42 protein-coding genes, 1 tRNA gene and 2 pseudogenes (2 of these 45 cut by a window edge) are annotated in these 57,671 nt (G+C 67.4%); 24 read left to right on the top strand and 21 right to left on the bottom strand.

What is annotated here, in order from left to right; all coding sequences use genetic code 11:
• Positions 1-1,413, top strand: a pseudogene (locus G6N20_RS20835) (PPE domain-containing protein) (it extends 3,345 nt beyond the left edge of the window).
• A gap of 75 nt (positions 1,414-1,488) precedes the next feature.
• On the opposite strand, the gene G6N20_RS00470 reads toward G6N20_RS20835, so the two are convergent.
• Positions 1,489-1,989 carry a MarR family winged helix-turn-helix transcriptional regulator gene (locus G6N20_RS00470; protein WP_083050245.1) on the bottom strand — a complete coding sequence of 167 codons (501 nt, stop codon included), beginning with the start codon at positions 1,987-1,989 and terminating at the stop codon, positions 1,489-1,491.
• Between the two features lie 33 nt (positions 1,990-2,022).
• Between G6N20_RS00470 and G6N20_RS00465 the strand changes: the two genes are divergently transcribed.
• The 5 genes and pseudogenes from G6N20_RS00465 to G6N20_RS00445 all read left to right on the top strand — a co-directional run bounded on the left by G6N20_RS00465 (position 2,023) and on the right by G6N20_RS00445 (position 5,572).
• Positions 2,023-3,306, top strand: coding sequence for an Nramp family divalent metal transporter (locus G6N20_RS00465; protein WP_232065555.1), 1,284 nt, complete (start codon positions 2,023-2,025; stop codon positions 3,304-3,306).
• A 199-nt stretch (positions 3,307-3,505) separates the two neighbouring features.
• Positions 3,506-3,952: pseudogene (locus tag G6N20_RS00460) on the top strand (gamma-glutamylcyclotransferase family protein); the annotation flags it as partial.
• A 99-nt stretch (positions 3,953-4,051) separates the two neighbouring features.
• Positions 4,052-4,876: a TIGR03621 family F420-dependent LLM class oxidoreductase gene (locus G6N20_RS00455; protein ID WP_083050255.1), complete on the top strand. Its 825-nt coding sequence runs from the start codon at positions 4,052-4,054 to the stop codon at positions 4,874-4,876.
• 43 nt (positions 4,877-4,919) lie between these two features.
• Positions 4,920-5,159, top strand: coding sequence for a DUF6364 family protein (locus G6N20_RS00450; protein ID WP_083050243.1), 240 nt, complete (start codon positions 4,920-4,922; stop codon positions 5,157-5,159).
• 23 nt (positions 5,160-5,182) lie between these two features.
• On the top strand, positions 5,183-5,572 hold the full coding sequence (locus tag G6N20_RS00445; RefSeq protein WP_232065396.1) for a PIN domain-containing protein: 390 nt from the start codon (positions 5,183-5,185) through the stop codon (positions 5,570-5,572).
• A gap of 16 nt (positions 5,573-5,588) precedes the next feature.
• Here the strand turns inward: G6N20_RS00445 and G6N20_RS20830 are convergent, their stop codons facing one another.
• Complete coding sequence (locus G6N20_RS20830) at positions 5,589-5,939, bottom strand: AAA family ATPase (RefSeq protein ID WP_232065395.1); 351 nt, start codon at positions 5,937-5,939, stop codon at positions 5,589-5,591.
• A gap of 128 nt (positions 5,940-6,067) precedes the next feature.
• Between G6N20_RS20830 and G6N20_RS00435 the strand changes: the two genes are divergently transcribed.
• Both G6N20_RS00435 and G6N20_RS00430 read left to right on the top strand, forming a co-directional pair.
• The gene (locus G6N20_RS00435) at positions 6,068-6,640 is read left to right on the top strand and encodes a Uma2 family endonuclease (RefSeq protein WP_083050238.1); all 573 of its coding nucleotides are present in this window, start codon (positions 6,068-6,070) and stop codon (positions 6,638-6,640) included.
• A 216-nt stretch (positions 6,641-6,856) separates the two neighbouring features.
• Positions 6,857-6,929: transfer RNA gene (locus G6N20_RS00430), tRNA-Arg, on the top strand.
• A 965-nt stretch (positions 6,930-7,894) separates the two neighbouring features.
• Here the strand turns inward: G6N20_RS00430 and G6N20_RS00425 are convergent.
• Both G6N20_RS00425 and G6N20_RS00420 read right to left on the bottom strand, forming a co-directional pair.
• Positions 7,895-8,242 carry a hypothetical protein gene (locus G6N20_RS00425; RefSeq protein WP_158084778.1) on the bottom strand — a complete coding sequence of 116 codons (348 nt, stop codon included), beginning with the start codon at positions 8,240-8,242 and terminating at the stop codon, positions 7,895-7,897.
• An 89-nt stretch (positions 8,243-8,331) separates the two neighbouring features.
• The gene (locus tag G6N20_RS00420) at positions 8,332-8,577 is read right to left on the bottom strand and encodes a hypothetical protein (protein ID WP_158084777.1); all 246 of its coding nucleotides are present in this window, start codon (positions 8,575-8,577) and stop codon (positions 8,332-8,334) included.
• 1,251 nt (positions 8,578-9,828) lie between these two features.
• Between G6N20_RS00420 and G6N20_RS00415 the strand changes: the two genes are divergently transcribed.
• Genes G6N20_RS00415 through G6N20_RS00395 form a run of 5 tightly spaced genes read left to right on the top strand, consistent with a single transcriptional unit; the run spans position 9,829 to position 14,660 of the window.
• A complete protein-coding gene (locus G6N20_RS00415) occupies positions 9,829-10,128 on the top strand; it encodes a PE family protein (protein WP_083050235.1) in 300 nt (99 codons plus the stop codon).
• A gap of 13 nt (positions 10,129-10,141) precedes the next feature.
• Positions 10,142-11,404, top strand: a complete 1,263-nt coding sequence (locus G6N20_RS00410) for a PPE family protein (protein WP_083050233.1) — start codon at positions 10,142-10,144, stop codon at positions 11,402-11,404.
• A gap of 34 nt (positions 11,405-11,438) precedes the next feature.
• A complete protein-coding gene (locus G6N20_RS00405; RefSeq protein WP_083050231.1) occupies positions 11,439-12,665 on the top strand; it encodes an acetyl-CoA acetyltransferase in 1,227 nt (408 codons plus the stop codon).
• Position 12,666: 1 nt separating this feature from the next.
• Positions 12,667-14,175: a carotenoid oxygenase family protein gene (locus tag G6N20_RS00400; RefSeq protein WP_083050228.1), complete on the top strand. Its 1,509-nt coding sequence runs from the start codon at positions 12,667-12,669 to the stop codon at positions 14,173-14,175.
• Positions 14,176-14,177: 2 nt separating this feature from the next.
• On the top strand, positions 14,178-14,660 hold the full coding sequence (locus G6N20_RS00395) for a VOC family protein (protein WP_083050253.1): 483 nt from the start codon (positions 14,178-14,180) through the stop codon (positions 14,658-14,660).
• 5 nt (positions 14,661-14,665) lie between these two features.
• On the opposite strand, the gene G6N20_RS00390 is transcribed toward G6N20_RS00395, so the two are convergent.
• The 8 genes from G6N20_RS00390 to G6N20_RS00355 form a co-directional block, all read right to left on the bottom strand.
• On the bottom strand, positions 14,666-15,100 hold the full coding sequence (locus G6N20_RS00390; protein ID WP_083050225.1) for a hypothetical protein: 435 nt from the start codon (positions 15,098-15,100) through the stop codon (positions 14,666-14,668).
• Between the two features lie 104 nt (positions 15,101-15,204).
• Positions 15,205-15,978 (bottom strand): VOC family protein, encoded by a 774-nt coding sequence (locus G6N20_RS00385; protein WP_083050250.1) that lies wholly within the window; start codon positions 15,976-15,978, stop codon positions 15,205-15,207.
• Positions 15,979-16,047: 69 nt separating this feature from the next.
• Positions 16,048-16,494: a type II toxin-antitoxin system Rv0910 family toxin gene (locus tag G6N20_RS00380; protein ID WP_083050223.1), complete on the bottom strand. Its 447-nt coding sequence runs from the start codon at positions 16,492-16,494 to the stop codon at positions 16,048-16,050.
• Positions 16,495-16,498: 4 nt separating this feature from the next.
• A complete protein-coding gene (locus G6N20_RS00375) occupies positions 16,499-16,666 on the bottom strand; it encodes an antitoxin (RefSeq protein WP_142272123.1) in 168 nt (55 codons plus the stop codon).
• A 142-nt stretch (positions 16,667-16,808) separates the two neighbouring features.
• Positions 16,809-19,187 (bottom strand): cation-translocating P-type ATPase, encoded by a 2,379-nt coding sequence (locus G6N20_RS00370; protein WP_372516279.1) that lies wholly within the window; start codon positions 19,185-19,187, stop codon positions 16,809-16,811.
• Positions 19,187-20,770, bottom strand: a complete 1,584-nt coding sequence (locus G6N20_RS00365) for a serine hydrolase (RefSeq protein ID WP_083050218.1) — start codon at positions 20,768-20,770, stop codon at positions 19,187-19,189. The genes G6N20_RS00370 and G6N20_RS00365 overlap by 1 nt, the downstream gene beginning before the upstream one ends.
• Before the next feature lie 75 nt (positions 20,771-20,845).
• Positions 20,846-21,967, bottom strand: a complete 1,122-nt coding sequence (locus G6N20_RS00360; protein WP_083050216.1) for an MBL fold metallo-hydrolase — start codon at positions 21,965-21,967, stop codon at positions 20,846-20,848.
• A 6-nt stretch (positions 21,968-21,973) separates the two neighbouring features.
• Positions 21,974-22,705: an enoyl-CoA hydratase gene (locus G6N20_RS00355; protein WP_083050214.1), complete on the bottom strand. Its 732-nt coding sequence runs from the start codon at positions 22,703-22,705 to the stop codon at positions 21,974-21,976.
• A gap of 27 nt (positions 22,706-22,732) precedes the next feature.
• Between G6N20_RS00355 and G6N20_RS00350 the strand changes: the two genes are divergently transcribed.
• Positions 22,733-24,214, top strand: a complete 1,482-nt coding sequence (locus G6N20_RS00350; RefSeq protein ID WP_083050211.1) for a carboxyl transferase domain-containing protein — start codon at positions 22,733-22,735, stop codon at positions 24,212-24,214.
• Positions 24,215-24,614: 400 nt separating this feature from the next.
• Here G6N20_RS00350 and G6N20_RS00345 read toward each other — a convergent pair whose 3' ends face one another.
• On the bottom strand, positions 24,615-25,229 hold the full coding sequence (locus G6N20_RS00345) for a TetR/AcrR family transcriptional regulator (protein WP_083050209.1): 615 nt from the start codon (positions 25,227-25,229) through the stop codon (positions 24,615-24,617).
• A gap of 91 nt (positions 25,230-25,320) precedes the next feature.
• Between G6N20_RS00345 and G6N20_RS00340 the strand changes: the two genes are divergently transcribed.
• Complete coding sequence (locus tag G6N20_RS00340) at positions 25,321-26,991, top strand: FAD-binding dehydrogenase (protein WP_083050206.1); 1,671 nt, start codon at positions 25,321-25,323, stop codon at positions 26,989-26,991.
• Positions 26,992-27,017: 26 nt separating this feature from the next.
• Here the strand turns inward: G6N20_RS00340 and G6N20_RS00335 are convergent, their stop codons facing one another.
• Both G6N20_RS00335 and G6N20_RS00330 read right to left on the bottom strand, forming a co-directional pair.
• Positions 27,018-29,144 carry an amylo-alpha-1,6-glucosidase gene (locus G6N20_RS00335; protein WP_083050203.1) on the bottom strand — a complete coding sequence of 709 codons (2,127 nt, stop codon included), beginning with the start codon at positions 29,142-29,144 and terminating at the stop codon, positions 27,018-27,020.
• Positions 29,141-30,325, bottom strand: a complete 1,185-nt coding sequence (locus G6N20_RS00330) for a glycosyltransferase family 4 protein (RefSeq protein WP_083050201.1) — start codon at positions 30,323-30,325, stop codon at positions 29,141-29,143. The genes G6N20_RS00335 and G6N20_RS00330 overlap by 4 nt, the downstream gene beginning before the upstream one ends.
• A 132-nt stretch (positions 30,326-30,457) precedes the next feature.
• Between G6N20_RS00330 and G6N20_RS00325 the strand changes: the two genes are divergently transcribed.
• The 3 genes from G6N20_RS00325 (at position 30,458) to prrB (ending at position 33,847) form a co-directional block, all read left to right on the top strand.
• A complete protein-coding gene (locus tag G6N20_RS00325; protein ID WP_083050199.1) occupies positions 30,458-31,720 on the top strand; it encodes an MFS transporter in 1,263 nt (420 codons plus the stop codon).
• A 64-nt stretch (positions 31,721-31,784) separates the two neighbouring features.
• The gene (gene prrA / locus G6N20_RS00320; protein WP_142272122.1) at positions 31,785-32,495 is read left to right on the top strand and encodes a two-component system response regulator PrrA; all 711 of its coding nucleotides are present in this window, start codon (positions 31,785-31,787) and stop codon (positions 32,493-32,495) included.
• A gap of 11 nt (positions 32,496-32,506) precedes the next feature.
• The gene (gene prrB / locus G6N20_RS00315) at positions 32,507-33,847 is read left to right on the top strand and encodes a two-component system sensor histidine kinase PrrB (RefSeq protein WP_083050197.1); all 1,341 of its coding nucleotides are present in this window, start codon (positions 32,507-32,509) and stop codon (positions 33,845-33,847) included.
• A gap of 22 nt (positions 33,848-33,869) precedes the next feature.
• On the opposite strand, the gene arfC is transcribed toward prrB, so the two are convergent.
• The 3 genes from arfC to arfA are packed head-to-tail and all read right to left on the bottom strand — an operon-like array spanning position 33,870 to position 35,609.
• Positions 33,870-34,436, bottom strand: coding sequence for a channel accessory protein ArfC, sunset domain variant (gene arfC, locus G6N20_RS00310; protein ID WP_083050195.1), 567 nt, complete (start codon positions 34,434-34,436; stop codon positions 33,870-33,872).
• Positions 34,436-34,576, bottom strand: a complete 141-nt coding sequence (gene arfB / locus G6N20_RS20400; RefSeq protein WP_169715463.1) for a channel accessory protein ArfB — start codon at positions 34,574-34,576, stop codon at positions 34,436-34,438. The genes arfC and arfB overlap by 1 nt, the downstream gene beginning before the upstream one ends.
• A 13-nt stretch (positions 34,577-34,589) precedes the next feature.
• Positions 34,590-35,609 (bottom strand): channel-forming protein ArfA/OmpATb, encoded by a 1,020-nt coding sequence (gene arfA / locus G6N20_RS00305; protein ID WP_083050192.1) that lies wholly within the window; start codon positions 35,607-35,609, stop codon positions 34,590-34,592.
• Positions 35,610-35,725: 116 nt separating this feature from the next.
• Here arfA and G6N20_RS00300 point away from each other — a divergent pair, with 116 nt between their 5' ends.
• Together G6N20_RS00300 and G6N20_RS00295 are read left to right on the top strand one after the other, a co-directional pair.
• Entirely contained in the window at positions 35,726-35,902 is a 177-nt protein-coding gene (locus tag G6N20_RS00300) for a DUF2630 family protein (protein ID WP_083050189.1), read from the top strand.
• A 2-nt stretch (positions 35,903-35,904) separates the two neighbouring features.
• On the top strand, positions 35,905-37,497 hold the full coding sequence (locus tag G6N20_RS00295; protein WP_163662671.1) for a phytoene desaturase family protein: 1,593 nt from the start codon (positions 35,905-35,907) through the stop codon (positions 37,495-37,497).
• Between the two features lie 56 nt (positions 37,498-37,553).
• Here G6N20_RS00295 and G6N20_RS00290 read toward each other — a convergent pair whose 3' ends face one another.
• A complete protein-coding gene (locus tag G6N20_RS00290) occupies positions 37,554-38,849 on the bottom strand; it encodes a citrate synthase (protein ID WP_083051482.1) in 1,296 nt (431 codons plus the stop codon).
• Positions 38,850-39,486: 637 nt separating this feature from the next.
• On the opposite strand from G6N20_RS00290, the gene G6N20_RS00285 reads away from it, so the two are divergent.
• Positions 39,487-49,506 (top strand): PPE family protein, encoded by a 10,020-nt coding sequence (locus G6N20_RS00285; protein ID WP_083051484.1) that lies wholly within the window; start codon positions 39,487-39,489, stop codon positions 49,504-49,506.
• Positions 49,507-49,643: 137 nt separating this feature from the next.
• Positions 49,644-54,545 carry a PE family protein gene (locus tag G6N20_RS00280; RefSeq protein ID WP_408632554.1) on the top strand — a complete coding sequence of 1,634 codons (4,902 nt, stop codon included), beginning with the start codon at positions 49,644-49,646 and terminating at the stop codon, positions 54,543-54,545.
• A gap of 165 nt (positions 54,546-54,710) precedes the next feature.
• Here the strand turns inward: G6N20_RS00280 and pdxH are convergent, their stop codons facing one another.
• On the bottom strand, positions 54,711-55,370 hold the full coding sequence (pdxH, locus tag G6N20_RS00275) for a pyridoxamine 5'-phosphate oxidase (RefSeq protein WP_083051186.1): 660 nt from the start codon (positions 55,368-55,370) through the stop codon (positions 54,711-54,713).
• Between the two features lie 71 nt (positions 55,371-55,441).
• Here pdxH and G6N20_RS00270 point away from each other — a divergent pair, with 71 nt between their 5' ends.
• Both G6N20_RS00270 and G6N20_RS00265 read left to right on the top strand, forming a co-directional pair.
• Positions 55,442-56,596 (top strand): citrate synthase 2, encoded by a 1,155-nt coding sequence (locus G6N20_RS00270; protein WP_083051184.1) that lies wholly within the window; start codon positions 55,442-55,444, stop codon positions 56,594-56,596.
• Positions 56,597-56,794: 198 nt separating this feature from the next.
• Positions 56,795-57,253, top strand: coding sequence for a VOC family protein (locus G6N20_RS00265; protein WP_083051192.1), 459 nt, complete (start codon positions 56,795-56,797; stop codon positions 57,251-57,253).
• Here G6N20_RS00265 and G6N20_RS00260 read toward each other — a convergent pair.
• Positions 57,250-57,671: the 3' end of an FAD-dependent oxidoreductase gene (locus G6N20_RS00260; RefSeq protein ID WP_083051182.1), read on the bottom strand. The gene runs 1,309 nt beyond the window's last position; 422 of the gene's 1,731 nt are visible here — the last part of the coding sequence; its start codon lies off the right edge, out of view; the stop codon is at positions 57,250-57,252. The two genes, G6N20_RS00265 and G6N20_RS00260, sit on opposite strands and share 4 nt — an antisense overlap.

Genomic DNA, 57,671 nt, shown 5'->3' with positions numbered 1-57,671 from the left:
CGCCCGAGATCACCACGCCGCCGCTGACAATCAACTCGATAGGCGTCGGCGGGTTCACGCTGCCGCAGATCACCACCCCACCCATCAGCACCCCACCCTTCACCATCGACCCCATCGCCGTCGGCGGCTTCACCCTGCCGCAGATCACCACCCCACCCATCAGCACCCCACCCTTCACCATCGACCCCATCGCCGTCGGCGGCTTCACCCTGCCGCAGATCACCACCCCACCCATCAGCACCCCACCCTTCACCATCGACCCTATCGCCGTCGGCGGCTTCACCCTGCCGCAGATCACCACCCCACCCATCAGCACCCCACCCTTCACCATCGACCCCATCGCCGTCGGCGGCTTCACCCTGCCGCAGATCACCACCCCACCCATCACCACCCCACCCTTCACCATCGACCCATCGCCGTCGGCGGCTTCACCCTGCCGCAGATCACCACCCCACCCATCACCACCCCACCCTTCACCATCGACCCCATCGCCGTCGGCGGCTTCACCCTGCCCCAAATCACCACCCCACCCATCACCACCCCACCCTTCACCATCGACCCATCGCCGTCGGCGGCTTCACCCTGCCCCAAATCACCACCCCACCCATCACCACCCCACCCTTCACCATCGACCCCATCGCCGTCGGCGGCTTCACCCTGCCCCAAATCACCACCCCACCCATCAGCACCCCACCCTTCACCATCGACCCCATCGCCGTCGGCGGCTTCACCCTGCCGCAGATCACCACCCCACCCATCAGCACCCCACCCTTCACCATCGACCCCATCGCCGTCGGCGGCTTCACCCTGCCCCAAATCACCACCCCACCCATCAGCACCCCACCCTTCACCATCGACCCCATCGCCGTCGGCGGCTTCACCCTGCCGCAGATCACCACCCCACCCATCAGCACCCCACCCTTCACCATCGACCCCATCGCCGTCGGCGGCTTCACCCTGCCGCAGATCACCACCCCACCCATCAGCACCCCACCGCTCACCATTCCGCCAATCGGCGTGGCGGCATTCACCACACCCCCGCTCACCATCCCGAGCATCCACCTGCCCAGCACCACCATCGGCGGATTCGCTCTCCCCGGCGGCCCTGGCTATCTCAACTCAAGCTCCGCGCCATCGTCGGGCTTCTTCAACTCCGGCCCAGGCAGCAACTCAGGCTTCGGCAATAACGGTTCGGGGCTCTCGGGTTGGTTCAACACAAACCCGGCAGGGCTGATGGGCGGCTCGGGCTACCAGAACTTTGGTGGGCTATCCTCGGGCTTTTCCAATCTGGGCAGCGGTGTGTCCGGCTTCGCCAACACAGGCGCCCTGCCGTTTGCGGTGGCCAGTGTGGTGTCGGGCTTCGCAAACATCGGCAACAACCTGTCAGGGTTCTTCCGAGGCGGCGCGCCGTAACCCATCAGGTCGTGTCGGACGGCACACGCGGACCCGACGGCAGACGCACGGGTCCGCGGGCGCAGCATCCCCTGATCACCACAGCTTGGGGGAACGGTATAGCTTTGCCGGCTCGAAATCGGCTGTCCCCGTGGCAACTTCACGGATTAGGCCCAGGCCCCGGTGCAGTTCGTCAAGGCCGGCATCGCCGATGCGCTGACGAATCGCGCTGTCCACTTCGCCCGCCACGCGCAGCCGTGCGGTCACGAATTCGATTGCCTTCTCGGTGAGTTCCACGACCTTCTCGCGCTGATCGGTGGCCGACGTCGTGGCCCGCACGTAGCCGCGGTCCCGCAGTTCGGCGATGACCTTGCTGGCGGCCTGCCGACTGATGGCGAACAGTCGCCCCATCTCCGAAATCGTTATCGGCCCCGGTTGGGCGTAGAGCGCGAACACGTAGTTCATCGAGTAGCTGCGCTCCGGAAATCCGGCAGACTCCATTTCCATGTCCACCCGGCGGACATAGCTCCACCAGGCCATCCGCAGTGCCGTACCGAGATCTGTTTGCGGCGCCCGGAACTCCGATGTGACAACCATGGTTGACAGTGTAGCCCGGTGGCCCGCCGCTGGCTGGCCCGACGCGATTCGGATAACCTCACTTGGGTCTGCGGATCGAAAGTCGGTGAGTTGGCGCAGGACATCCAACCCTCGGTCAAGACAAGCTGGTATCTCCTCGGACCTGCCTTCGTCGCCGCGATCGCCTACGTCGACCCCGGAAACGTTGCGGCCAACGTCAGCGCCGGCACCCAGTTCGGTTACCTGCTGCTGTGGGTCATCGTCGCGGCCAACGTCATGGCCTGCCTGGTCCAGTACCTGTCAGCGAAACTCGGCCTGGTGACCGGACGCTCACTGCCGGAGGCCATCGGCGTCCGGATGGGACGCCCGGCCCGGCTGGCTTACTGGGCGCAGGCCGAAATCGTAGCGATGGCAACCGATGTGGCCGAAGTGATCGGCGGCGCGGTCGCGTTGCGGATCTTGTTCGGCTTGCCACTTCCGATCGGCGGAATCGTCACCGGGGTGATCTCGGTCCTCTTGCTGGCCGTCGGGGACCGTCGCGGCCAGCGCATGTTCGAGCGTGTCATCACCGGTTTGCTGATGGTGATCGCTGTCGGGTTCACCGCCAGCTTCTACGTCGCGACACCTCCCCCCGACGCGGTTATCACCGGTTTGATACCTCGGTTCAACGGAACCGAAAGCGTGCTTTTGGCCGCCGCGATCCTGGGCGCCACCGTCATGCCGCACGCGGTGTATCTGCATTCGGGTCTGGCGCGCGACCGGCACGGACATCCCGATCCGGGGCCGCGGCGGCGGAGGCTGTTGCGGGTCACCCGCTGGGACGTCGGCCTGGCGATGGTGATCGCCGGTGGGGTCAACGCCGCCATGCTGCTGGTTGCCGCGCTCAACCTGCAGGGTCGCGTGGCGGCCGCGTCGATCGACGGTGCCTACGTCGCCGTCCACGACACCCTAGGGCCGACGATCGCGGTGCTGTTCGCGATCGGATTGCTGACCTCGGGCTTGGCGTCGGCGTCGGTGGGCGCCTACGCCGGCGCCATGATCATGCAGGGGTTGCTGCACTGGTCGGTTCCGATGCTGGTGCGCCGCCTCATCACGTTGTGCCCCGCCGTGGCCGTCCTGGCGCTGGGCGCAGACCCTACCCGCACCCTAGTGCTCTCGCAGGTCGTGCTGTCGTTCGGCATCCCGTTCGCGGTGCTTCCTCTGGTCCGACTGACCAGCGACCCCGCAGTGATGGGCAGCGATATCAACCATCGCGCGACGACTCTTGTCGGCTGGGTGGTGGCCGTGATGATCAGTCTGCTCAACGCCGCGCTGATCGTTCTGACGGTGACCAGCTGATGCCCGCGCGACTGCCGTCGGCAGGCGGGATCGTTGCGAGGCTTACCGGGCTGCGAATCCGGTGAGCCCCTGCGTGGCGCGTCGCCCACCGACTACGGCAGGATGGGCGGGGTCGTCGTCCACCGAGGCTGCGGGGAGTGAGCTTGCGTCAACACCGGGTCGCAGCCGCGCACCGAGCTATCCGACGATGACGCGCTGAATGCCGGGCCCCCGCCATCCCTACTTCGCATACGGATCCAACCTGTGTGTCCGGCAGATGGCGGTGCGCTGTCCCGATGCCAACGATCCGCGGCCGGCCATGCTGCGCGACCACGCCTGGCTGATCAATCGGCGCGGCGTGGCCACCGTCAAACCGCTCGCCGGAGATCAGGTGCACGGCGTGCTCTGGCAGATCTCCGATCGGGATCTGGCCACCTTGGACAGCGCCGAAGGGGTGCCCGTGCGCTACCGGCGAGCCCGGCTGACCGTGCATACCGACGACGGGCCATCATCGGCCTGGGTTTACCTGGACCACCGGGTCACCCCGGGTCGGCCACGGCCGGGATATCTTCCGCGCATCATCGACGGCGCCGTGCACCACGGGCTGCCGCAGCGCTGGATCGACTTTCTGCGCCGCTGGGATCCGGCGCGTTGTCCTCGGCCGGTGTCATCGTGTTGGCCTGTGCCAAGTCACTCGCTTCCGCTCTGGCACGGGGCTTGGTGGCCGCGGCTCGCATCCGGTGAGTGCCCTTCGATCGAACGGAGGTTGTTGGTGGCCAGGGATTTTCGGTTCGGACTCAGCGTCCGCTTCATCAAATCTCGTGCGGCGCTGCAGAAGAAGGCAAAGCGAGCAGAAGATCTCGGGTTCGACGTCCTCTGTGTGCCCGACCACCTCGGCGCGGCGGCGCCGTTTCCGACGCTGACCGCCGTTGCCATGGTCACCACCAAAATCCGGCTCGCCATGTATGTACTCAATGCCGGCTTCTACCAGCCGGCGCTGTTGAGCCGAGACATCGAAGCGCTGGACCTGCTCAGCGACGGCCGCGTGGAGGTGGGCCTGGGAACCGGCTACGCCCGAGAAGAATTCGAGGCCGCCGAGCTGCCGTTTCCCAGTGCCGGCGCTCGCGTCGACCACCTGGAGCACGTGGCGGTTTATCTCACCGGCCGCCACCCCGCCGTTCCGCTGCTGATCGCGGGCAGCGGCGACCGGGTGATGACCCTGGCCGCCCGGCGCGCCGACATCGTCGGGCTGACCGGCGCTAAGGTGCGCGACGTCGAGGACCCGTTGGCCGAACGCGTCGAGTTCGTCCGCCATGCCGCCGGTGACCGGTTCGGCTCGCTCGAGCTAAACCTGGCGATCACCGCGGTGCCGGCCCCAGGCGAACGCATCCCCGACTTCTCGTTGACCCGCAGGTATGCTCCCACGGCGTCCGACGAGGAACTGCTGGCCATGCACTCCGTGCTCAGCGGATCGCCCCGCGAAATGGCCGACACGCTGTCCGGCTATCGCGAACGGTACGGGGTGACGTCCTTCACCGTGCAGGACAGCCACGTCGACAACTTCGCCAACGTGATCGCGCGGTTGCGCTGACCGATTCGGCATTGTGCTGTGATTCAGTGTTACACCGATTCGCATGGCAACGAAGAACATCACGTTGTCGATGCCGGAGGAACTCGTCCGGCGCGCGAAGGTCCTTGCAGCGCAGCGTGATACATCCGTGTCCGGGTTGGTCGCCCGGCTGCTGGAACAGCTGGTCGGCGACGGCCGCGACTACGACGACGTGGCGGCGCAGGAATGCCGCCTCATGCAACACGGCGTTGGCCTGCGCGTCGGCGAAATCACCTGGCCACGCGACCAGGTCCACGAACGCTGACCATGGAGTTCGTAGACACGAATGTGCTGCTGTACGCCTACGACACGACGGCAGGGCCGCGTCATGATCGTGCTGCCGACCTCGTGGGCCGACTCTGGAGCGAGCGACGTGGTGCGCTGAGCGTGCAGGTGCTGCAAGAGTTCTTCGTCAATGCCACCCACAAGGTCGCTGCTCCGCTCACGCCGGAAGCAGCGGTCGATCGACTGCGCAGCCTGTCCCGGTGGCGCGTCCATTCGCCACTGGCAGACGATGTCGTGGCGGCGGCCTCGTTGTCCAGCCGGCATCAGCTGTCGTTCTGGGATGCGATGATCGTGCGCAGCGCCGCCGAGCTGCACTGCGAGATCCTTTGGTCGGAGGGCCTCAACGATGGCCAGCTCATCGAAGGTGTTCGCGTGCGGAATCCGTTCGGATGATACGGGCCACGCGCGATCACCGGTATGGAGCGTCTACAACCGGACGAAGGTCCGCGCCAATCACTGACGGAGCGGGCATGCCCGGCCGGTCGACGAGCACCCGTACAACCGGAAACAGACCTGGTATCCGCTGTGCCTCATCGATCGTGATCAACCCGCTCAGGCCGGACAGGGCCAACATCGCGTCGGCCAGCCGCGCGGCGTGAACCGGATTCTCGGCGTCAATCGTGCATTCGGGGGTGGACCTGCTTACCAGCCGGCTCAGGGTGGTCTTCCCGACCTGACGAGGTCGGGTGAGCAACACGGCCGGCGCCCGGTCCAACGCGCGACGCAGCCGCGCGGCCGCGTCGTGACCATCGATCAACATCCGTCCGTGCGGCGATTGCGCCGCATCAGTGGTGTCGCGTCGTTGTCGGTGGCTGCTGGGATGCTTCATCGCGAGCGGAGCCGCAAGCAGGCGTAACCTGCTGGCAAAAGAGGATATGGAGGTGTCCGGTGGCAGGACTGGCCGAATTTCCGCGTGGCCTGGTGACGCTCGAAGAGTGGGACGCGCTCGAACTGGACGAGACGCGTCGCTGGGAACTTGTCGAGGGGGGCATCGTCATCACACCGCGGCCACGTCCGCTTCACCAAATCGTGTCGAAGAATCTCACCCGGCTGCTTGACGAATGGCGCCCTGCCTCGCTAGTCGTGCTGCAAGAGGTCGAGATCACCGTCGAGGCGCGCTTCCCGCCCACGGTGCGTGACCCCGACCTGGTTGTGGTGAACCGCGGCGTGGTGGAGCGCAATCCGGTGCGAGTGGACGCGTCGGATGTCGTTCTGGTCATCGAGATCGTGTCGCCTGGTTCGCGTCGAACCGACCGGGTAATGAAGCCCTACGAGTACGCGAAGGCCGGCATCGAGCACTACTGGATCGTCGATCTTGACGCCGACACGGACGAGCGATTCCTCGCCCACGTGCTCCGCGAAGGGACGTATCAGCGGGTTGGAGCTCTGGTCGGTGACCGGGTACGGACCGCTGAGCCGCTCGCGCTGGACTTCAGGCTCGACGAGCTCACCCTGCCGTGAGCGGCCGGCTCGACGAGCGCCATCCACGCTATCCACGCCGGCCATGCACGCCCAAGCGTCGCGGGGCCACAGCGATGCCCGCTACACTCACACCCGCCGACCCCGCGACGCCGCGACAAGCGCCGTGGCAGCGCCGAGAACGGCACCCAGACGCCCAGAACACCGATGAAATCGCTCCTTGCCGAGGTTGTGGTCAGGTATTCGACGACGTCCCCCGCCCTCGTAGCTCAGGGGATAGAGCACGGCTCTCCTAAAGCCGGTGTCGCAGGTTCGAATCCTGCCGGGGGCACTATCTGACCTGCGCAGATGCCAATCCGCGCAATATTTGCACAGCTAGCGACCCTTGGTCGCTAGGTTTTCGTGCTCCGGACGAAATGGAGCCACCATGCCCACCGTCAGGCGGCTGGCAACACAACCTCCGGCACGCCGCATCGGCGTCTGGGGCGACGACGGCGGCCCACTCACCAGCGCCCAAGCCCGCAAGATCGCAGCTGCGCTGCTCAATGCGGCCGAAACGAGCGGACGGTCTGCGATGAACATGCTCAATCGCGTCCGGACGCACGGGCCCGGGCAAAGCGGATCGGATTACGTCTGGTCCGGCGCGGCAACATCTTCACGCTGACCGACGACAACGAGGTCACGCTCGCGGTTGGCCCCCTGGCGGTCGTTGACCGCGTCCTGATCGACAGGATGCGGCCGAAACCGCCAGGCCCGCCGCCAAGCGCTCGGGCTCCCGACGCTTGGGAGCGTGACATCGATGACTACCTACTAACGCCGGCCGCCGGCGGGCAGCGGCCAGCCACCATCCGGCTCCGGAAGGGGATTTGCGCCTGGCCGCGCGCGGCCCGAATTGCCCGCCGAGCGAAGTCACCGCCGAAAACCTGGTGAACTGGTTTGGCAGACAACAACATTGGTCACCCGATGGCCGCCACAGCTACCGCAGCACGTTGCGCCGCTTTTTCCTGTGGATGTATGAGACCGAACGGACCCCGGGTGCATCACGGACGCGCTGCCGAAAGTCCGGATGCCCGAGGCCCCCCGGCCAGGGACCAGGCATGGCAAACCGCGCTGGCCAAGGCCCACCGGCGAACCGAGATCATGTTGAGGCTGGCCGGTGAAGCCGGATTCAGGCGCGCCGAGATCGCCCAGGTGCACCGACGCGACCTCATCGACGACCAAGTAGACCCCAACCCCGAATGGCGCCCCACTGGAAATCGCTGGGCCGCTTCCCCATTTGTGAGATTCGGGACCGCGTCAGACGGTAGCGAATTCCACGGTTTTTGCGTCGCGCGCACAAGCTGGATGGCCCACCGCGGCGGATACCGCGACGCCGTTCGGTTGACGCTCAAGGTAGTCGAAGAACATTCCCACGGTGGCATTAGCGCCCGGGCTATCAGAGCCCACCATTTTGTCATCAGGCGCAGGGATCGCGCAGCTTTCGCCGATCACCGAAGCGGTCCGAACACGTCCATCGCCCTTCACAAAGAGGTTTGCGAAGCCACCCACGGCACGCAACCTGCCGAGCAACACCGAGAACCGTTCATCCTCCATCGCTACAACTACCGGGAAGCCGCCGTCATCACTCGTGACGGGCAACTCCACGCCCGCCAGCGCGCCACATGCCAGGTTCTAATCGACTTCACGGCGGAACGCATCGAGTCGGTCATCGCTCATTTATGTGCTCACGCTCCTCATCCACGGATGATACGCAAACGTTCGTAAATCAGTGGCTGTGCCACCTGGTATGCATTCTGCACGTCGTCAACGACATCGAGCCGCACGATGGCGCGTGTCATTCCGTTATATGGGTGGTGGTGGCAGCTGCCGTGGCAACAGTCGACGTATTCGACCGTCTCCCAACCCTCGGAGGTAAGTACTTGCAGCTTAATAACAAAATCGATCAGTCGACCCTGTCGATACCAGATCAGGTTTTGCACCCGCAGAGTGTTGGAATCGTCCCCAGCGGTCTCCCACTGCCTCGCCAGGCAATTTCGTCGGTCTGGCCGATATGCTCCCTCGGCGGATTCCAACTACTCAGCCACGTCACGGCGCGCCTTGCGCAACTTCTGTTGCCCCTGCTGCCCGCGGCGAACCATGCCGACCACGATACGGGGCCCCGACGACGACGAAACCGGCCGTGTTTATGGGTGAGAGTAGCTTTGCTGAGGGGCGAAAAACTCCCCGTGTGTGAAAGCGTCGTGACATCCTCGCGTCGAGTTCCCCCTAACTTTTTCGGGGGCGCTCTCAAGGCCGGCAGCTGCGGTGCAGGGTGGAGGAGGTGACGCAACGGACTTCCGATCGTGGGCACGCCGCACGTCTGCTCTCGATTCGGCCCGTGCAGGCACGAGTGCGGATGGTATGGCCAGTACCGCGCTAACGCGGACCGGAACCGGCGAAGTCAGAAGCGAACGATCGTCATTGGGACGATCCGCGACCTGCCGGGAGCTCAGCCGCCCACACGCTCTGACCACAACCAGCAGTAAGGACTGACCATGACAATTCGCCGAATTGCGCAATACGGTCTGCTGGCCCAAAGCGGCATGACCATCGCAACGGCCGCGTGGCCGGCTCCGGTCCGAGCGGCGTCTTGACGGCGACCGACAGCACCGACACAACGACCCCGGCGTCCTCGGCGTCGAGCAGCCTTTCCCCGACCCCGCTCACCACGCTTCCGCCGCCGTCGGGGCTGTCAGCGCCGCCAGCCCCGTCCGCGCCCCCGGCCCGACCGCTTCCCTAGCCGCGGCTGTACCAATCCGCTTCGGCGCGGGGCGCGGCAATCCTCGTGCGAGATCGAAGCGTTGAATCCCGCTCCAGCAGTGCCGATCCCGAGACGAACGCGGCCGGGCCAGGCCAGACCTCAGCAAGGCTGGCAGCACACCCCGTTAGCCACGGGCCCCGCCGGTGATCACCGAGCGGGCCGGCGTTGACCACGTGCCGGCGCTGGCGCGCAACCGGGGATCACCCCGCAGCGCAGACCCGCCGAGGCAGATTACATAGTTCTCCGATATGGATCGGCGCCAATCCGGGCCGGTTTGGCAACCGACAAAGTACCCTGCAAGAAGGAGTGCCTTCCTGCTCGGATTCCTCAAGATGGCGGAACGTTGAATTCCCTTATAGGACAGGCGCTTCGGTGCATCGGCGGGAAGTGTCGCCCGATCAGCGGGGACGACTGGAGTTAGGAGAACGTGATGTCGTTCGTGGTCACCCGGCCGGAGAGTTTGGCGGCGGCCGCCGGGAAGCTACAGCAGATCGGTTCGGCGGTCAGCGCGCACGGTGCGGCCGCGCTTGCCCCCACGACCGGTGTGACTCCCGCGGCCGCCGATGAGGTCTCGGCGCTGACGGCGGCGCAGTTTGCCGCGCATGCCCAGATGTATCAGGCGATGAGTGCGCAAGCCACGGCGATTCACGAGCTGTTCGTGGCCACTTTGGCGGCCAGCACCGGCTGCTATGAGGCCACCGAGGCCGCCAATGTGATCGCGGCCGGGTAAGGAAGGTGCAGCAATGGACTTCGGGGCATTGCCACCGGAGATAAATTCGGGCCGAATGTACGCGGGCCCAGGGTCGGAATCGATGCTGGCCGCCGCGACCGCCTGGGATGGGCTGGCCGCCGTGTTGGATTCGGCGGCCGTCTCATACGGGACGGTGGTCGCGGGGCTGGCCGTCGAGTCGTGGCTGGGTCCCGCGTCGGCGTCGATGGCGGCCGCGGCCGCGCCCTATGCGGCATGGCTGAGGTCAGCGGCGGTGCAGGCGGAGCAGGCGGCCAATCAGGCCAGGAAGGCCGCGACCGCGTTTGAGACGGCGTTTGCGATGACGGTGCCACCGCCGCTGATCGCGGCCAACCGTAGCCGGGTGCTGGCGCTGGCCGCCGCGAACACTCTGGGGCAATACACCCCGGCGATCGAGGCCGCCCACGCCGAATACGCCGAGATGCGGGCGCAGGACGCCACCGCCATGTACGGCTACGCGGGGGCATCCGCGGCCGCGTCGCTGCTGACCCCGTTCACCCCACCGTCGCAGATCTCCGATCCTGCGGGGCCGGCGGCCCAAGCCGCGGCGGTCGCGGCAGCTACCGGCACGAGCGCTGAAACGAGCGCGCAGGCGACCCTGGGGCAGTTAACGTCCATTGCCCCCAGAGCCCTGCAATCCCTCGCCTCGCCCGCATCCGCTGCTTCGCTCCCGTCGGAAGTTTCAGACCTGGGCAGCGCCGCCAGCATAGTAATCCCCACCCCCATCGGGGATTTGGACATCTTGGCCGCCTACATCGCGGTCGCCGCGACCGCCAATCTGAGCCTGGCGGTGGTGAACACCACCAGGCCGTGGTACTTCTTCGGGCATGGTGCTGGTAGCCAGGCGGTGGAACCGAGTCAGGGTGCCGCCGTGGGCGCCGGAGGCGGTGTGTTTGCGGCAGACCTGAGCACCGGCGGGGGCGCCGCCGCGTCGGCGGGCATCGGCCGGGCGTCACTGGTCGGGGCCCTGTCGGTGCCACACAGCTGGACCATGGCCGCCCCCGAGATCAGGCTGGCCGTCGCGGCCCTGCCCAGCGCCAGCCCCGGCACCGTCCCGTCGGACCTGGGAGGAGCGCCGGCGGGCTTGCTGAGCGGCATGGCCCTGGCGAGTTTGGCCGGACGCGGCATCGGCAGTGCGGGCAGCGGCGCCAGCGGTGCTACCCCAGAAAACGAAGACCAACCCAAACGCAAGCCCACCGTGGTGGTGATACAGCAACCGCCGCCCACCGACGGACCGACGACCAACCGGCAACAGTGAATCGGGCCCGCCGAGCAGGAGTACCGTGCCGCGTATGGACGCTTCGACGGGCGTGTGGATTCTCGGCGGCTACCAGAGCGACTTCGCTCGCAACCTGACGAAGGAGAACCGCGACTTCGCCGCGTTGACCGCCGAGGTCGTCGACGGCACGCTCACCTCCGCCCGGGTGGACGCCGCCGCGATCGGCGTCGTCCACGTCGCGAACGCCTTCGGCGAGATGTTCGCCCAGCAGGGACAGCTGGGGGCGATGCCGGCCACGGTGTGCGCCGACCTGTGGAACACTCCGGCGTCGCGGCACGAGGCCGCGTGCGCGTCGGGCAGCGTGGCCACCCTGGCGGCGATGGCCGACCTGCGGTCGGGCGCCTACGACACCGCGCTCGTCGTCGGCATCGAGCTGGAAAAGACCGTGCCCGGTGACACCGCCGCCCAGCATCTGGGCGCGGCCGCCTGGACCGGGCATGAGGGGGCCGGGGCGCGTTACCTGTGGCCGTCGATGTTCGCGCGCGTCGCCGACGAATACGACCGGCGCTACGGTTTGGACGACACGCACCTGCGGGCGATCGCCCAGCTCAACTTCGCCAACGCGCGCCGCAACCCCAACGCCCAGACCCGCGGCTGGACGATCCCCGACCCGATCACCGCCGCCGACGCCACCAACCCGATCACCGAAGGCCGGCTGCGACGGTTCGACTGCAGCCAGATGACCGACGGTGGAGCGGGATTGGTCCTGGTCAGCGATCGCTATCTGCGCGATCACCCCGATGCGCGCCCGATCGGTCGCATCGACGGTTGGGGACATCGCACCGTCGGGTTGGGTCTGCAGCAGAAGCTGGACCGCGCCGCCGAGGACCCCTACCTGCTGCCCCATCTGCGCGCCGCGGTCCTGGACGCGCTGCGCCGCGCGCGGGTAAACCTCGACGACCTCGACGGCGTCGAGGTGCACGACTGCTTCACCCCCAGCGAGTACCTGGCCATCGACCACATCGGACTGACCGGTCCGGGCGAATCGTGGAAGGCCATCGAAAACGGTGAGATCGAGATCGGCGGGCGGCTGCCCATCAATCCCAGCGGAGGACTGATCGGCGGCGGACACCCGGTCGGTGCCTCCGGGGTGCGGATGGTGCTGGACGCGGCCAAGCAGGTCAGCGGGACGGCCGGCGGCTATCAGGTCGCGGGGGCGAAAACGTTCGCCACGCTGAATTTCGGCGGCAGCACCGCCACCACGGTCAGTTTCGTTGTCGGCACTACCCGAGGTTCCTGACATGGACGTGAAGATCGTCGCCAAGTACCTGTCGACCCTGCCCGAAGACGACGATCATCCCTACCGCACCGGTCCGTGGCGACCGCAGACGACGGAGTGGGACGCCGACGACCTGACCGCCGTGGACGGCGAGATCCCCGGCGACCTCGACGGCATCTACCTGCGCAACACCGAGAACCCGCTGCACCCGGCGTTTCAGACCTACCACCCGTTCGACGGCGACGGCATGCTGCACGTGGTTGGCTTCCGCGACGGCACGGCCTGCTACCGCAACCGCTTCATCCAAACCGAGGGCTTCCTGGCGGAGAACGAGGCGGGCGGGCCGCTGTGGCCGGGGCTGGCCGAGCCGGTGCAATTTGCCAAGCGCGAGAACGGCTGGGGCGCTCGGACTCTGATGAAGGACGCGTCGAGCACCGACGTCATCGTCCACCGGGGCATCGCGCTCACCAGCTTCTATCAGTGTGGCGATCTGTACCGGGTCGATCCGTATTCCGCGAACACACTCGGCAAAGAGACCTGGAACGGGCGGTTTCCGTCCGACTGGGGCGTGTCCGCACATCCCAAGGTGGACAACACGACTGGCGAGCTGCTGTTCTTCAGCTACAGCAAGCAAGAACCGTACATGCGCTACGGCATCGTCGATCAAAGCAACGAGCTGGCACACTACGTCGACGTTCCACTCCCCGGACCTCGACTGCCGCATGACATGGCGTTCACCGAAAACTACGTCATACTCAATGATTTTCCGTTGTTCTGGGACCCCAGGCTGCTCGAGCGCAACATCCACCTGCCGCGCTTCTATCCCGACATTCCCTCTCGGTTCGCGGTCGTGCCCCGCCGGGGCCACGACGTTCGCTGGTTCGAAGCCGATCCGACGTTCGTGCTGCACTTCACCAACGCCTACGAGGAAGGCGACGAGATCGTGCTTGACGGCTTCTTCGAAGGCGATCCGCAACCGCTTGACGCCGGTGGAACCAAGTGGGAGAAGCTGTTTCGCTTCCTGGCGCTGGACCGGTTGCAGACCCGGCTGCACCGCTGGCGGCTCAACCTGGTCACCGGTGCCGTGTCCGAAGAGCGACTGTCGGAGTCCATCACCGAGTTCGGGACCATCAACGCCGATTACGCGGCCAGACGCTACCGCTACACCTACGCCGCAACCGGCAGACCGGGCTGGTTCCTGTTCGACGGACTGGTGAAACACGATCTACTCACCGGCGACCACGAGCACTACCGGTTCGGGGATGGCGTCTATGGCAGCGAGACCGCGATGGCGCCTCGGGTGGGCGGCACCGCCGAGGACGACGGCTACCTGGTCACCCTCACCACCGACATGGCTGCCGACGCCTCGTACTGCCTGGTCTTCGATGCGGCCCGGGTCGGCGACGGCCCAGTGTGCAAACTTGCTCTGCCGGAACGCATCTCCAGCGGCACACATTCGACGTGGGTGCCCGGTGCGCAGTTGCGCCGCTGGCAAACCGCGGAGTCGCCGGCCAGCGCGATCGGGCTGTGACCGTGTACCCGGGCTCGGCGCGCCGGACTACGCACTGGCCCCCGCATTTGGCGCCGATCGGTGCCATCCGCTTCGCTCGCCGGTCATCGAACTTCGCTGAAACGGTGCGGTTTTACCGTGAGCTGGTGGGGCTGCCGCTGTACGAGACGTTCGAGGGCAGCTATGGCAGCAACGGTGTGATATTCGGCCTGCCCAGCTGGAACCTGACGCTGGAAATCGTGGAAGCGGTCGACGACGTCGCGGTGGACCAGCATGAGCAACTGTGCCTGTACTTTCCGGACAAACAGGTCCAGCAAGCGGCGATGGCGCGTCTTGACGAAGCGGCCATCGAACGGGTAGCGCAACACCCGTACTGGGAAGCGACCGGCGCCGTCACCTATCGCGACCCCGATGGCCGCGAAGTCGTGTTCGCGCCGTTCGTGTACGGCGTCAACGAGCCCGGCGACAGCTCCGCGTCGGGACAACACGAGTTCCCGTCGGACTGAGGGCTTCAGCGTTTGGACGGATGGCCGAACGCGGCCGCGACCACCGCCCAGATCGAGCACGCCACCGCAAGCACCGCGCTGGCCGCACCGAGGTAGAGCCCGTATTCGGCCGACACCGGCGGGTTGACGTTGCGCTTGTAGTACAACACCGTGAGCGCCACGATCAGCAGCGAAATGAGCAGCGCCGCAACCGAGGCCATCCGCGCCGACAGGCCCCGGGCCACCATCGCCCCAGCGACCAGCAGCGCCGAGGCCAGCAGGGCGATGAGCTGGCCCGCGCCGAACCCCCGCGGAAGTTCCAGGCTGCCGTGGCTGCCCCCGATCGCGTTGGCCCAGCCCCCGCCGTTGACCGTCGTCGCCAGCCACGGCAGCCACGCGCTGACCGAGACCGTCGCGGCGAACAACGCCACCAGCCAACCGGGGCGCAGGCGGCGGGTCATGGTTGCGACAGTAGCCGACTCGGGCCCGCGCGACCGAGCGTCAGGCCCGGATGACACGCAGCTAGCCCATCAGCTAGCCCGGGCTAGCTGTGGGCTAGCTGGGGCTAGCTGGACAGCGATGACAGGTTGAAGACGACTCCCGTCGGGTCGGTCGCCGCGGCTAGGCGCCCGTACGGGGTGTCCTCGGCGGGCCGCAGCACACCGCCACCGTTGTCGGTGATCAGCCGCAGCGTCTGGTCGACATCTCGGGCGCCAAAGAAGATGCACCAGTGCGACGGGACATCGTCGGGCAGGATGTCGTGGCCGTCCATCACACCGAGCAACTGCTGATCGCCGAACGACCCGGTGCTGTAACGGAATTCGTCTGTATCAGAGATCTGCGCCAGCTGCCACCCAAGGACCTGGGGATAGAAGTCTATGGCAGCGCGGTAGTCACGTGTCGTCAGCTGATGCCAGACGGGCACGCCGGCCTCGCCGATCACCTCGAAGCCGCGGTGCTGCAGCGGCTGCCACAAACCGAACGGTGCGCCCGACGGATCGACCGCCAGGGCCATGAAGCCCTTGGCGGGTACCTCCATGGGAGCCAAGCAGACCGTCCCGCCCGCGGCGGTCAACGTGGCCACGGTCGCGTCGACGTCGGCGGTGTGGAAGTAGGTGGTCCAGCAGTCCGGCGACTGCCACTCCGGATTGTTGGCCATCAGACCGGCGACGGGGCGGCCATCCTTGGCGGCGTTGACGTATCCGCCGTAGTCGGGTCCCGCCGACTCGAACGTCCAGCCGAATATCGTGCCGTAGAAATCGTGGGCGCGGTCGACGTCCGACGTGGTCAGGTCGATCCAGCAGGGGGCGCCCAGTGGCGCACCGGTACGGGTTGGCACCATGACCTCCTTGTGGGTATCGGCCCCGGATCGGGGTTCACCGATACCGACCGCTCACGCGCCGGGAACTCATCGGTGCCGGGCCGGCGCGAACACCCTGACGAAATTCTGCAGCGATTCGCGGATGTCAGTCCGCAGTGCGGCGGCGACGATCATGCCGAGGGGCCCGAACAGCGCTGGCCCGCCCAGGTGTACGTCGAAGCTGACGACCGAGCCGTCACCTTTTGGTGCGACCTTGGCGATTAGCTTGACCTTGACACCGCCGACGCCGTCGCCGTCGAGCGTCATGCCTTCCGGCGGCCGGTACCGCACGATGGTCCACCTGATCCGGTTGGGCATGCCCTTGACCTCGACGTACGATTCGACGACCGTGCCCTTTTCCAAGACGTCGGGCAACTTGCTGCGCCACACCTTGTGGATCGTCAGCCATTCCCGGTAGCGGGTCAGATCGGAGGCATGCGTCCAGGCTTGCTCCGGCGGCAGCGGTACGTCGATGGATCCGGACAGCTTCGCCATCTGCTCAGTCCCGCTGGTCGCCGGCGGCGACGACCTTCGTGGCCTGCTCCGGCACGGTGCTGCCGCAACAGCTGCCCTGGGCGTCGACGCACCCACCCGCCAGGGTGATCACCGTCTCGACCTTGTCGACGATGCGTGACCGCGGGTCTCTTGCCTTGTCCAGAATTCCCATGTTCAACCCTTCCCCGGGGGATCCTCAGCATCTGTCGGGAACCCTACTTGTCGCGGGCTCCCCGGCCGGACCGAGCCCTTACGGCACGCTGGCGCCATCGGGGTCCTCACTGGCGCCGCATCCGGGACATGAAACTACGTCGTTAACGCCACACCTGCGGTTTGACGCCGAGTATCCCGGCCCGGATCCACCACATGGCCTCGATGGCCGCGGCACCCACCAGGCCGATCCCCAGCGCGATCGACGTCGTCGCCAGATTCGACACGTCGAGCAGGAACTTCTCCCGCGCCAGCGGGAGGCTGAAGATCACCACGTAAGCCAGCCCCGAGGCGACCACCAGCGCCACCCGCCACCATTGGTAGGGGCGCGCCACCACCACCAGCACCCAGAGCGCGGTCACCAACAAGGAGATCAGCGCCGCGGTGGACGCTTGGTCCTGCTGCTGCCACGAGGCGTGCCGGCCCTGATACGCCGCCAGGTACGACACAAAAGTCGCGACGCCGACGACCAGTCCGGACGGCAGCGCATACGTCATGACTCGTCGGACGAAACCCGGATAGGCTCGCTCGTTGTTGGGGGCCAACGACAAAATGAACGCTGGGATTCCGATGGTGAACCAGGCCGCGATGGTGACGTGGATCGGCTGGAACGGAAACAGCAAGGGGTCCCGCCCCATCGGTGTGGCGATCAGGCACTCGACACCCACCAGCACCGCCAGCAGCACCGAGTACACCGTCTTGGTCAGAAACAGGTTGGCGACCCGCTCGATGTTGCCGATCACCCGGCGACCCTCGCCGACCACATGCGGCAACGTGGCAAACCTGTTGTCCAGCAGCACGATCTGTGCAACCGCGCGCGACGCCGGGCTGCCCGAGCCCATCGCCACACCGATGTCGGCATCCTTGAGAGCCAGCACGTCGTTCACCCCGTCGCCGGTCATCGCCACCGTGTGCCCATGCGACTGCAGGGCATGGACCATCGCGCGTTTCTGATCGGGCCGCACCCTGCCAAAGACGGTGTACGAATCCAGCGTGTCGGCCAGTTCGGCCGGCTCCGCCGGCAGTCGACGCGCATCTACCGCCTCGCCGCGCAGGCCGAGGGTGCCGGCCACCGCACCGACCGACACCGCATTGTCGCCGGAGATCACCTTGACCGACACATTCTGGGCGGCAAAGAAATCCAGTGTGTCACGGGCATCGGGTCGCACCTTCTGCTCCAGCACGACCAGCGCGATCGGGGTGACCTTGCCCGGCGCGTCGGGATGGTCCACGGCCACATCACCGGCACCCAACAACAGCACCCGCAATCCGTGTGCCCCGATCCGCTCGGCCCGTTCGGCGGCCGCCGATGCCGGATCGAGCAGCACGTCGGGCGCACCGATCGCCCAGTTACCGTGGTCACGATAGGACACGCCGCTCCACTTGGTTGCCGACTTGAACGGCGCCGTCGCGGTGGGAATCCAGCCCGGGGGGGAGGGATAGGCCTCCGCGATCGCTTGCATGCTGGCATTCGGGCGTGCGTCGGCGCCGGCCAGCGCGGCCAGCACGTCCCCAATGGTCTCCGGTCGATCCGTGGCGTCGAGTTCTTCGACGCCGGCGACCCGCAGGCCGCTCTCGGTCAACGTGCCGGTCTTGTCGGCACAGACCACGTCCACCCGGGCCAGTCCCTCGATGGCGGGCAACTCCTGCACCAGGCATCGTCGTTGCCCCAGCCGCACGACGCCGACCGCGAACGCGATCGAGGTCATCAATACCAAACCCTCGGGGACCATCGGCACCAGCGCACCCACCATTCGCAGCAGGGACTCCTGCCACCCGGCGTGCGTGGTGAACAGCTGGGTGTAAATCGTCAGCAAGCCGGCCGGTATCAGCAGGTAGGTGATGAACTGCAGAATCCGGTTAATGCCGTTGCGCAGCTCGGATTTGACCAGAGTGAACTTGCTGGCCTCGGCGGCCAGCTTGGCCGCGTACGCCTCGCGGCCCACTTTGCTGGCGCGGTACGCGCCGGTCCCGGCGACGACGAAGCTTCCCGACATCACCGCATCGCCGGCTTTTTTGGCGATCGGATCTGCCTCACCGGTCAGCAGGGACTCGTCGACCTCGAGGTTCTCCTGCTCGAGGACTTCGCCGTCGACGACAACCTGATCTCCGGGGCCAAGCTCGATGATGTCGTCGAGCACCACCTCGTGAGGAGGCAGCGTGCGAGTTCCGGATTGCCTGCGCACCAAGGGTTTTGCCTGCCCCACGATCGCCAACTTGTCCAGCGTCTGCTTGGCCCGGATCTCTTGGACCATGCCGATGACACTGTTGGCGATGATGAGCAAGCCAAACAGTCCGTTGATCAGCGAACCGGTCGACAAGACGATGAGCAGCAGTACGCCCAGGATCGCGTTGATCCGGGTGAACACGTTGGCCCGGACGATCTGCGCGATGCTGCGGGTGACTCGTTCCGGAACGTCGTTGCTTTTGCCGTCGGCCACCCGTTGTGCCACTTCGGCATCGGTCAAGCCGGTGGCCGCCATCATCGGGTGAACGTTCCCAGCTTGTCGGCGTCGAAGTATTCCAGGTTGAGCGTGTTGCCGGCGAAGGTTGCCGTGGAAATCGTACCGGGTGGGGCGTTTTCGGTGGACAACGTGAAGGTGAAGGTGTCGCCGTCCCAGTGCGTCAAATCGAACAATTGGTTCTTGGGCCCCAGCGACAGTTGCAGCCGGCCGTCGTGTTCGGTCACCGTGGCCGGACCCCAATAGTCGTTCGCATAGACGCCGACGTAGTCGCCGAGCGGTCTGGCCGGCAGGGGGCTGACCGGCGGCGGCTTACCGACCAGCGAGCCCTGCGCGTCGTTCAATGGGGCCAACTGCTGGCGGTACAGGCTGGCCCAGTCCTCGCGCACTTGGCCGTATTGCAGCAGATCCAGGAATTGCGCAGTCAGCGTCTCCGGCGCACCGTACGGCGCGGCATTGGTCAACGCGATGATGCCGATGTCTTCGGAGGGCAAGACCGCGAAGTTGGTCGCGGCCCCCATCGCGAAACCGCCGGAATGGCCGTACTGGGTGCGGCCGGCCGCGTTCACCGAGACGTTGAACCCGTAACCATAGAAGCCGGCGCGTGCCTTCGGCGACCGTGCGGCCGCGGAGATGACCTGCGGGGTAATCGCCGGCAGCAGCGCCTCCGGCGAGGCGATCCGCTGGCCGTGGTAAACCCCATTGGCCAGCACCATGGTCAGCCAGCGTGCCATGTCGTTGATCGACGAGCTCACTCCGCCCGCGGGCGTCTGGGCGTCGGGGTCACGTTGGAAGCGCGCCACCCATTTGTCGCCGACCCTGATGTGGTTGACCGCATGGTTGGGCCTGGCCAGGAAATCAGCGAATCGTGAACTCGTGGAGGCCATACCCAGCGGGCGGTAGAGCACCTCGTCGGACAAGTCCTCCCAAGACTTGCCGGCCGCCGCCGCCACCGCGCTGGCGGCGGCGGTCACCCCAAAGTTGGTGTAGGCGTAGCTGATTCGAAACGGTGCCAGCGGCAGCAGCCTCAGCCGCCGCAGCACCTGCTGACGGTCATAGCCGAGATCCTCCAGCGCGTCGCCGGCGTGGTCGGGCAGCCCGGAGCGATGAGCGTACAGATCGCCGATGGTCACATGGCCGGTGACGTAGGTGTCGTTGAGCGCGAACCACGGCAGCTTCGACGCCACGGGTGTGTCCCAGGTGACGACGTTGGCGCTGACCTCATGCGCCACCACGGTGGCACCGACCGATTTCGACACCGATGCCAGCTGGAAGACGGTGTCGGCGTCCACCCGGTTGTCCGGACCGTCACCCCTGCTGACGTCCCTGATACCGAAGCCTTTGGCGTACACCGTGTTTCCGCCGCGGACAATGGCCACCGCCATGCCCGGTATGCCGGTATCTTTCATCAGCTCGTTGACCAGGCCGTCAACCTTTGACATGGCATAGTCGATGCGGGCGGCGGGAATCTGTAGGCTCGACACCTCGTTGGGCGGGGTTTGGGACACAGGCGACGTCGGGCTGGATGCCGGCTGCCTGGGCCCACATCCGACCAGCGCCAGCAGCATCACCACGACTGCGGCCGTCGCCGCGGGTTTGGTCATGGCCGCCAACTCTATCCGGCGACGATGCGCGCCGCGGCGGGCCGTGCGGTGCAAGCGACCCGGGGACACCGGCGATCAGAGCCGCCGCCACCACGGGTCGAACGGCAACGGCCCAGCCGGATCAATTCGTTGGCCGGGTACCGGCACCGCCACCTCGACCTGCACCGGGTCCGCGGCTTTGAGCAGCCGCTCGACCGGCTCCGCCCACGGATGCGGTGCCAGCCGGAACGTGCCCCAATGGATCGGCACCAACAGCCCCGAGCCTGAATCGGTGACCTCCAAATGCGCCCGGACGGCCTCTTCGGGGTTCATGTGGATGTCTGGCCACGCGGTGTTGTAGGCGCCGATGGGCATCAGGGTCAGGTCGAACGGCCCGTGGTCGGCGCCGATCTGGGCAAAGCTCTTGGTGTAGCCGGTGTCGCCGCCGAAGTACGCCCGATGTTCCGGCCCGACGAATGCCCACGACGCCCACAGCGTGTTGTTGCGACGCAAGAAGCGGCCCGAGAAATGGCGCGCCGGCATGCAGATCACGGTGAGCTGGTCGACCTGAGCGCGCTGATTCCAGTCCAGTTCGACGATGCGCACCTCGGGTACGCCCCACGCCCGCAGGTGAGCGCCCACCCCGAGCGGCACGAAGAAGGGCGCCCGCTGTGTGCGCGCCAACGCGATGACGGTGTCCATGTCGAGATGGTCGTAGTGGTCGTGGCTGATCACGACCGCGTCGACGGCGGGCAAGCCTTCCAGCTGCACCGGCGGCGGATGCAGCCGCTGCGGGCCGACCACATCCGAGGGCGAGCACCGGTCGCTCCAGACCGGATCGGTGAGCACGCGGTAACCATCGATTTCCAGCAACGCCGTCGAGTGGCCGAACCAGCAAACCGCGAGCCGACCGGCATCGCCTCGGTAGATCTGCGGCGTGGCCACCGGAATCGGTGCCACAGGCCGGCGTTTGTTGCGGGCGCCCACCAATTCCCAAGTGATAAGACGCAATTGCTCGCGGTCCATGACGTACAACGAGGCGGGGTCAACGTTGACGAAGACCCCGTCGCGGTAGTTCGGCGATCCAACCGACGCCAGCCGGATCGAGGCGGGATCCGCGCCGAGGGCGGCCGGGGCTCCGTGCAGCGCCCGCACCAGCCAGCCGCCGGCCGCCAACGAGGCGGCGCCGGCCGCCAAGCGGAGCGCTCGGGGCAGCATGACCCGCTACTGCCCCCGGAACCTCGGTGGTCGCTTTTCCATCCGGGCGACCTGTGCCTCGATGACATCCTGGCTGGACCAGGCCTTGTCGAAGAGCTCCTTGTGGATCGCCAAGGCTTCCTCGATGGCGCCATCGTCGTTGAGCACCCGCTTGGCGTGCTGAATCGCCAGTGGCGCCAGCCCGGCGATCTCGGCGGCCCAGGCCTGCGCGTCGGCCAGCGTCCCGATCCGGTTGGCCATCCCGGTGTGCAGCGCCATGTCGGCCGTCAGCTTCTCCGCGGTCAGCAGCATCGCGCGGGCCCGCCCGTGACCAACCAGCGAGGACAGCCGGCGGATGCTCCAGTTATCCAGCGCCAGACCGTATTTCGACGTCGGAAACTGAAAGAACGCGTCCGGCGCAACGACCCGCAAGTCGCATTGCATGGCCAGCTGCAGGCCGGCCCCGATGGCCGGCCCGTTGATGGCGCCGATGATCGGCATCGGAGCCGCATCCAGCACCCGGTGCAGTTCGATGAGCCGGTCGGGATAGCCGGCGGCGAACGCGTCTCCGGACAGGTCAGCGCCGGCGCAGAACGCCGTGCCCTGGCCGGTCAACACGATCGCGCGGGTCGACCCGTCACCGGCTTTGAGCACGGCTTCCCGCAGCTCCTCGACGAGCTGGGAATTCAGGGCGTTGCGGCGCTCGGGGCGCTGCAGCTCAATGGTCATCACGGCTTCGGCCCGGGTGATACCGATCATGGGGGCCAGGATATATAGCCTCGTCGCGTGAGTCGCATCACGACCAACCAGCTACGAGACGCGGTGCTGGACGACGGGTCCTTCATCAGCTGGGACGACGAACCGCTGGTCATCCCGGCAACCGAGTCCTATGCGCGGGAGCTGGCCGCGGCCCGGACCGCCACCGGCCTGGACGAATCGGTGCTGACCGGCGAGGGCCGCGTGTTCGGGCGCCGGGTGGCGGTGGTGGTCTGCGAATTCGGCTTCCTGGGCGGCTCGATCGGGGTCGCGGCCGCCGAACGAATCACCGCCGCGGTGCAGCGCGCGACCGCCGAACGGCTGCCGCTGCTGGCATCGGCGAGTTCTGGTGGCACCCGCATGCAGGAGGGCACCGTCGCGTTTCTGCAGATGGTCAAGATCGCCGCCGCCGTGCAACTCCACAAACGGGCACACCTGCCGTACCTGGTCTACCTACGCCATCCCACCACCGGCGGGGTTTTCGCGTCGTGGGGCTCGCTGGGCCATGTCACCCTCGCCGAGCCCGGCGCCCTGATCGGGTTTCTTGGCCCCCGGGTCTATGAGCTGCTCTACGGCGAACCCTTCCCGCCGGGCGTCCAGACCGCGGAGAACCTGCAGCGCCACGGGGTGATCGACGGCGTCGTCGCGCTGGCGGGGCTGAGGGCGACGCTGGATCGGGCGTTGACGGTGATCGCCGACGATCCGGAGCCGTTGCCGCCAGCCCCGCCACCCGATCCGGTGCCCGATGTGCCGGCATGGGACTCGGTGCTGGCGTCGCGCCGGTCGGATCGGCCCGACGTCGCGCATCTGCTGCGGCACGGCGCCACCGACCTGGTGCTGCTGTCCGGAACCGGCCTCGGCGAGGCGGCGGCCACGCTGTTGGCGCTGGCCCGCTTTGGCGGCCAACCCGCGGTGGTCCTCGGCCAACAGCGGGTCGTCGGCAGGACGGTGGGGCCCGCGTCGCTGCGGGCGGCCCGCCGCGGCATGGCCCTGGCCGCCGAGTTACGCCTGCCGCTGGTGCTGGTCATCGACACCGCCGGCCCCGCGTTGTCGGCCGAGGCCGAACAGGGCGGGCTGGCCGGCCAGATCGCCCAATGCCTGGCCGAGCTGGTCACGCTGGATACCCCGACGGTGTCGGTGCTGTTGGGCCAGGGCAGCGGTGGGCCCGCGCTGGCGATGGTGCCCGCCGACCGGGTGCTGGCCGCACTGCACGGGTGGCTGGCGCCGCTGCCGCCGGAGGGAGCCAGCGCCATCGTGTACCGAGACACCACGCACGCCGCGGAACTCGCTGCGGCGCAAGGGATCCGATCGGCCGACCTGCTGGCGTCCGGGATCATCGATGCCATCGTGGCGGAGTGTCCGGACGCCGCCGACGAACCGGTCGAGTTCTCCCGACGGCTCTCCAGCGTCATAGCCGCCGAGCTGCATGCGTTGCGCGGTGTTCCCGACGCCGCGCGCATGGCCGCCCGGTTGCGCCGCTACCGCAGCATCGGGCTGCCGCGCGGCACTTAGGGCCTGTTGGTGGGCTCTCGCGTAGGTTCTCACCCGCCTCACGCGTTCCGGCACGGCACGGACATGCGATGCGCCCACCCGAATGAGTAATCCCTAACCCCGTGTCGAGCGTGCACCGGCCTGCGTCGAGCGTGCACTGGTGGCGGCGACACGCCGGGCGATGCCGCCATGGTCGCACGTTCGGCGGGCGACGATCGACGATCACGTGGCCCAGCTGGGCGAAACACAGGACACGCGATTCCCGCCGCGCGACGCTTGCTCACCCGCGCCGGCGTGGCCGTGACCGATGTTGCCGATGCTGCCATCAGGCGCACCCGCCCCCCGTCAGACCGTTCCCGGCACCGATCATGACCGATAATGGCCGACAAAGCGGCCACGATCGGTGCAGGCCCGCCTCAGCTTAGTGGGTCAGCACGACGTTGAGCAGTCGCGTGAGCCAGGCGCGAGCCGCGCTCTGGTCGTGATCAAGCAGCAGTTGGATGCTGACCCCGTCATAGACGGCGATGACGGCGCGGGCGGTTTCGGCGGCGGTGTCGATCGACTGGTACCGCTCGATCCCGGAGGCGGTGAGCCGCTCTTCGATGACGGCTCGCAGTTGTGCGCGGTGCAGCTCCCACCGTTGGGCCAGCTCGGGGTTGCGGGCGGCATACATCACGAAGTCCATCTTGATGAGCAGCCAGTCGCGCTCGAGCAACAGCGTTTCCACGATCCGCTGGATGACCCCGGACAGGTCGTTGACCGGGTCAGTTCCCTCCATGGCGCTGCGGAGCTGCTCGGCGGTGCGCAGGGCCCACTGGTCGTAGAGGATGAAGAACAGCTCCTCGAGGCTCTCGAACTGAGAGTAGAACGCCCCGCGGGTGTAACCGGCGGCCACACACACGTCCTCGATGCGCACGTGCCCGAATCCCTTGTCGGCGAACACCTTAAACGCTGCGTCGATCAGCCGTGCACGGGTTTCGGCGCGGCGCTTGGTCACCCGCACCGGCTTGGCCGACGTGGTGGCTGCCGCTGTCATCTTCGGTAACCCTTCCCCAACTTATGACCGCAGTTGATACATTACTGCATCGGATACGTAGGTTTGGACACCAGTATAGGAAGGCCGTCGCATGGACGCCGATGTCATCGTGGTGGGTGGAGGTTTGGCCGGTCTGGTCGCCACCCACGAGCTGACCCGCCGCGGTAAGAAGGTCGCGGTGATCGATCAGGAGAACGAGGCCAACCTGGGCGGCCAGGCCTTCTGGTCGTTCGGCGGGATCTTTCTCGTGGACAGCGTCGAGCAGCGTCGTATGGGGATCAAAGACTCGTTCGAATTGGCCTGGAACGACTGGTCGGGAAGTGCGGCATTCGACCGGCTCGACGATGAAGACTTCTGGGCCGCGAAGTGGGCGCGCGCCTATGTGGAGTTCGCCGCCGGGGAGAAACGCGCCTACCTGACCGAACGGGGCATCCGGTTTTTGCCCACGGTGGGCTGGGGTGAGCGCGGCGATTTGCGCGCCGACGGACACGGCAATTCGGTCCCGCGTTTCCATGTCTCCTGGGGCACCGGCACCGGGGTGGTGGAGCCGTTCGCGGACTCGGCCCGGGAGAGCGCGACCCGCCAGCAGGTGACGTTCTATCACCGCCACCGCGTCGACGAACTGGTCTTTACCGACGGCGCGGCCACCGGGGTCAAAGGCGCGGTGCTGGCCCCCGACGACGCGGTGCGCGGCGCACCGTCCAACCGGGATGAGGTCGGCGAGTTCGAGCTTTCGGCGCAGGCGGTGATCATCGCCACCGGGGGCATTGGCGGCAACCACGACATGGTGCGACGCTACTGGCCGCAGCGACTGGGCAAGCCGCCGGCCTCGATGATCACCGGCGTGCCCGCCTACGTGGACGGCCGGATGCTCGACATCGCCGCGGGCAGCGGAGTGCGGCTGGTCAATCGCGACCGCATGTGGCACTACACCGAGGGCGTGATCAATTGGGATCCGATCTGGCCCAACCACGCCATCCGGATCATTCCCGGCCCGTCGTCCATGTGGTTCGACGCGCTGGGCCGCCGGCTGCCGGCGCCGTACCTGCCCGGCTACGACACCTTGGGCACCCTGCGCTATCTGCGCACCACCCCCGACATCGCGCAATACAGCCACTCCTGGTTCATCCTGACCCAAAAAATCATCGAGAAGGAATTCGCCCTGTCCGGCTCGGAGCAAAACCCCGACATCACGTCCAAGAACCTGCTGGCCCTGGTGCAGGAACGATTCTTGAACAGAAACGCCCCCGCTCCCGTCGAGGCATTCAAGGCTCGCGGCGTCGACTTCGTGGTTGCCGACACCATCGAAGAACTCGTCGGGCTGATGAACGGCCTGACCGACGAACCCCTGCTGGACCCGGCAAAGATTCGCGCGCAGATCTACGCCCGGGATCTGCAGGTGGACAACCCGTTCTGCAAGGACGTGCAGGTGCAGGGCATCCGCAACGCGCGGGCATCGCTCAGCGACCGGCTCGGCCGGGTGGCCGCCCCGCACCGCATCCTCGACCCCGCCGCCGGACCACTGATCGGCGTGCGGCTGCACATCCTGACCCGGAAAACGTTGGGCGGCATCCAGACCGACCTTGACTCCCGCGCCCTGGGCGCCGACGGCCAACCCATTCCCGGCCTGTATGCCGCCGGCGAGGTCGCCGGGTTCGGCGGCGGCGGCGTGCACGGCTACAACGCGCTGGAAGGCACCTTCCTGGGTGGCTGCATCTTCTCCGGACGCGCCGCCGGCCGCGCCGCGGCCGACGCCCTCTAATCGCCGCCCGCGGTCGTGACACCGTCTTAGCTGGCAGGCGTCAGCAGCTGCCAATCGTCGCCCAGACCGTGCGTCTTGACGGCCTGACCCTCGGCTTCCAAATGTACGGTCGCACCGCCCAGCCGCAGATTGGTCAACGCGATCCGGCCCCACTCCGTCGGTAAGTGCGGCGACACCGACAGCGTGCGATGCGGCACATTCGGGTCAAGTCCCAGAAACGACCGCAGCAGCAACAGCGGCGCGGCGCTGGCCCACGCCTGTGGTGAGCACGACGTTGGGTAAGGCACCGGCGAAGCGAACTGAGAACGGGGGAATCCACAGAACAGCTCGGGTAGGCGCCCGCCGAAACTCGTTGCCGCATCAAGAAGTCCGGTCGCAAGACGTTCGGCCAACCGCACGGCGCCGGGCAGGTGGCGGTAGCGCAGCAGGCCGGCTACCGCGATCGCGGTGTCATGTGGCCACACCGAGCCGTTGTGGTAGCTCATCGGGTTGTATGCGCCCATGGTGGTGGCCAGCGTGCGCAACCCGAATCCGGAGTCCATCTCGGCACCGGCGAGCCGCTCCACGATGGCCGCAGCGTGTTCATCGGTGGCGATGCCCGTCCACAAGCAGTGGCCGACGTTGCTGGTCAACGCGTCGACCGGGCGCTTGCGTCCATCCAGCGCGATCGCATACCAGCCATCCTGCGGCAGCCAGAATGCGTCGAGGAACTTGGTCCGCAACGCGTGCGCACGCTCACGCAACCGCGCCGCGGTGCGTTCGTCCCCGAGCGCCTCGGCGAGTTCGGCCCGCGACAGCAGGGCCGCGTACAGGTAACCCTGCACCTCGCACAGCGCGATCGGCGGGTCGGCGAGCCGACCTGCGGCGTCGTTGACCCCGTTGAAGCTGTCCTTCCAGCCCTGGTTGACCAGTCCGCGGTCGGTGGCGCGCTGGTATTCGACCAAGCCATCGCCATCGCGGTCGCCGTACCGTACCGCCCAGGTCAGCGCCGCGTCGGCGGCAGGCAGTAACGACCGGACCGCCGCCTCGTCGGCGCCCCACCGCCAACTTTCAGCCAGCAGCATCACGAACAGCGGCGTGGCGTCGATCGAGCCGTAGTAGATGCTGCCGCCCAGCACATCGACGCTGGCCGGACCGCGGCGGATTTCGTGCATGATCCGCCCCGGCTGTTCCTCGGTGACCGGGTCGACCCGCCGTCCCTGCACATCCGCGAGCTGGCGCAGCGTCCCGACCGCCAGACCCACGTCCAGGGGCAGGGCCATCCACGCGGTCAGCAAGCTGTCGCGGCCGAACAGCGTCATGAACCAGGGCGCCCCGGCGGCGACAAACGGCCGGCTATGACCGTCGTCGTCGTGAATCAGCAACGCCCCCAGATCACTTTCGGTTTGCCGCAGCACCCGGGCCAGCACGCCATGGTCGGTTTCGACCGTGGTCGCGGTGTCGCGCCAGGCCTCGATCTTGAGGGCCGGAGCGCTGAACTCGACGTTCTCGCCGCGGGGAAAGCGGGTTCGGATCTTGTGATTCGCCCACGTCGGCTGCACCATGATCTCGGTTTGCCAGCGTTCGCCGGGCGGAACCAGCACCCGCCAGTTCAGCGAGCCGGGCACCACGACCGGATCGCCGGTCGCGGCCACCGTCAGGCCGCGTACCGAGTCTGTTCGCCCGCGCAGCACCAGCTCGCCATCGGCCACCGTCATGTCGGCGCCCGCCAGCGGCGCCCGCCCCTCCTTGACCGCGAACAGGTCGGCGAAATCGGCGTCGACGTGCAGTTCGAGGGAGACCACCGTGCTCTCCTTGTCCAGGTTGTGCAACGAAATGGTCTCCCGCAGCCCGTCGGCGACCAGCCGCTCCCGGACCACCAGCAGTGTGCTCTCCACCAGCCCCGAGCGCGGCGCGCGGCGCAGAATGAACTGGGCAGCGAACGCCTCCGCCGACTCGACGGACAGCGACTCCGCGACCTGGCCGTCCACCCGAAGCTCCCATCGCGACAACACCCGCGCATCCCGGAAAAACAGCCCGTGCGGGGTGCCGACCGCGATGTCGCCGTGACGGTTGGACAGGCAGAACGTGGCACCCTCGACCAGGGTCACGGTGTCGCTGCCCGCACCGATGCGGGCCGGCGCGCCGCTGTTGAACGCGGTCGGAACGGTCACGCGCTGGCCTTCTGCCCGAGGTCAGCGGCGCGGGCGCCCTGCTCGAGACTATTGACGACACCTCTGGTCGATACCCACCGGCCACCGGACGGTTGGTGCAGGACCTTGCGGTAGATCTGCTCGTACGCCGAACCGAACTGCGCCACCTCGAAATTCGTGGCAACATGGCGCCGGCAGGCATGCGGATCCAGTGTCCGCGCCCGCTCGATGGCGGCGGGCAGCTCGTCCACCCGATCGCACACCAGGCCAGACACGCCGTGCACGATCACCTCGGGGACGGCACCACCGCGCAATGCGACCACCGGTGTACCGCAGGCCATCGCTTCGATCATGACGATTCCGAACGGCTCCTCCCATTGAACGGGGAACAGCAGACAACGCGCGCCGGCCAACAGTTTGCGCTTGCTGACGGCATCGGCCTCACCAAACACGTGGTCGTTTGCGGTGAGCAGCGGTCGCACGCGGTCCTCGAAATACGCCTTCTCCGCGGGCTCGTTGCATTTTCCGGCCAGGACCAACGGGATCCCCGCCCGATGGGCGGCCTGGAGGGCCAGATGAGCGCCCTTATACGGCGCGAACCGGCCCAGAAACAGGGCATACTCATGCTTTTCCGTCTGCAACGGCCAGTCGTCGAGCCGCAACGCGTTGTGGACGCGCCCAATCCAATTCAGGTCGGGGGCCAGCTCCTGCTGGCGGTCGCTGATGGCGACCAGACCGACACCGTCGCTAAGTTCCCGGTAATACGGATACAAGTCGTCATCGATCGGGCCGTGCACGGTCACCACCGTCGGCACCCCCAGCGCACGGTAGGCCGGCGCGTTCATCGGGCCGGCAAAGGTGTGGTCATGGACCACGTCGACGCCGTCGACCGCGGCGATCCGGACGATGGCGCTGCGTACCTTCAGCGCGTGCATGATTTCCGGATAGGGCTCGCCCAGCCGATGGGGTATCGCACGATCCCACAGCGGGATGAATCGGGCCGCGGTTGCGGATTCGCCCGCGCCCAAGACGGTGACCTGGTGGCCGCGGTCGACCAGCGTGTCGGCGAGGTCGGCGACCACGGCCTCCACCCCGCCATAGCCATTGGGTGGTATGTCAAAGTACGGCGGGGCGACCAGCACGATCCGGATGGAACGGCCGTGGTCCGGATCGGTTGGTAAGACGAAATCAGCACCGCGCATTGACGTTTCCCTCCTTGTCCATCCATCACACGCGTTAGCAGTCTCATCCAACGAGTGCTAATTATTGTCGTTTGGCCAGCACTCGCCAAGGCGTCTTGCGTCCAACCGGCCGAGCTTGGCAACAATCAAGGAATGCCTTTCCAGGAGATCCCCCCACCGCGGTATTGCGGCCGGGACCGGGCCGCGCTGCAGACGGTGAACTTCTTCATGGCCGACATGGAGGCCGGGATGGGTCCGTTTCTGGGCGTGTTGCTGGCCAGTCGTGGCTGGACGACCGGTGCCATCGGTGCGGTGATCACCCTCGGGGCGATCGTCGGCATGGTCGCCGTGGGACCCGCCGGGGCCCTGGTCGATGCCACCCACCGCAAGCGGGCCTGTGTCATCGTCGTCGGTCTCGCCGCGGTGGCCGCGTCGGCGGTGATCCTGACATCGCGGCAGTTCTGGGTGGTGGCGGGGGCGCAGGCGGTGATGTGCATCTCCGGGGCGACGATCGCCCCCGCGGTGATCGGCATCACGCTCGGCGTGGTGGGCCAGGCCGGCTTCACCGCCCAGAACGGCCGGAATCAGGCCTACAACCACGCGGGCAACATGGTGGGCGCCGCCGCATCGGGGCTCCTGGGCTGGCTATTTGGCTACGGGGGGGTGTTCTGGCTGGCCGTTGGGTTCGCGGTGGTAACCATCGTGGCCGTGCTGGCAATCCCGGGTGCTCGCATCGATCATCACGTCGCGCGCGGCGAGCCCCCCGCCGGTGAGGTCCCGGTGTCGGCGATGCGGGTGCTGCTGCGGTCCCGGCCGCTGCTGGCGCTGGCCGCCGCGCTGGTGTTGTTCCACCTGGGCAACGCGGCGATATTGCCGTTCTACGGGCTGGCCGTGGTGGCCACCCACGCCAACCCGTTTGCCACGGTGGCCAGCACCGTCGTCGTCGCCCAGGCGGTCATGATCGTGGCCGCGCTGGTAGCGATGAGGATCGCACAGACCCGCGGCTACTGGCTGGCCATCCTGATCGCGTTCACCGTCTTACCGGTCCGCGGGCTGCTCGCCGCCGCTGTGATCACCACCTGGGGCGTCATCCCGGTGCAGGTGCTGGACGGGATCGGCGCCGGCATGCTCTCGGTCGCGGTGCCGGGGCTGGTGGCCCGCATCCTAGATGGCACCGGCCACATCAACGTCGGCCAGGGCGCCATCATGGCCGCCCAGGGCCTCGGGGGTGCGCTCAGCCCCCTGCTGGGCGGAGTTGTGGCCCAGCACCTCGGGTTCCCGGTCGCGTTCGCGATGCTCGGGGCGGTGTCGCTGGGATCGCTGATCATCTGGCTGGGGTTGGCGTCCCTGCTGCGCCCACCCGCGCGAGCGGTCGCGAAACGGCAGGACGTCCACGATTCCGAGGCGATTGTGTGACTGCTCGCGGGCCCGGGCGACCCGGCGGTGATCCTCCCACCGTCATGGCCGACAATCAGGCAAGATGAGCGACATGGACACTGGTGTAACCTCGCCGCGGGTCTTGGTCGTCGACGACGACTCCGATGTGCTGGCCTCGCTGGAACGTGGCCTACGGTTGTCCGGCTTCGAGGTTTCGACCGCGGTCGATGGCGCCGAGGCCTTGCGCAGCGCGACCGAGACCCGGCCGGACGCGATCGTGCTCGACATCAACATGCCCGTGCTCGACGGCGTCAGCGTCGTCACGGCGCTGCGAGCGATGGACAACGACGTCCCGGTCTGTGTGCTGTCGGCACGCAGCTCGGTCGACGACCGGGTGGCCGGCCTGGAGGCCGGCGCCGACGACTATCTGGTCAAGCCGTTCGTGCTGGCCGAGTTGGTCGCCCGGGTGCGCGCGCTGCTGCGCCGCCGCGGCTCCACCGCCACGTCCTCCTCGGAGACCATCACGGTGGGCCCGCTGGAGGTGGACATCCCCGGCCGCCGCGCCCGGGTTAACGGCGTGGACGTCGATTTGACCAAGCGCGAGTTCGACCTGCTCGCGGTGCTGGCCGAACACAAGACGGCGGTGCTGTCCCGTGCGCAGCTGCTGGAGCTGGTGTGGGGCTACGACTTTGCCGCCGACACCAACGTCGTCGACGTGTTCATCGGGTACCTGCGCCGCAAGCTGGAGGCCCATGGCGGTCCCAGGCTGCTGCACACCGTCCGGGGAGTCGGGTTCGTGCTCAGGATGCAATGAGGATGCCATAGGTGAACATCCTGTCGCGGATCTTCGCCCGCACGCCCTCGCTGCGCACCCGGGTGGTGGTCGCGACGGCCATCGGCGCGGCGATTCCGGTGCTCATCGTCGGCACCGTCGTCTGGGTCGGGATCACCAACGACCGCAAGGAGCGGCTGGACCGGCGGCTGGACGAGGCCGCCGGATTCGCCATCCCGTTCGTGCCGCGCGGTCTCGACGAGATCCCACGCTCACCCAACGACCGCGACGCCCTCATCACGGTCCGCAGCGGCAACGTGATCAAGTCGAATTCCGACATCACGCTGCCCAGGCTGCAGGCCGACTATGCCGACACCTATATCCGCGGGGTGCGCTACCGGGTGCGCACGGTCGAGATACCCGGACCCGAGCCGACGTCGGTGGCGGTGGGCGCGACCTACGACACCACCATCGCCGAGACCAACAACCTGCATCGCCGGGTGCTGCTGATCTGTGCCTTCGCCATCGGCGCGGCCGCGGTGTTCGCCTGGCTGCTGGCCGCCTTCGCGGTGCGGCCGTTCAAACAGCTTGCCGAACAAACCAGGTCGATCGACGCCGGTGACGAGGCGCCTCGGGTCGAGGTGCACGGCGCGAGCGAGGCCATCGAGATCGCCGAGGCGATGCGGGGCATGTTGCAGCGCATCTGGAACGAGCAGAACCGGACCAAGGAGGCGCTGGCCTCGGCCCGCGATTTCGCGGCGGTGTCATCGCACGAATTGCGCACCCCGCTGACCGCGATGCGGACCAACCTCGAGGTGTTGTCCACCCTGGATCTGCCCGAGGACCAGCGCAAAGAGGTGCTCAACGATGTGATCCGCACCCAGTCGCGCATCGAAGCCACGCTAAGCGCCCTGGAACGGTTGGCCCAGGGTGAACTGTCCACCTCGGAGGATCATGTGCCGGTCGACATCACCGAGCTGCTCGACCGGGCGGCCCACGACGCCATGCGGATCTACCCCGACCTGGACGTCTCCCTGGTGCCCTCGCCGACCTGCATCATCGTGGGCCTGCCGGCCGGCCTGCGGCTGGCGGTCGACAACGCCATCGCCAACGCCGTCAAACACGGCGGCGCGACCCGGGTGCAGCTGTCGGCGGTCAGCTCCCGGGCCGGGGTCGAGATCGCCATCGACGACAACGGCAGCGGAGTGCCCGAAGACGAGCGCACGGTGGTGTTCGAGCGGTTCTCCCGCGGGTCCACGGCGTCGCATTCGGGTTCCGGCCTGGGTTTGGCGTTGGTGGCCCAGCAGGCCCAGCTGCACGGCGGGACCGCTTCGCTGGACAGCAGCCCGCTCGGCGGCGCGCGGCTGCTGCTGAAACTTCCCGGCCCCAGTTAGCGTTAGCGGCAGCCGACACCGGTCACTTCCGCCGGGCGCTCTTGGCCCACGGTGTGAAGAATGCCCTGGCCGCCGCGGCCTCGTCCCGGAACCAGACCTGGGCGACGATGGAATCGTATGCCGGATCGTCGGGGGTGTAGTACAGCCGGGTATCCGAGCGGCCCTTCACCAGCCATCCCGCCGGTCCGCCGCCGTCGGGTCCGGCGCGAGCGGAGCCCCGGCCGTACGGCGCGAACGGCAACGTGCGGGCCTGCATCGTCGGCGACGCTTTCGCCACCGAAATCCGCTCCCTAGCAGACTCTTTCGCATCGGCAATCGTGGTCGTGGACAATTGATTCCGGGCGGGTGCTTTCTTCGGCGGCGAATCTTTGGTGACGGCCTTCTTGTTGGTGCGCGGTGCGGTTGCCTTGTGCGCCGGAGCGGGTTTCTTGGCCGTCGGCCGATGCGGCTGCGCGCCCGACCCGCCGGTCCGCGTCCTCGAAGTCCCAACCGGCACTTGCTCGTTGGCGGGCTGAACCATCAGCACGAGCGTCAGCACCATCCCAAGCCCGAACGCCAGGGCGGCCAGCCACCAATGCACCTGGTCCATCAGGGTCTCCCGGCCTCGGGCGGCGCAGCCACCGGTTCGTCATCCCCGCTGCGGGTGATCGACACACCGACGACCCAGGCGACGGCCGAGCCCGCGAGGAACGCGACCAGGTAGCACAACCACTGGATGACAAAGCCCATGCCGGATCTCTCCCTACCCGACCACGATTTCGGCGCGACGATTCTTCGCGCGACCCTCGGGTGTGTCGTTGCTGGCGATCGGGTTCATCGAACCAAGACCCTTGGCGGCAACGCGATCACGGGCAACACCGTGGGCGATGAGAAAGTCTGCGACGGTGCTGGCGCGCTGCGCGCTCAGCGGAATGTTGAGGAACTCGCTACCGGAATTGTCGGTGTAGCCGTTGATGGTCACCCGCGCCTCCGGGCACGCTTTGAGCTTGTCGGCTACCCGAGCCAGGATCTGCTCGTCGGCTGGGGTGAGGCTGACCCCGTCGCCGGCAAAGGCAATCGGCCCGCCGGTCACGGCATTGATGGCCGACTGCAGGTCGGCGCACGGCCCGGGTGCGGCGGTCCCCGGCGGTGGCGGCGTGGGGCCGGCGGTTCCGGTTGCCGGAGCCTGGCCCTTGACCTCGATCTTGTTCGCCACGTTCACCCCATCCCAGGCGTTGGCGACGGCCCGCTCGACCGCGTCCTTCTGATCGGGCGATCCGGCGGTTCCGGTCAGGGTGATGGTGTCCCGCTCGACCTTGAGGCCGAAATCGGGAATCGGCACGCCGGCGGTGAAAACTGGTTCTGCGTTGGAGAAGTCAAGGGCGCGCGCCAGCGGGTCGATCCGGATCTGGTCGATGACGTTGACGCCGGGAGTCAACAATCCCTGGAGCGCCTTGATGAGCGCCGCCTTGGCGGCATCGTCGGGAAAGTCGCCGATCAGGGTAATGGTGTTGCCGCTGCGGCTGATTGAAAGCAGCGACAACGACGGTCCCGCAACGCTGGGGGTGGCGCTGGCCGTCGCCAGTGTCGGCAGATCTCCGGTCGGCCCGGTCACCGACCGGGGCCGCTCGAACGCGCCGTAGCCGATTGCCGCTATCAGCAACGGAATAACCAGCAGGCCAATCCACCAGGAACGGCCCAGCGGGCGCCGGCGGAATCTGGGGGTTCGCCGCGCGTCGGTGGGCGCGGCCGGTTCGCCGACGCCCACCTTGGAACCCGCCATCGCTCCTCCGTCAGGTCGTGCAACAGCACTCATGGTTGCTGCCAGGTTGCTGCTAGGCGATATGCAGCCTACCGAGTCGCACCGGTGGACCCGTTGATCTCGGGCACACTGGAGCAATGGCTGCTAGGGCCACATCGACGGACACCGACACCCGGGCGCGGCGCCCCATCGAAATCGACCCCGACCGCTGTTGCGACCTGCTTCGGCTGCGGCGGTCCCCGCGCGAAACCGGCGGTGATCCGCCGGTGGCGACCGTGCGCCCCGTGGACCAGATCGAGGGTTACACCGGCTAGCCATGGCCGTCGACGGGCCGCGGGAGTTCGACGCCGTCGTCGTCGGCGGCGGGCACAATGGCCTGGTCGCGGCGGCCTACCTGGCCCGGGCGGGGCTAGCGGTGCGGGTGCTCGAGCGGCTGGGACATGTCGGCGGAGCCGCGGTGTCGGCGCAGGCCTTCGACGGTGTCGAGGTCCGGGTGTCGCGTTATGCGTACCTGGTGAGCCTGCTGCCGTCGCGCATTGTCGACGACCTGGGCGCCACGGTGCGGCTGGCCCGGCGGCGGTTCTCGTCCTACACCCCGGACCCGGCCACCGCGGGGCGCTCCGGCCTGCTGATCGGCCGCCACGGCACGTTCGCGGCCATCGGCGACGACGGTGACCACCGCGGGTTTGCCGCCTTCTACCGGCGCTGCCGGCTGGTGACCGAACACCTGTGGCCGACCCTGATGCAACCGCTGCCCACCCGCGCGCAGGCCCACCGGAAGGTGCTGGACCGCGGCGATCCCGAGGCGGCGGCGGCCTGGCACGCCCTGGTCGACGAGCCCATCGGACACGCCATTACCGAGGCGGTGCGCTCTGACCTGGTCCGTGGGGTGATCGCCACCGACGCGCTGATCGGCACCTTCGCGCGCCTGGGCGACCCGTCGCTGGCGCCGAACGTCTGCTTGCTGTATCACGTGCTCGGCGGGGGCACCGGCGACTGGGACGTTCCGGTCGGTGGCATGGGCGCGCTGACCTCCGCCCTGGCCACCGCGGCCGTCCGCCACGGAGCCGAAATAACCACCGGCGCAGACGTTTTCGCCGTCAACCCGGACGGCGAGGTACGCTATCGCAGTCGCGGCGGCGAGCACCTGATCCGGGGCAGGTTCGTGCTGGCGGGCGTCACACCGACGGTGCTGGCCGGGCTGCTGGGCGAACCGGAACCCCCACTGGCCCCGGGCGCGCAGGTCAAGGTCAACATGGTGGTGCGCCGACTGCCCCGGTTGCGCGACGATCGCGTCACACCGGACCAGGCGTTTGCCGGAACGTTTCACGTCAACGAAACCTGGTGCCAGCTGGACGCCGCCTACTCGCGGGCGGCCGGGAGGCGGCTGCCGGATCCGTTGCCGTGCGAGGCCTACTGCCATTCGCTGACCGACCCGAGCGTCCTGTCGCCCGGGCTGCGGGCGGCGGGCGCCCACACCCTGACGGTGTTCGGCCTGCACACACCGCATTCGGTGTTCGGGGCCGTCGACCCCGATACGTTGCGCCACCGGCTGACCGAGTCGGTGCTGGCGTCGTTGAATTCCGTGCTGGCCGAGCCGATTCAGCAGGTGCTGATGGCCGATGCGCACGGCCGCCCGTGCGTGGAGACCGCCACCACCGCGGACCTGCAGCACACACTGCAGATGACCGCGGGCAACATCTTCCACGGCGCGTTGTGCTGGCCGTTCGCCGACGACGACGACCCGCTGGACACCCCGGCACGGCAGTGGGGGGTAGCCACCGAGCACGAGCGGATCATGCTGTGCGGCTCGGGCGCCCGTCGCGGCGGGGCGGTGTCGGGCATCGGCGGGCACAACGCCGCGATGGCGGTGCTGGCTTCTCTGGCGAGCAGACGCAAAAGCCCCTAAAACCTGGCGGTTTAGGGGCTTTTGCGTCTGCTCGGCAAGCGGGAGGCGCGGCCGGCTTACCGCGCGTCGATGGAAAGGTAGGCGCGCTCGGTGTAGCCGGTGTAGATCTGGCGGGGCCGGCCGATCTTGCTGTCACCCTCGTCGTGCATCTCACGCCAGTGCGCGATCCAGCCGGGCAGCCGACCCAACGCGAACAACACGGTGAACATCCGGGTGGGGAAACCGAGGGCCCGGTAGATCAGGCCGGTGTAAAAGTCGACGTTGGGGTACAGCTTGCGCTCGATGAAGTAGTCGTCGGTCAGCGCCGCCTCTTCCAAGCCCTTGGCGATGTTCAGCAGGTCGTCGTCGCCGCCGAGCTTGGCGAGGATCTTGTCGGCCTGTTCCTTGACGATGCGGGCCCGCGGATCGTAGTTCTTGTAGACCCGGTGGCCGAAGCCCATCAATTTCACGCCGGCCTCGCGGTTCTTCACCTTTCGGACGAATTCACCGACATCGTCCCCGCTTTGGCGGATGTTCTCGAGCATCTCGAGCACCGCCTGGTTGGCGCCGCCGTGCAGCGGGCCCCACAACGCGTTGATGCCGCCGGAAATCGAGGTGAACAGGTTGGCCCGCGAAGAGCCCACCAGGCGCACGGTCGACGTCGAACAGTTCTGCTCGTGGTCGGCGTGCAAGATGAACAGCATGTCCAGGGCGCGCACCACCTCGGGATCGGGCTGGTAGGGCTCGGCCGGCAAACCGAAGGTCATTCGCAGGAAGTTCTCCACCAGGGTCAGCGAGTTGTCCGGGTAGAGGAACGGCTGACCGACCGATTTCTTGTACGCGTAGGCGGCGATGGTGGGCAGCTTGGCCAGCAGACGAATGGTCGACAGTTCCACCTGACCGTTGTCCATCGGGTCCAGCGCATCCTGGTAGTAGGCGCTCAACGCGTTGACCACGCTGGACAACACCGGCATCGGGTGCGCGTTACGCGGAAAGCCGTCGAAGAACCGTTTGAGGTCCTCGTGCAGCATGGTGTGCCGCTGGATCCGGTGGGTGAATTCGGCCAGCTGCTCGGTGTTCGGCAACTCGCCGTAGATCAGCAGGTAGCTGACCTCGATGAAGGTGGACTTCTCGGCGAGCTGTTCGATGGGATAGCCGCGGTAGCGCAGAATGCCGGCATCGCCGTCGATATAGGTGATGGCGCTCTTGGTGGACGCGGTGTTGACGAAGCCGACATCGAATGTGGTGTACCCCGTCTTGGCCAACAGCGGGCCGAGGGCAATGCCGTCGTTGCCTTCGGAGGCGCGGACGATCTGCAGATCGAGCTCGCCCCCCGGATACCGGAGGGTTGCGGTGTCGTCGGTGTCGGCCACGAGAACCCCTTTGCGCTCTGGCTGGTATGGCTGCCCTACTCGGTGCGTATAGCTGAAGGTAGTCGTTATCGCGGCGGCGTGCCTGCCCGGGGTGGGGTCTGCGGATTTGGCGGTGATAGCCCAGCCGACGACTCGGACGACCCACACCGGTCAACGATGACGACCCAATTCCGGTAAACGCCGGATACCCGAAATGACGATGCGGTAAATTTGCCGCAGCCGGCATGGACGCGCCCTTCGGGAAGATCGGGGTGGCACCCCAGCCTGCTGGTTTCACAATTGGCACAGGATCACCGAATTCACGTACCACACAGTGGCCGCCTTGGCTACATCGATGTGATTGCGGGTTTTCGGGGATTCGGGGGTTCAGGGTGACGGGTCGACGCGATCGATTCGCGGTCTTTGTGAGACCAGCCATGCTCGATAGTGGGCAATGGTGACCGGGTCATGTGCGGGCCGGGCATGCCCGAATGGCGAGACGGCCGCTGTGACCGCGATCGGATACGCCTCACCGGGGCAAGGATCAAACGCCATCCTGGACCACACCGCTGTTGACGAATCCCCATCGGCCGACGCTGGTCAACTGACGTCCGTCCCCGCTACGGCTGCGGCCATGGGCTCCGGTTGAGGCCTGGCGATGGATTACACCCTGCTGCCCCCGGAGATCAATTCGGCGCGACTCTTTCTCGGTGCAGGGCTGGAACCGCTGTTGAACGCAGCGGCTGGCTGGCAGGGGCTGGCCACCGAGTTGGGTTCGGCCGCGGCCTCGTTTTCGTCGGTGACGTCGGGCCTGGCGGACACCGCATGGCGGGGTGCGGCGTCGGCGGCGATGACGCGTGCGGCCGCACCCTATCTCGAATGGCTGAGCACGGCGACGATGCGGGCAGAACAAGCGGCCACGCAGGTCCGCATGACGGCGGCCGCGTTCGAAGCAGCCCTGGCCGCGACGGTGCGTCCATCGGTCATTTCGGCCAACCGCTCGCAATTTCGGTCGCTGGTGCTGTCGAACCTGCTGGGCCAAAACGCCCCGGCGATCGCAGCGATCGAGGCGCAGTACGAGCAGATGTGGGCCCAGGATGTGGCCGCAATGTTGGGCTACCATGCCGCGGCTTCGGCCGCCGTCTCGGAGTTGACGCCGTTTGCGTCTGGGCTGTTGGCGGACCTGCAAGGCCAGCTGGTGGGCGCAGCGAGCGCGGTCGGCGCTAGCCTCGCCCACACGGCCGCAGCCGGCGCGGCGCCGGCCGCCGGACCCGGGGCCGCGCAGGCCACCGTGTTGCGCGTTGCGGGCTTCAACCTCGGTTTCGCGAACATCGGCTTCCCCAACGTCGGCAACGCGAACATCGGCGACTACAACGTTGGTTCGGCAAACATCGGCAGCAACAACATCGGCTTCGGCAACACCGGCAACGGCAACATCGGCTTCGGCAACACCGGCAGCCACAACATCGGCTTTGGCAACACCGGCAGCGGAAACTTCGGCTTGGGCAACTTTGGCTTCGGCAACACCGGGTTTGCCAACTCCGGCGACAACAACCTCGGGATCGGGCTTACCGGCAGCAACCTGGCGGGTTTCGGTCTCGCCGGCGGCCTCAACTCGGGCACCGGCAATGTCGGGTTGTTCAACTCGGGCACCGGCAACATCGGCATCGGAAACTCGGGCACCGGAAACTTCGGCATCGGAAACACCGGCAGCCTCAACACCGGCATCGGCAATTCCGGCAGCGTCAACACCGGCTTTTTCAACTCCGGCATCGCCAACACCGGCGTCGGCAACTCGGGCAACTACAACACCGGCAGCTTCAACCCGGGCACCGGCAACACCGGCGGCTTCAACGCCGGCGATCACAACACCGGCTACTTCAACACCGGCAATCACAACACCGGCTTTGCCAACTCGGGCGATGTCAACACCGGCGCTTTCATCTACGGCAACTACAGCAACGGCTTCTTGTGGAGAGGCAATTACCAGGGCCTGTTTTTCGGGGGCCCTGGTTTCGGTAACTCGACCACGGTGCCGTCGTCGGGCTTTTTCAACACCGGCGCCGGCAGCGCATCGGGCTTCTTCAACACCGGTGCCAACAACTCTGGATTCTTCAACACGTCATTGGGGGCCACCGGTAACTCAGGCTTTGCAAACGTCGGCGTGTTGGTATCGGGCCTGGTGAACTCGGGTAACACCATGTCGGGCCTCATCAACTTGAGCATGGTGAACGTCACCACCCCGGCCAATGTCTCGGGTGTCTTTAACGCCGGAAGAAACGTGTCGGGCGCCTTCCTCCGCATCAATCTGCTCAACGTGGGCTTGGCAAACCAGGGCGTCGGAAACATCCTCGGCAACGCGAACCTCGGTAACTACAACATCTTCGCCAACGCAAACCTAGGCGACTACAACATCTTCGGCAGCGGAAATTTCGGTAGCTATAACCTCTTCGGTGACGGAAACATCGGCAGCCACAACGTCGGTGGCGGAAACATCGGCGACGCAAACTTCGGTTTGGGCAACCTGGGCAGCCACAACTTCGGCTTCGGCAACGCTGGCAGCGGCAACATCGGCTTCGGCAACGCCGGCAGCGGCAACATCGGCTTCGGCAACACCGGTAACGGGAACGTCGGCTTCGGCAACACCGGCAACAACAACGTCGGTATCGGATTTACCGGCAGCAACCTGGTGGGCTTCGGCGGCCTGAATTCGGGCAGCGGCAACATCGGCCTCCTCAATTCGGGCACCAACAACGTCGGTCTGTTCAACGCGGGAACCGGAAATGTCGGCATCGCAAACTCGGGCACCGGGAATCGGGGCCTGCTCAACGCAGGGATCGGAAACTGGGGCGTCGAGAATCCCGGCACCGGCAACACGGGCGTCGGCAACGCCGGCCACTACAACACCGGCTTCTACAATGCCGGCGGCGTCAACACGGGCTTGTACAACACCGGCAGCTACAACACCGGCAGCTTCAACGTGGGCAGCACCAACACGGGCGGCTTCAACCCGGGCAACACCAACACCGGCCACTTCAATACGGGCAACATCAACACCGGATTTTTCAACACGGGCGACGTCAACACCGGCGCCTTCAACACGGGCAACTTCAACAACGGCTTCTTCATGTTGGGTGATAACCAGGGCCAGATCGCCATCGATCTCTCCGTCACCATCCCCTACATGCCCATAAACATGCAGATGATTATACCGGTAAATATGGCAATTCCCCTGGGGGGCATGCCCATACCTCTCACCGTAGCCGGAACAGTTTTCCCCCGAATCGACTACCTGGGCGGTCTGTTCTTTTTTGGCCCCGTCGTCCTCGGCGCATCAACTATTACTGTTCCTCCGATCGTACTTACAATCGGCGGACCAGACGTTGCCATACCCCTCAGCATTGTCGGTGCCCTCGAGGGCGGGACGATCACGCTGCTCAACATCCCGGCGGGCCCCGGCTTCGGAAATTCGACCACCAGCCCCTCGTCGGGCTTCTTTAATTCGGGCGCCGGTGGCACATCTGGTTTCCAAAACTTCGGCGGCAGCAGTTCGGGCATCTGGAACGGCGGCGTGGGGAATGTCATCGGAAATTCGGGCTTCCTCAACTTCGGCTCGCTGCAATCGGGCTGGGCAAACTTGGGGAGCAGCGTCTCGGGCTTCTCCAACACCGGCCTGGCGGGCCTCGTGGCGCCGGCCAATGTCTCGGGTCTCTTCAACACCGGCAGCAACCTCGTCGGCTTGTTCCACGACCAGGTTGGCGGGATGTCGGCGTTCAGCCTGGGTTTGGGAAACCTTGGCCAATTGAACCTGGGTAGTGGAAACTCCGGCAACTTCAACCTGGGCAGCGGCAACATCGGAAGTTTCAACCTCGGCAGCGGAAACTTCGGCAACGCCAACGTCGGTTTCGGCGACCTGGGCAACAACAACTTCGGCTTCGGCAACACCGGCAACGGCAACATCGGCTTCGGCAACACCGGCAGCGGCAACATCGGCTTCGGCAACACCGGTGACGGCAACATCGGCTTCGGCAACACCGGCAACAACAACGTCGGTATCGGGTTTATTGGTAGCAACCTGGTGGGCTTCGGCGGTTGGAACTCGGGCAGCGGCAACATCGGCTTGTTCAACTCCGGCACCGACAACGTCGGCGTCGGCAACTCGGGCACCGGCAACCTCGGCGTCGGCAACACCGGCAGCGGCAATGCCGGTCTTGGCAACACCGGCGGCGCCAATACGGGCTTCTTCAACTCCGGCGATGTCAACACGGGTTTCTTCAACTCCGGCAGCGTCAACACCGGAATCGGCAACGCGGGCGACTACAACACCGGTAGCTTCAACGCGGGAAATTTCAACACGGGCGGCCTCAACCCGGGCTCCTACAACACCGGTTACCTCAACACCGGCACCTACAACACCGGCCTGGCGAATTCCGGCGATATCAACACCGGCTTTTTCATCTCCGGCAACTACAGCAACGGGCTCTTGTGGAAGGGCGATTACCAGGGCCTGTGGGGCGCCCACTACACGATCCATGTTCCCGAGATTCCCGCTCATGTCGAGGTGAGCGTTCCCATCAACATCCCCATCACGGCCAACGTCACCGAAACGCTCTTCAGCGGCATTACCCTGCGGTCCGTCAACTTCGGTTTCGGCGTCCCCCTCGGGCCGGTCCCGCTCGCGCACGGAGTGATCGACTCGGTCACCGTCCCGCCAATCAGGGCTTTCGGTCCTTCGATCTCGTTCAACATCGGAGATCCCGAGGGTTCAACCGTGGTGCGGGTCCCCGTCACGGCCAGCATCGGCCCCGTCGATTGGACGCTGGTCCACATCCCGACGGCCACCGGCTTCTTCAACTCCACCACCAGCCCGTCCTCCGGATTTTTCAACGGCGGCGGCGGAACCGTGTCGGGCATCGCCAACATCGGCGCCAACATCTCGGGCATTCAGAACCTCGCGGACTTCGGAACCTCCGGCTTCAGAAACCACGGCGCACTGCAATCGGGCCTGGCGAACCTGGGCAACACCGTGTCGGGCCTTTTCAACACCGGCATCGCCACGCCGGCCAACGTCTCGGGCATGTCAAACATCGGCGGCAACCTCGCGGGCTTCTTCCACAGCCAGGTGGCCGGGACGTCGACGTTCAACGTGGGCTTGGGCAACGTCGGCGCATACAACCTGGGGTTCGGGAACTTGGGTGATTACAACGTCGGCTGGGCCGACCTCGGCAACGCAAACGTCGGCTTCGGCAACACCGGCAGCGGCAACGTCGGCTTCGGCAACAATGGCAGCCACAACGTCGGCTTCGGCAACACCGGCAGCGGCAACATCGGGTTTGGCAACACCGGCAGCGGCAACATCGGCTTCGGCAACACCGGCAACAGCAACGTCGGTATCGGGCTCACCGGCAGTGGCCAGCTCGGTTTCGGCGCGCTGAACTCGGGCAGCGGCAACATCGGCTTGTTCAACTCCGGCACCGGCAACGTCGGCATCGGCAACTCGGGCACCGGCAACCTCGGCGTCGGCAACACCGGCAGCCGCAACACCGGCATGGGCAACACCGGCAGCACCAACACCGGCTTCTTCAACTCCGGCAGCGTCAACACCGGCATCGGCAACGCGGGCAACGACAACACCGGCAGCTTCAACGTGGGAAGTTTCAACACGGGCGGCCTCAACCCGGGCTCTTACAACACCGGCTACCTCAACACCGGCAACTACAACACCGGCCTGGCGAATTCGGGCAACGTCGACACCGGCGCATTCATCTCCGGCAACTACAGCAACGGGCTCTTGTGGACGGGCGACCACCAAGGGCTGTGGGGCTATAGCAGCACAGGCACCATTCCCGACACCGCCATCCCCATGCACCTCCACGTGCCGATCTACCTCGACATCCCGATCAGCGGCACACTCGGTACCGTCACCGTGGAGTCCTTCACCATTCCGGCGGTCACGGTCCACGCGACATTCTTCGACAACATTCCTTCAAGAATCCTCGATACCAGGCCGATCACCATCTCGAGTATCACGATCGCCCTGCCCGCGATTGGCGTGCATATCGGTGCCGGCCCGGGCCCCCTGATCGACATCGTCGGCGCCGGCGATCTTCTGCCCGTTAAGCTGCCGCCCATCGACATCCCGGCCCGCCCGGGCTTTGGAAACACGACCGGCACGCCGTCGTCGGGATTCTTCAACTCCGGCACCGGGACGGTATCTGGCGTTGGAAATGTGGGCGGCAACATTTCCGGTTTCTTCAACCTCTCCTCCGGCACCTCGGGAATGTCGGGCTATCAAAACGTTGGCGAGTTGGTGTCGGGAGTGTCCAACTTCGGTAACACAATCTCGGGCTTTTTCAATCCGGGCACCAATACAGGCAGCAACCTCGCGGGCCTGCTCCTTGCCAACCCGCTCGCTAACGTGGGTGTTGCGAATATCGGCGGTGACAATATCGGCAGCGGCAACGTCGGCGCCTTCAACTTCGGATACGGAAACGTCGGCACCGCGAACTTGGGCAGCGGCAACATCGGCAGCCACCACTTCGGCTTCGGCAATGCCGGCAGCGGCAACATTGGCCCCGGGAATTTCGGCAACGACAACCTCGGCCTGGGGAACCTGGGCAACCACAATTTCGGCTTCGGGAACGCGGGCAGCAACAACCTCGGCTTTGCCAACACCGGTAGCAACAACATCGGCATCGGGCTCACCGGCGACAACAACATCGGCATCGGGCTCACCGGCAGTGGCCAGATCGGTTTCGGCGCCCTGAATTCGGGCAGCGGCAACGTCGGCCTGTTCAACTCGGGCAGCGGCAACGTCGGCCTGTTCAACGCGGGCAGCGGCAACGTCGGCCTGTTCAACGCGGGCACCGCAAACTGGGGCATCGGCAACCCGGGCATCGGCAACGTGGGCATCGGGAACTCGGGCACCGGCAACTGGGGCCTGTGGAACCCGGGCACCGGCAACACGGGCATCGCCAACGCGGGCAACTACAACACCGGCATCGCCAACGCCGGCAGCACCAACACCGGCATCGCCAACCCCGGCAACTACAACACCGGCAGCTTCAACACCGGCAGCACCAACACCGGCAACTACAACACCGGCAACTACAACACCGGCAGCTTCAACACCGGCGATTACAACACCGGGCTGGCAAACTCGGGTAACGTCAACACCGGCGCCTTCAACGCGGGAAACTATAGCAACGGCGTCTTTTGGCGGGGCGATTTCCAAGGGCTGTGGGGTGCGCACGTTGAAATTAACATCCCCGAATTTCCCCTGGTGAACATGGACCTCAACGTCCCCATCAATATCCCGATCCACCTGGATCTCGACAGCTTTGCTCTCGAGAACGGGCTCACCATTTCGCCGATCGTCATCAATGGAGCCGGAATCGTCGATTACACCATCGGACCCATCATCATTCCGCCCATCACCGGTACCCTGCCGGTGATCGATGTCACCGTCGGCGGACCGACTACCTCGCTGCCGATCGCAATTCGCAGCGGTGTCGGCCCCATCAGAATCGTGCTGCTCGACATACCGCCCGCCCCTGGGTTCGGGAACTCGAGTTCCACCCCCTCGTCGGGCTTCTTCAACTCCGGCGCCGGTTCCGCATCAGGCTTCGGCAACGTCGGCGGCAACAACTCGGGCTTCTGGAACAGCGCCTCGGCAAGCATGGGAAACTCCGGATTCCAGAACTTCGGCTCGCTGCAATCGGGTTGGGCGAACCTGGGCAACGTCGTCTCGGGCTTTCACAACACCGGCACCGCAAACCTGACCGTGGCAGCCAACCTATCGGGCTGGTCAACCACCGGCACCGACCTGGCCGGCCTGTTCCGCGGCCCAACCGGGACAACGATGGTGAACCTGGGTCTTGCTGACCTCGGCCGATGGAATGTGGGCAGCGGAAACTTCGGCGATTTCAACGTGGGCAGCGGCAACGTCGGCGCCTACAACTTCGGCCTCGGAAACCAGGGTGCGGCCAACTTCGGCTTCGGCGATGTGGGCAGCAACAACCTCGGATTCGGCAACCTGGGCAGCAGCAACATCGGCTTCGGCAACACCGGCAGCCACAACATCGGCTTCGGCAACACCGGCAGCGGCAACTTCGGCATCGGGCTCACCGGCAGCGGCAACATCGGCATCGGGCTCAGCGGCACCGGCCAGGTCGGTGTCGGCGCCCTGAACTCAGGCACCGGCAACATCGGCCTCTTCAACTCGGGCACCGGCAACATCGGCATCGGAAACTCGGGCAGCGGCAACTTCGGCATCGGCAACTCCGGCACCGGCAACACCGGCATCGGCAATGCGGGCGCCTACAACACCGGCTTGTATAACACCGGCCATTACAACACCGGCATCGCCAACCCCGGCGACTACAACACCGGCCTGTATAACACCGGCCATTACAACACCGGCATCGCCAACCCCGGCGACTACAACACCGGCTTGTATAACACCGGCCATTACAACACCGGCATCGCGAACTCCGGCGACTTTGACACCGGCGGCTTTATCAGCGGCGATATGAACAACGGCTTTTTCTGGCGCGCCGATAGGCAGGGCCTGTTGGCGGCCAACTACACCGTTACGGTCGACAGCGTGTCCGCATTCCTCACCGTCGACGTGCCCGTCAACATACCCATCGTCGGCACCATCACCGACATCTCCATTCCCGCCATCACCATTCCGGTGATCAACGCCCGAGGGGATCTCGATTTGGGCATATTCGGCGGCACAATCACCGCTCCGATGGGCCCCATCCATATTCACGGTGGCGACGACTCGGCCCCCTTGAACACGCCCATCGTCATCAACTTTGGCCCACAACCCGCGATCAACATTAACATCGGCAATCCGGACGGTTCAACCGTCATACACATCCTGGCAACGGGTGGGCTGGGGCCCATCCACATTCCGCTCATCAACCTTGAGCCGCAACCGGGCTTTTTCAATGCCACCATAGGCCCGTCGTCGGGCTTTCTGAACTGGGGCGCTGGCAGCGCGTCGGGCTGGCAAAATTTCGGCAACAATTCGGGCTTCTACAACGTCGCCACCGCGGCGATGGGAAACTCTGGGTTCCAGAACTACGGTTCGCTGCAATCGGGCTGGGCGAACTTGGGGAGTACCGTTTCGGGCCTGTTCAACACGGGCCTGGGAACACCGAGCCCTGTCTCGGGCTTCAACAACGTCGGCGCCGACCTGGCCGGCTGGTTGCAGCATGGGCCGAGCGCGACTTTCAACCTGGGTCTGGCAAACCTCGGATTGGGGAACCTGGGCAGCGGAAACATCGGCAGCCACAACTTCGGCCTCGGCAATCTCGGCACCTACAACCTGGGCAGCGGAAACATCGGCAGCCACAACTTGGGCAGCGGAAACATCGGCAGCGTCAACATCGGTTTCGGAAACTCGGGCCCCGCGCTGACGGCCGCCGTCCAAAACCTCGGTTTCGGCAACACCGGCAGCTTCAACATCGGCTTCGGCAATACCGGCAACGCAAATATCGGCCTCGGCAACACCGGCAACGGAAATATCGGCATTGGCCTGAGCGGTGACATGCAGGTGGGAATCGGCGGCTTCAACACGGGCAGCGGCAACTTCGGCTTGTTCAACTCGGGCACCGACAACATCGGCTTTTTCAACTCGGGCACCGGAAACTGGGGCATCGGAAACTCCGGCAGCTACAACACCGGCATCGGCAACACCGGCAGCACCAATACGGGCTTCTTCAACACCGGCCTGGTCAACACCGGCATCGGCAACGCCGGCAACTACAACACCGGCCTCTACAACGTGGGCAACACCAATACCGGCAGCTTCAACCCGGGCAGCTTCAACACCGGCGGCTTCAACACCGGCGGCTACAACACCGGCTACTTCAACACCGGAAACGCCAACACGGGAATTGGAAACTCCGGCAATGTGGACACCGGCTTTTTCATTTCGGGAAACTACAGCAACGGCGCCTTCTGGCGAGGCGACTATCAGGGTCTAGGCGGTTTCGCCTACCAGATCACCATTCCGGATATCCCGTGGAGCTACACCGTCGATAGCAACATCGAAATACCGATCCGCGGCGCCATCAATGCCGTCACGCAGGAAATGTTCACCGTTGAAGAATTCGATATACCAATAAGTTTGATAACACGGATCTGCGACCCATTCACCGGCGAGTGTGTCACGGTGACAACACCGATCATCACCCAACACATCGGCCCGTTCACAGTCGATTTGAGCGTGCTCAACCCGGAAACACCGATAGACATGGTTTTCTCGTTGCCCATTGAGCCCGGCACAGGCAGCGTGGGCCCGTTTACTATTGGCTTCGGATGGCAGCAAACCCCGGGATTCTTCAATTCGACCAGTTCTCCGTCGTCCGGCTTCTTCAACTCCGGCGCGGGTGGCGCATCAGGCTTCTTCAACAACGTCGCTGGCGCGGTATCGGGCTTCGGAAACGCAGTCACCCAGAACTCGGGGTTCTTCAATGTCGCCGGCCAGGGAAATTCCGGCTTCCAAAACTTCGGCAACCTGCAGTCGGGCTGGGCGAACGCGGGTAATGTCCTGTCGGGCTTCTACAACGCGAGCACGCTCGGTCTGCTGCAGGGGTATATCTCCGGCTTCGGCAACATTGGCACGAAGCTTTCCGGTTTCCTCAACATCGGGGTGGGGTCATGACCCGGTCCTGGAGCGCAATTTTTGGCTTTCGGATATCTGCCGAAGACCGTACCGGCAAGATCAACAAATCTACGTCGGTGCGACGCTCCGTTGGAATAGCCCACAGAAAACCTACGAGCACAAAGTAGGAGTGAGAAATGTCGTATGTCTACGCCCTACCCGAGATGATCAACGCGGCGGCGGCGGATTTGGCGGACATCGGCTCAGCGGTCTCCGCGGCCAATGCGGCGGCCGCGACCTCCACGACGGCGTTGGCGGCGGCGGCTGGCGATGAAGTCTCGGCGGCCATCGCCGCATTGTTCGGGGCCCACGCCCAGGAATATCAGGCGCTCAGCGCGCAAGTCGCCCGATTCCATGACCAGTTTGTGCGCAACCTGCAGGCCGGTGCGAGCGCATATGCGGCCGCCGAGACGACCAACGTGGTTGCCGCGGCGGAGCAGCAGCTTCTCGATCTCGTCAACGCTCCGTCGCTCGCCCTGACGGGGCGGATCCTGATCGGCGACGGCGCCAACGGGACCTCGCCCGGCCAGGCCGGCGGCAACGGCGGATGGCTGTGGGGCAACGGCGGCAACGGCGCACCGGGGGCGGCGGGCCAGCCCGGCGGTCGCGGCGGTGACGCCGGGCTGCTGTGGGGCAATGGCGGAACGGGTGGGGCCGGCGGGCGCGGCATCCTGGCGGGCCAGGCCGGCGGGGCCGGCGGGGCCGGCGGCAATGCCTGGCTGTTCGGCAACGGCGGCGCCGGCGGCGCCGGCGGCATGGGTCAAAATGGCCAGGCAGGTGTCCTGCAGGGTGCCGGCGGCGCCGGCGGCGCCGGCGGTGCCGGCGGCATGGGTGGGCTGTTGGGCGGGGTCGGTGGGAACGGCGGCCACGGCGGGGCCGGCGGCGCCGGCGCCCATGGTGTCGGCAGTGCCGGTGGTGCCGGTGGTGCCGGTGGTGCCGGCGGCGCGGGCGGCGACAACTGGCTGGTCGGGCCGGGCGGCGCCGGCCGGATCGGCGACGGCGGCCACGGCGGCGCCGGCGGCGCCGGCGGCGACGGCGACACCGGCACTTTCGGCGCCGGCGGCTACTCCGGCGGCGCGGGTGGGGCCGGCGGCGCGGGCGGTAACAGCGCCGGCGGAACCAACGGCAGCGGCGGTGACGGCGGCGACGGCGGACGCGGCGGCGACGGCGGCATCGGCGGTCTGGGCGGAAGCCTCGCCGGAACCGGCGGGCGCGGCGGCGACGGCGGGACGGGCGGCCTGGCCGGGAGCGGGGGCTTCGGCGGCAGCGCGGGCACCGGTGGCGACGGCGGCGACGGCGGCACCGGCGGTAACACCGTGGTCGTCGACCCTGCTGGTGGCGCCGGCCGCGGCGGCGACGGAGGCAACGGCGGCTACGGCGGCTACGGCGGCACCGGCGGCAACGGCGGCACCGGCGGCGGCTTTGGTGGCACCGGCGATGGAGGCAACGGCGGCAACGGCGGCAACGGCACCATCGCCGGCGGCCGCGGCGGCAACGGCGGCAACGGCGGCTTCACGGCGTTTGGCGGCGGCAGCGACGGAGGCAACGGCGGCAACGGCGGCAACGGCGGCGCCGGCACCGGGTCCGCAGGCGTCGGCGGCACCGGCGGCAACGGCGGCAACGGGGCCGCCGCCGTCTTGGGTCACGACGGAGGCGACGGCGGCAACGGCGGCACCGGCGGCACCGGCACCATCGCCGGCGGCACTGGCGGCATCGGGGGCAATGGCGGCGACGGCGGCAACGGCGGTGCTGGCTCGGGCGGCGACGGCGGCAACGGCGGTGGTGGCGGCAATGGCGGCATCAGCGCCGCCGGTGCAGGCGGTGCTGGCGGTGCTGGCGGCAACGGTGGAATTAACGGCCAGGGCATCACCGCAAACGGCAGAACCGGCACCGGCGGCACCGGCGGCACCGGCGGCGACGGCGCCACCGCCGGCGGCACTGGCGGCAACGGTGGCAACGGCGGTGCCGCCGCTGGCGGCGGCATTGCCGGCGCCGGCGGCAAGGGCGGTACCGGCGGAACCAGCGCCAGTGGCACCGGCGGGGACGGCGGGACCGGCGGCACCGGGGGCGCTGGCGACAACGGCGGCACTGGCGGCACCGGCGGCGAGGGGGGAACCGGCGGCAACGGCGCCATAGGCGGCAAGGGCGGCACCGGCGGCAAGCGGCGACGGGCGGCGGCGACGGCGGCACCGGCGGCATCAGCACCGCCGGCGTCGGCGGCACCGGTGGCACCGGCGGCATCGGCGGTCTTGGTGGCGACGGCGGCGGCCGCGGCGGCGACGGGGGCAACGGCGGCACCCCCGGCGACGGCCTCATTGGCACCGGTAGCGGCGGCAACGGCGGCAACGGCGGCAACGGCGGCTCCAGCACCCCCGGCCACAACGCCGGCCACGGCGGCAACGGCGGCGCCGGTGCCGCCAGCATCACCGGCAACGGCGGCAACGGCGGCAACGGCGGCAACGGCGGCTCCAGCACCCCCGGCCACAACGCCGGCCACGGCGGCAACGGCGGCGCCGGCGGCTCCAGCACTACCGGCACCGGGGGCCAGGGCGGGGCCGGCGGCCACGGCGGCGGCCCCGTCGCCGCTGGCGGCGGAACCGGCGGCGACGGGGGCGACGGCGGAACCGGCGGCCACGGCGGCGCCGCCGGCGGCCACGGCGGGAAAGGGGGCGACGGCGGCAACGGCGGCACCGGCGGCGGCGGCAAAGGAGGCACAGGCGGCCGCGGCGGCAACAGCACCGCAGGCATCGGCGGCACCGGAGGTGACGGCGGGGCCGGCGGCCTCAATGGCCCAGGAAGTCCATCAGGCGCCGGCGACGGCGGAGCCGGCGGCCACGGCGGCGACGGCACCACTGGCGGCAATGGCGGAAATGGCGGCGACGGCGGAGCCGGCCGCAACACCACCAGCAGTAACCCTGGCAACGGCGGCAACGGCGGCAGAGGCGGCGACGGCGGCAACGGCTTTAGCGGCGCGGGCGGGTCTGGCGGTCGCGGCGGGGCGGGCGGCTCGGGCGCCGACATCACGAACGAAGGCGGCAGCGGCGACGTCGCCAGCGGTTCCGGCGGGGCCGGCGGCCGCGGCGGCAACGGAGGCACCGGCACCACCGTCGGTGGCGACGGCGGCGTTGGTGGCCGCGGCGGCGATGGAGGCACTGGCACAAACACCTTCGACCCCCCGCTCGGCCCCGGTCCCGACGGCGGTAAAGGCGGCGACGGTGGCTTCGGAGGTCACGGCGGCGCCGGCATCAGCAGAGGTGGCGCCGGTGGTAGCGGCGGCAATGCCGGCAACGGCGGCAACGGCGGCAAGGGGACCAGCACCTCCGGCGGTGACGGCGGTGTCGGCGGCAACGGCGGCAATGGCGGCACCAGCTCCGCCGGTACCGGCGGCGACGGCGGTGCTGCCGGAGCCGGCGGTAACGGTGGCACCGGCAGCAAGGCCAGCGGCAACGGCGGCGACGGCGGTGACGCGGGTGATGGCGGCACCGGCAGCATCGCCAATGGCCTCGGCGGCAGAGGCGGCAACGGCGGCTTTGGTGGCACTGGCGCCGTTGCCACCGGCGCCACCGGAGGCGACGGTGGCTCCGGTGGCGCCGGTGGTAGCGGTGCCGTTGGTGGCCGTGGCGGCGACGGCGGCAACGGCGGCCACGGCAGCGACGGCGGCAACGGCGGCGGCCACGGCGGCCACGGCGGCCACGGCGGCGCCGGCGGCAACGGCACCACTGCCGACGGCAACGGCGGCAACGGCGGCAACGGCGGCAACGGCGGCGACGACGACGGCGCTGGCGGCCAAGCCGGCGGCAACGGCGGCAACGGCGGCAACGGCGGCAGCGGCGCCACCGGCGGCGACGGCGGCAACGCCGGTGACGGCGGCAACGGCGGCGACAACGACGCCGGCAATGGCGGTGCCGGCGGCGACGGCGGCAACGGCGGCAACGGCGGCACCGGCACCACCGCCGACGGCCACGGCGGCGCTGGCGGCAACGGCGGCCACGGCGGCGACGACAACAACCCCGCCCTCGGCGGCCTCGGCGGCCGCGGCGGCCACGGCGGCAAGGGTGGCACCGGGGACGTCGGCGGCGACGGCGGCGACGGCGGCCACGGCGGCGGCGGCGGCAACGGTGCCGGCGGCGTCGGCGGCACCGGCGGCGACGGCGGCACCGGCATCAGCGTCGGTGGGGCTGGCGGTGACGGCGGCGTCGGCGGCGACGGCGGCCACGGCGGTGCCTCCGGCGACGGCGGCGACGGCGGCGACGGCATCGGCGCCGCCGGCGTCGGTGGCCGCGGCGGCAACGGCGGCGCCGGCAACGGCGGTCCCGGCAACGACGGTTCCGGCGGTGCCGCTGGCAACGGCGGCGACGGTGGCGATGGCACCGTCACCGGCGGCGATGGTGGCAATGGAGGCGCCGGCGCCCACGGCATCGGGGGCGGCTTCGACAACGGGTTCGGCAGGGCCGGTGGCGACGGCGGGAATGGCGGCAACGGCGGTAAGTTCGGCGGTGCCGGCGGCAGCGGCGGCGACGGCGGTCACGCCGCCGACGGCACCGTGGCCGGGTCTGTCTTCACCGGCTTCACCGGCGATGCCGGCGGAGCCGGCGGCCGCGGCGGCAACGGCGGCGACGGCACCGGCATCGATGGTGTCGGCGGCGCTGGCGGTGCCGGCGGCCGCGGCGGCGACGGCGGTGACGCACCCGCCGGCTTCTTCGGTACTGGCGGCATCCCGGGCGGAGTCGGTGGGGCTGGCGGGCGCGGCGGCGACGGCGGCAACGGCACCAGCGTCGGCGGCAGCGGCGGCACCGGCGGCACCGGCGGCACCGGCGGTGCCGGCGGTGCGGCGATCGGCGGGGGCCCGGGCGGACCGGGCGTCAGCGGTGACGTCGGCGCCACCGGCAATCCCCCCTCGGGCACCAACGGGGGTAAGGGTGGCGCTGGCGGCGCCGGTGGTGCCGGCGGTCCCGGCGGGACCCTGTGACCACGCCGATGGTTGGTGCAAGGGGTGGCGGTCTCATATGGCCATGCCAGGACCGAGCCCGAGTCGCTGAATCCGACACGAGAATCAGGTGACCCACAACGGGTGACCGTGCCGGTGGGGTGGGTTACCCGGATTCGGCGCGTGAATCGCAGGTGACTCGGTGGCCGAGGATGTCGAGTTTGTTGATCGCTCTGGTCACCTACGTTTGCGGACCAGCAACGCGGCCGCCGGGCGGCTACGGCTGTAGCCGCTCGATGCGATCGCCGATCACCCGAATCCGGTTGTGCAACCGGTTTTCCCGGCCCTGCCAGAATTCCACAACCTCGGGTGCAATGCGGTATCCACCCCAATTCGGCGGCACCGGGATGTGTGCTTCGTCGGCGAAGCGGGCGGTCACCTTCGCGAGCTGGTGCAGCAACGCCGCCCGCGAGGCGATCGGGCGCGACTGATGCGACGCCCAGGCGCCCAACTGGGAGCCGCGCGGCCGCTGGGCCCAGTACTGCTGGGTGAGCTGCCGATCGACCCGGCTCACCGGGCCTCGGATGTGCACCTGCCGCCCGAGCCGATACCACGGGAACGTCGCCGACGCGTACGGGGTCGCCGCCAGCTCGGCGCCCTTGGCCGAATCGTAGTTGGTGAAGAAGGTGATCCCGGTCTCGTCGGCGCTCTTGCACAGCACCGATCGGCTGACCGGTCTGCCCGCCGCGACGGTCGCCAGCACAAAGGCGTTGGGTTCGGCAAGTCCGGCGCGTTCGGCGTCGTCAATCCACTTGCGGAACAACGCAAGCCAACCGTCGGCGAGCCAATCTGCGTCCAGGTCGGGGCTGCCGTCCTGTTCCGTCGAGCCGTACTCCACTCGCATCCCGGTCAGGTACTGGTCGTCTGGTCCTGCCATCGCGCCAACGCTACCGGGGTTGCTACCGGCCGGTAGCGTCGGCCCGCGGCAGGGGTGCAAGAATTTTTGCCATGACTGTGGTCCCGGAAAATTTCGTCGCCGGCCTGGAAGGCGTGGTGGCCTTCACCACCGAGATTGCCGAACCAGACAAGGACGGCGGCGCCCTGCGCTACCGCGGCGTCGATATCGAGGACCTGGTGCGTCACCGGGTCACCTTCGGCGACGTGTGGGGCCTGCTGGTGGACGGAAAATTCGGCAACGGGCTGCCCCCGGCCGAGCCGTTCCCGCTGCCGATCCACACCGGCGACGTCCGGGTGGACGTCCAGGCCGGGCTGGCGATGCTGGCACCCATCTGGGGCTACGCACCATTGCTCGACACCGACGACGCGACCGCCCGCGACCAGCTGGCGCGGGCATCGGTGATGGCGTTGTCCTACGTCGCGCAGTCCGCGCGCGGCATCTACCAGCCCGCGGTCCCGCAGCGTGTCATTGACGAATGTTCAACGGTCACAGCACGTTTCATGACCCGCTGGCAAGGCGAGCCGGATCCCCGGCATGTCGAGGCCATCGACGCCTACTGGGTGTCGGCCGCCGAACACGGCATGAACGCCTCGACGTTTACCGCGCGTGTCATCGCCTCCACCGGCGCGGACGTGGCGGCAGCGTTGTCCGGGGCGATCGGGGCGATGAGTGGGCCGCTGCACGGCGGGGCTCCGGCCCGGGTTCTGCCGATGCTCGAGGAGGTGGAACGCAGCGGCGACGCCCGCGGCCTGGTCAAGGGCATCCTGGACCGCGGCGAGAAGCTGATGGGTTTCGGGCACCGGGTCTACCGCGCAGAAGACCCCCGGGCGAGGGTGCTGCGAGCGACCGCCGAGCGGTTGAACGCGCCGCGCTACGAGGTCGCCGTCGCGCTCGAACAGGCCGCTTTGGCGGAGTTGCGGGAGCGCCGCCCGGACCGGGCGATCGAAACCAACGTCGAGTTCTGGGCGGCCGTGATCCTGGACTTCGCCCGGGTGCCGGCCAAGATGATGCCGGCGATGTTTACCTGTGGTCGCACCGCGGGGTGGTGTGCCCACATTCTCGAGCAGAAGCGGCTCGGCAAGCTGGTGCGCCCCTCGGCCATTTATGTGGGACCGGGCCCGCGCAGCCCGGAATCCGTCGAAGGTTGGGACCGGGTTCGCCTCCCCGCGCGGGTGTGCGACGCGAACGGCGGCGACGGGCGTTGACGACGGCCACGTTGCTTGGGTGAGCTGCGTCGAGCGTGCACTGGTGGCGGGGACACGCCGGGCGAGGCCGCCGTGGTTGCACGTTCGGCGGTGCACGCATTGCCCGCGGCGCGATGACATTGCATCGTGGGCGGGGTCAGTACTTGTGAGCCCGCCCGGGCCATAGCAGTACCGCCACCACAAGTGAAGGAGCGCATCATGACGATCACCGTCGAACCCGCCGTGTCCCCACATCTCGTCGTCGACGACGCCGCGGCAGCGATCGACTTCTACGTCAAGGCTTTTGACGCCGTCGAACTGGGACGCGTGCCCCGCCCGGACGGCAAGCTGGTTCATGCCGCGGTCAAGATCAACGGCTTCCTGGTGATGCTCAACGACGACTTCCCGGAGATCTGCGGCGGCAAGTCGATGACCCCGAAGTCACTGGGTGGTACTCCGGTCACCATCCATCTGACGGTCACCGACGTCGACGCCAAGTTCCAGCGGGCGGTGGACGCCGGGGCCACCGTGGTGATGCCGTTGGAGGACCAGTTCTGGGGAGACCGATACGGCGTCATCGCCGACCCGTTCGGCCACCACTGGTCGCTGGGGCAGCCGGTGCGCGAGGTCAGCATGGAAGAGATCCAGGAGGCCATGTCGGCGCAGCCGGGTGGTTAGCTCACCATCGGCTCAGCCAGATCGCGCAGCCGGGCCAGCAGGCGGCGCGCCGGTGGCGACGCCCGTTGGGCGCTGGCCGCCGCCGCGAGCATGTCGGCCGTAGCGGTGAACTTGACACGCGGTCGCCCGTCGTCAGCCCCGCGGGCAACCTCGGCGGCATCGATGGCACGCCAACCTAGGGAGTCGACGACCTCAGGCTGGCGGGCTCGTACCAGCTTGGCCAGCGCGGCCGGCTTGGCCACCGGATCGGTCAGCTTGCCCGCGTTGAAGTCGGCAACCAGCGCCTGCACGGTTTGCAGGGAGCAGGACTTGTTGGTGCCGATGAACCCGGTCGGACCGCGCTTGATCCAGCCCGCGACGTAGGCCCCGGACACGGGTTGGCCGGTGTCGGGGTCGACGACGCGGCCACCGTCATTGG

The organism is Mycobacterium shinjukuense (assembly GCF_010730055.1).
In the GTDB taxonomy this organism is placed as follows: domain Bacteria; phylum Actinomycetota; class Actinomycetes; order Mycobacteriales; family Mycobacteriaceae; genus Mycobacterium; species Mycobacterium shinjukuense.
Note: the sequence above shows the minus strand (reverse complement) of the source record. Positions and strands in the feature narration are given on the sequence as shown.

Coding starts and splice junctions, on each gene's coding strand:
- G6N20_RS00470 (WP_083050245.1), bottom strand. CDS start 1,989: ATGGTTGTCACATCGGAGTTCCGGGCGCCGCAAACAGATCTCGGTACG.
- G6N20_RS00450 (WP_083050243.1), top strand. CDS start 4,920: ATGGCAACGAAGAACATCACGTTGTCGATGCCGGAGGAACTCGTCCGG.
- G6N20_RS20830 (WP_232065395.1), bottom strand. CDS start 5,939: ATGTTGATCGATGGTCACGACGCGGCCGCGCGGCTGCGTCGCGCGTTG.
- G6N20_RS00415 (WP_083050235.1), top strand. CDS start 9,829: ATGTCGTTCGTGGTCACCCGGCCGGAGAGTTTGGCGGCGGCCGCCGGG.
- G6N20_RS00410 (WP_083050233.1), top strand. CDS start 10,142: ATGGACTTCGGGGCATTGCCACCGGAGATAAATTCGGGCCGAATGTAC.
- G6N20_RS00405 (WP_083050231.1), top strand. CDS start 11,439: ATGGACGCTTCGACGGGCGTGTGGATTCTCGGCGGCTACCAGAGCGAC.
- G6N20_RS00400 (WP_083050228.1), top strand. CDS start 12,667: ATGGACGTGAAGATCGTCGCCAAGTACCTGTCGACCCTGCCCGAAGAC.
- G6N20_RS00390 (WP_083050225.1), bottom strand. CDS start 15,100: ATGACCCGCCGCCTGCGCCCCGGTTGGCTGGTGGCGTTGTTCGCCGCG.
- G6N20_RS00380 (WP_083050223.1), bottom strand. CDS start 16,494: ATGGCGAAGCTGTCCGGATCCATCGACGTACCGCTGCCGCCGGAGCAA.
- G6N20_RS00375 (WP_142272123.1), bottom strand. CDS start 16,666: ATGGGAATTCTGGACAAGGCAAGAGACCCGCGGTCACGCATCGTCGAC.
- G6N20_RS00370 (WP_372516279.1), bottom strand. CDS start 19,187: ATGGCGGCCACCGGCTTGACCGATGCCGAAGTGGCACAACGGGTGGCC.
- G6N20_RS00365 (WP_083050218.1), bottom strand. CDS start 20,770: ATGACCAAACCCGCGGCGACGGCCGCAGTCGTGGTGATGCTGCTGGCG.
- G6N20_RS00360 (WP_083050216.1), bottom strand. CDS start 21,967: ATGCTGCCCCGAGCGCTCCGCTTGGCGGCCGGCGCCGCCTCGTTGGCG.
- G6N20_RS00355 (WP_083050214.1), bottom strand. CDS start 22,705: ATGATCGGTATCACCCGGGCCGAAGCCGTGATGACCATTGAGCTGCAG.
- G6N20_RS00345 (WP_083050209.1), bottom strand. CDS start 25,229: ATGACAGCGGCAGCCACCACGTCGGCCAAGCCGGTGCGGGTGACCAAG.
- G6N20_RS00340 (WP_083050206.1), top strand. CDS start 25,321: ATGGACGCCGATGTCATCGTGGTGGGTGGAGGTTTGGCCGGTCTGGTC.
- G6N20_RS00330 (WP_083050201.1), bottom strand. CDS start 30,325: ATGCGCGGTGCTGATTTCGTCTTACCAACCGATCCGGACCACGGCCGT.
- G6N20_RS00325 (WP_083050199.1), top strand. CDS start 30,458: ATGCCTTTCCAGGAGATCCCCCCACCGCGGTATTGCGGCCGGGACCGG.
- prrA (WP_142272122.1), top strand. CDS start 31,785: ATGAGCGACATGGACACTGGTGTAACCTCGCCGCGGGTCTTGGTCGTC.
- arfC (WP_083050195.1), bottom strand. CDS start 34,436: ATGGACCAGGTGCATTGGTGGCTGGCCGCCCTGGCGTTCGGGCTTGGG.
- arfB (WP_169715463.1), bottom strand. CDS start 34,576: ATGGGCTTTGTCATCCAGTGGTTGTGCTACCTGGTCGCGTTCCTCGCG.
- arfA (WP_083050192.1), bottom strand. CDS start 35,609: ATGGCGGGTTCCAAGGTGGGCGTCGGCGAACCGGCCGCGCCCACCGAC.
- G6N20_RS00300 (WP_083050189.1), top strand. CDS start 35,726: ATGGCTGCTAGGGCCACATCGACGGACACCGACACCCGGGCGCGGCGC.
- G6N20_RS00295 (WP_163662671.1), top strand. CDS start 35,905: ATGGCCGTCGACGGGCCGCGGGAGTTCGACGCCGTCGTCGTCGGCGGC.
- G6N20_RS00285 (WP_083051484.1), top strand. CDS start 39,487: ATGGATTACACCCTGCTGCCCCCGGAGATCAATTCGGCGCGACTCTTT.
- G6N20_RS00280 (WP_408632554.1), top strand. CDS start 49,644: ATGTCGTATGTCTACGCCCTACCCGAGATGATCAACGCGGCGGCGGCG.
- pdxH (WP_083051186.1), bottom strand. CDS start 55,370: ATGGCAGGACCAGACGACCAGTACCTGACCGGGATGCGAGTGGAGTAC.
- G6N20_RS00270 (WP_083051184.1), top strand. CDS start 55,442: ATGACTGTGGTCCCGGAAAATTTCGTCGCCGGCCTGGAAGGCGTGGTG.
- G6N20_RS00265 (WP_083051192.1), top strand. CDS start 56,795: ATGACGATCACCGTCGAACCCGCCGTGTCCCCACATCTCGTCGTCGAC.